General features: G+C 68.8%; 64 protein-coding genes, 4 tRNA genes and 2 pseudogenes (1 of these 70 running past the window's edge). 27 read left to right on the top strand and 43 right to left on the bottom strand.

Annotation, left to right across the window (positions count from 1 at the left end; all coding sequences use genetic code 11):
• Window positions 1-24, top strand: a protein-coding gene (locus tag RR1_RS17005) for an IS5 family transposase (protein ID WP_143153881.1); it begins 785 nt to the left of the window's first position. Within the gene, window positions 1-24 belong to an annotated coding region that runs on past the window's edge; the region does not span the whole gene.
• 39 nt (window positions 25-63) lie between these two features.
• Complete coding sequence (locus RR1_RS17000; protein WP_010840064.1) at window positions 64-1,050, top strand: ArsR/SmtB family transcription factor; 987 nt, start codon at window positions 64-66, stop codon at window positions 1,048-1,050.
• Between the two features lie 32 nt (window positions 1,051-1,082).
• Here the strand turns inward: RR1_RS17000 and RR1_RS16995 are convergent, their stop codons facing one another.
• The 6 genes and pseudogenes from RR1_RS16995 to RR1_RS16970 all read right to left on the bottom strand — a co-directional run bounded on the left by RR1_RS16995 (window position 1,083) and on the right by RR1_RS16970 (window position 9,144).
• Window positions 1,083-3,005: an ABC transporter ATP-binding protein gene (locus RR1_RS16995; RefSeq protein WP_010840065.1), complete on the bottom strand. Its 1,923-nt coding sequence runs from the start codon at window positions 3,003-3,005 to the stop codon at window positions 1,083-1,085.
• A pseudogene (locus RR1_RS16990) lies at window positions 3,002-4,734 on the bottom strand (ABC transporter ATP-binding protein). The gene RR1_RS16995 and the pseudogene RR1_RS16990 overlap by 4 nt, the downstream one beginning before the upstream one ends.
• A gap of 83 nt (window positions 4,735-4,817) precedes the next feature.
• Entirely contained in the window at window positions 4,818-7,154 is a 2,337-nt protein-coding gene (locus RR1_RS16985) for an MMPL family transporter (RefSeq protein ID WP_010840067.1), read from the bottom strand.
• A gap of 70 nt (window positions 7,155-7,224) precedes the next feature.
• Window positions 7,225-7,872 carry a TetR/AcrR family transcriptional regulator gene (locus tag RR1_RS16980; protein ID WP_051111324.1) on the bottom strand — a complete coding sequence of 216 codons (648 nt, stop codon included), beginning with the start codon at window positions 7,870-7,872 and terminating at the stop codon, window positions 7,225-7,227.
• 77 nt (window positions 7,873-7,949) lie between these two features.
• Window positions 7,950-8,420 (bottom strand): RrF2 family transcriptional regulator, encoded by a 471-nt coding sequence (locus RR1_RS16975; RefSeq protein WP_010840069.1) that lies wholly within the window; start codon window positions 8,418-8,420, stop codon window positions 7,950-7,952.
• 46 nt (window positions 8,421-8,466) lie between these two features.
• A complete protein-coding gene (locus RR1_RS16970; protein WP_010840070.1) occupies window positions 8,467-9,144 on the bottom strand; it encodes a YceI family protein in 678 nt (225 codons plus the stop codon).
• A gap of 82 nt (window positions 9,145-9,226) precedes the next feature.
• Here RR1_RS16970 and RR1_RS16965 point away from each other — a divergent pair, with 82 nt between their 5' ends.
• Window positions 9,227-9,505, top strand: coding sequence for a hypothetical protein (locus RR1_RS16965; protein ID WP_010840071.1), 279 nt, complete (start codon window positions 9,227-9,229; stop codon window positions 9,503-9,505).
• An 86-nt stretch (window positions 9,506-9,591) separates the two neighbouring features.
• Here RR1_RS16965 and RR1_RS16960 read toward each other — a convergent pair whose 3' ends face one another.
• The 5 genes from RR1_RS16960 to RR1_RS16940 form a co-directional block, all read right to left on the bottom strand.
• Window positions 9,592-10,314, bottom strand: a complete 723-nt coding sequence (locus tag RR1_RS16960; RefSeq protein ID WP_040775280.1) for a hypothetical protein — start codon at window positions 10,312-10,314, stop codon at window positions 9,592-9,594.
• 282 nt (window positions 10,315-10,596) lie between these two features.
• Window positions 10,597-10,687: transfer RNA gene (locus tag RR1_RS16955), tRNA-Ser, on the bottom strand.
• A 65-nt stretch (window positions 10,688-10,752) separates the two neighbouring features.
• On the bottom strand, window positions 10,753-10,944 hold the full coding sequence (locus RR1_RS16950; RefSeq protein WP_010840074.1) for a CsbD family protein: 192 nt from the start codon (window positions 10,942-10,944) through the stop codon (window positions 10,753-10,755).
• Between the two features lie 102 nt (window positions 10,945-11,046).
• A complete protein-coding gene (locus tag RR1_RS16945) occupies window positions 11,047-11,511 on the bottom strand; it encodes a nucleoside deaminase (protein ID WP_010840075.1) in 465 nt (154 codons plus the stop codon).
• A 10-nt stretch (window positions 11,512-11,521) separates the two neighbouring features.
• Window positions 11,522-12,097, bottom strand: coding sequence for a tRNA adenosine deaminase-associated protein (locus RR1_RS16940; protein WP_010840076.1), 576 nt, complete (start codon window positions 12,095-12,097; stop codon window positions 11,522-11,524).
• Window positions 12,098-12,164: 67 nt separating this feature from the next.
• On the opposite strand from RR1_RS16940, the gene RR1_RS16935 reads away from it, so the two are divergent.
• The 7 genes from RR1_RS16935 to mbp1 all read left to right on the top strand — a co-directional run bounded on the left by RR1_RS16935 (window position 12,165) and on the right by mbp1 (window position 18,792).
• Window positions 12,165-13,157: a prephenate dehydrogenase gene (locus tag RR1_RS16935; RefSeq protein WP_238559087.1), complete on the top strand. Its 993-nt coding sequence runs from the start codon at window positions 12,165-12,167 to the stop codon at window positions 13,155-13,157.
• Window positions 13,158-13,198: 41 nt separating this feature from the next.
• Window positions 13,199-13,531, top strand: coding sequence for a hypothetical protein (locus RR1_RS22380; protein ID WP_010840078.1), 333 nt, complete (start codon window positions 13,199-13,201; stop codon window positions 13,529-13,531).
• Window positions 13,532-13,658: 127 nt separating this feature from the next.
• Window positions 13,659-15,068: a sensor histidine kinase gene (locus tag RR1_RS16925; protein WP_051111328.1), complete on the top strand. Its 1,410-nt coding sequence runs from the start codon at window positions 13,659-13,661 to the stop codon at window positions 15,066-15,068.
• Entirely contained in the window at window positions 15,065-15,724 is a 660-nt protein-coding gene (locus RR1_RS16920) for a response regulator transcription factor (RefSeq protein ID WP_010840080.1), read from the top strand. The genes RR1_RS16925 and RR1_RS16920 overlap by 4 nt, the downstream gene beginning before the upstream one ends.
• Complete coding sequence (locus RR1_RS16915; protein ID WP_010840081.1) at window positions 15,721-17,193, top strand: SLC13 family permease; 1,473 nt, start codon at window positions 15,721-15,723, stop codon at window positions 17,191-17,193. The genes RR1_RS16920 and RR1_RS16915 overlap by 4 nt, the downstream gene beginning before the upstream one ends.
• A 40-nt stretch (window positions 17,194-17,233) precedes the next feature.
• On the top strand, window positions 17,234-18,511 hold the full coding sequence (locus RR1_RS16910) for a glycerate kinase family protein (protein WP_010840082.1): 1,278 nt from the start codon (window positions 17,234-17,236) through the stop codon (window positions 18,509-18,511).
• 35 nt (window positions 18,512-18,546) lie between these two features.
• Window positions 18,547-18,792, top strand: a complete 246-nt coding sequence (gene mbp1, locus RR1_RS16905; protein WP_010840083.1) for a microaggregate-binding protein 1 — start codon at window positions 18,547-18,549, stop codon at window positions 18,790-18,792.
• A gap of 72 nt (window positions 18,793-18,864) precedes the next feature.
• Here the strand turns inward: mbp1 and ppk2 are convergent, their stop codons facing one another.
• Together ppk2 and RR1_RS16895 are read right to left on the bottom strand one after the other, a co-directional pair.
• Window positions 18,865-19,803 carry a polyphosphate kinase 2 gene (gene ppk2, locus RR1_RS16900; RefSeq protein ID WP_040775316.1) on the bottom strand — a complete coding sequence of 313 codons (939 nt, stop codon included), beginning with the start codon at window positions 19,801-19,803 and terminating at the stop codon, window positions 18,865-18,867.
• Between the two features lie 172 nt (window positions 19,804-19,975).
• A complete protein-coding gene (locus tag RR1_RS16895) occupies window positions 19,976-20,563 on the bottom strand; it encodes a putative glycolipid-binding domain-containing protein (protein ID WP_071990786.1) in 588 nt (195 codons plus the stop codon).
• Between the two features lie 196 nt (window positions 20,564-20,759).
• Between RR1_RS16895 and RR1_RS16890 the strand changes: the two genes are divergently transcribed.
• The 3 genes from RR1_RS16890 to RR1_RS16880 all read left to right on the top strand — a co-directional run bounded on the left by RR1_RS16890 (window position 20,760) and on the right by RR1_RS16880 (window position 23,461).
• A complete protein-coding gene (locus RR1_RS16890; RefSeq protein WP_081634264.1) occupies window positions 20,760-21,905 on the top strand; it encodes a DNA cytosine methyltransferase in 1,146 nt (381 codons plus the stop codon).
• A gap of 4 nt (window positions 21,906-21,909) precedes the next feature.
• The gene (locus RR1_RS16885; protein ID WP_010840087.1) at window positions 21,910-22,332 is read left to right on the top strand and encodes a very short patch repair endonuclease; all 423 of its coding nucleotides are present in this window, start codon (window positions 21,910-21,912) and stop codon (window positions 22,330-22,332) included.
• A gap of 88 nt (window positions 22,333-22,420) precedes the next feature.
• Window positions 22,421-23,461: an NAD(P)-dependent alcohol dehydrogenase gene (locus RR1_RS16880; protein ID WP_040775290.1), complete on the top strand. Its 1,041-nt coding sequence runs from the start codon at window positions 22,421-22,423 to the stop codon at window positions 23,459-23,461.
• A gap of 107 nt (window positions 23,462-23,568) precedes the next feature.
• On the opposite strand, the gene RR1_RS16875 is transcribed toward RR1_RS16880, so the two are convergent.
• The 4 genes from RR1_RS16875 to RR1_RS16860 all read right to left on the bottom strand — a co-directional run bounded on the left by RR1_RS16875 (window position 23,569) and on the right by RR1_RS16860 (window position 25,245).
• The gene (locus RR1_RS16875) at window positions 23,569-23,883 is read right to left on the bottom strand and encodes a hypothetical protein (RefSeq protein ID WP_143153880.1); all 315 of its coding nucleotides are present in this window, start codon (window positions 23,881-23,883) and stop codon (window positions 23,569-23,571) included.
• A 347-nt stretch (window positions 23,884-24,230) separates the two neighbouring features.
• Window positions 24,231-24,303 (bottom strand) — tRNA-Arg (locus tag RR1_RS16870).
• 36 nt (window positions 24,304-24,339) lie between these two features.
• Window positions 24,340-24,431, bottom strand: a tRNA-Ser gene (locus RR1_RS16865).
• Between the two features lie 100 nt (window positions 24,432-24,531).
• The gene (locus RR1_RS16860; protein WP_010840090.1) at window positions 24,532-25,245 is read right to left on the bottom strand and encodes a dienelactone hydrolase family protein; all 714 of its coding nucleotides are present in this window, start codon (window positions 25,243-25,245) and stop codon (window positions 24,532-24,534) included.
• A gap of 94 nt (window positions 25,246-25,339) precedes the next feature.
• Here RR1_RS16860 and hisC point away from each other — a divergent pair, with 94 nt between their 5' ends.
• Both hisC and RR1_RS16850 read left to right on the top strand, forming a co-directional pair.
• Window positions 25,340-26,428 (top strand): histidinol-phosphate transaminase, encoded by a 1,089-nt coding sequence (gene hisC / locus RR1_RS16855; RefSeq protein ID WP_010840091.1) that lies wholly within the window; start codon window positions 25,340-25,342, stop codon window positions 26,426-26,428.
• 80 nt (window positions 26,429-26,508) lie between these two features.
• Window positions 26,509-28,182, top strand: a complete 1,674-nt coding sequence (locus RR1_RS16850; RefSeq protein WP_010840092.1) for a bifunctional metallophosphatase/5'-nucleotidase — start codon at window positions 26,509-26,511, stop codon at window positions 28,180-28,182.
• 4 nt (window positions 28,183-28,186) lie between these two features.
• Here the strand turns inward: RR1_RS16850 and RR1_RS16845 are convergent, their stop codons facing one another.
• A complete protein-coding gene (locus RR1_RS16845; protein WP_010840093.1) occupies window positions 28,187-29,203 on the bottom strand; it encodes an alpha/beta hydrolase in 1,017 nt (338 codons plus the stop codon).
• Between the two features lie 524 nt (window positions 29,204-29,727).
• Between RR1_RS16845 and RR1_RS16840 the strand changes: the two genes are divergently transcribed.
• The gene (locus RR1_RS16840; RefSeq protein ID WP_040775294.1) at window positions 29,728-30,033 is read left to right on the top strand and encodes a hypothetical protein; all 306 of its coding nucleotides are present in this window, start codon (window positions 29,728-29,730) and stop codon (window positions 30,031-30,033) included.
• A gap of 47 nt (window positions 30,034-30,080) precedes the next feature.
• Window positions 30,081-30,236: pseudogene (locus RR1_RS23205) on the top strand (site-specific integrase); the annotation flags it as partial.
• A gap of 225 nt (window positions 30,237-30,461) precedes the next feature.
• Here RR1_RS23205 and RR1_RS16830 read toward each other — a convergent pair.
• From RR1_RS16830 to RR1_RS22375, 8 genes are all read right to left on the bottom strand, one after another.
• Window positions 30,462-30,905, bottom strand: a complete 444-nt coding sequence (locus RR1_RS16830; protein ID WP_071990787.1) for a Panacea domain-containing protein — start codon at window positions 30,903-30,905, stop codon at window positions 30,462-30,464.
• On the bottom strand, window positions 30,889-31,803 hold the full coding sequence (locus RR1_RS16825) for a GAF domain-containing protein (protein ID WP_040775296.1): 915 nt from the start codon (window positions 31,801-31,803) through the stop codon (window positions 30,889-30,891). The genes RR1_RS16830 and RR1_RS16825 overlap by 17 nt, the downstream gene beginning before the upstream one ends.
• A gap of 25 nt (window positions 31,804-31,828) precedes the next feature.
• Window positions 31,829-32,104 carry a hypothetical protein gene (locus RR1_RS16820; protein WP_010840096.1) on the bottom strand — a complete coding sequence of 92 codons (276 nt, stop codon included), beginning with the start codon at window positions 32,102-32,104 and terminating at the stop codon, window positions 31,829-31,831.
• Between the two features lie 169 nt (window positions 32,105-32,273).
• Window positions 32,274-32,744 carry a hypothetical protein gene (locus RR1_RS16815; RefSeq protein ID WP_010840097.1) on the bottom strand — a complete coding sequence of 157 codons (471 nt, stop codon included), beginning with the start codon at window positions 32,742-32,744 and terminating at the stop codon, window positions 32,274-32,276.
• Window positions 32,745-32,822: 78 nt separating this feature from the next.
• Window positions 32,823-33,071, bottom strand: a complete 249-nt coding sequence (locus RR1_RS16810; protein ID WP_040775298.1) for a hypothetical protein — start codon at window positions 33,069-33,071, stop codon at window positions 32,823-32,825.
• A 455-nt stretch (window positions 33,072-33,526) separates the two neighbouring features.
• Window positions 33,527-33,850, bottom strand: a complete 324-nt coding sequence (locus RR1_RS16805; protein WP_010840099.1) for a hypothetical protein — start codon at window positions 33,848-33,850, stop codon at window positions 33,527-33,529.
• 270 nt (window positions 33,851-34,120) lie between these two features.
• Entirely contained in the window at window positions 34,121-34,858 is a 738-nt protein-coding gene (locus RR1_RS16800; protein WP_010840100.1) for a hypothetical protein, read from the bottom strand.
• Complete coding sequence (locus tag RR1_RS22375; protein WP_010840101.1) at window positions 34,855-35,025, bottom strand: hypothetical protein; 171 nt, start codon at window positions 35,023-35,025, stop codon at window positions 34,855-34,857. The genes RR1_RS16800 and RR1_RS22375 overlap by 4 nt, the downstream gene beginning before the upstream one ends.
• A 17-nt stretch (window positions 35,026-35,042) precedes the next feature.
• Between RR1_RS22375 and RR1_RS16795 the strand changes: the two genes are divergently transcribed.
• Both RR1_RS16795 and RR1_RS22945 read left to right on the top strand, forming a co-directional pair.
• Entirely contained in the window at window positions 35,043-35,768 is a 726-nt protein-coding gene (locus RR1_RS16795) for a tyrosine-type recombinase/integrase (protein WP_010840102.1), read from the top strand.
• Window positions 35,746-36,147, top strand: coding sequence for a tyrosine-type recombinase/integrase (locus RR1_RS22945; protein WP_307718150.1), 402 nt, complete (start codon window positions 35,746-35,748; stop codon window positions 36,145-36,147). Before RR1_RS16795 ends, RR1_RS22945 begins: the two co-directional genes overlap by 23 nt.
• Window positions 36,148-37,254: 1,107 nt before the next feature.
• On the opposite strand, the gene RR1_RS22370 is transcribed toward RR1_RS22945, so the two are convergent.
• The 12 genes from RR1_RS22370 to RR1_RS16740 form a co-directional block, all read right to left on the bottom strand.
• On the bottom strand, window positions 37,255-37,428 hold the full coding sequence (locus tag RR1_RS22370; RefSeq protein WP_010840103.1) for a hypothetical protein: 174 nt from the start codon (window positions 37,426-37,428) through the stop codon (window positions 37,255-37,257).
• 4 nt (window positions 37,429-37,432) lie between these two features.
• The gene (locus RR1_RS16790) at window positions 37,433-38,335 is read right to left on the bottom strand and encodes a major capsid protein (protein WP_010840104.1); all 903 of its coding nucleotides are present in this window, start codon (window positions 38,333-38,335) and stop codon (window positions 37,433-37,435) included.
• Between the two features lie 15 nt (window positions 38,336-38,350).
• Window positions 38,351-38,734, bottom strand: coding sequence for a helix-turn-helix domain-containing protein (locus tag RR1_RS16785; protein ID WP_010840105.1), 384 nt, complete (start codon window positions 38,732-38,734; stop codon window positions 38,351-38,353).
• Complete coding sequence (locus tag RR1_RS16780; RefSeq protein WP_010840106.1) at window positions 38,731-39,102, bottom strand: hypothetical protein; 372 nt, start codon at window positions 39,100-39,102, stop codon at window positions 38,731-38,733. Before RR1_RS16780 ends, RR1_RS16785 begins: the two co-directional genes overlap by 4 nt.
• Complete coding sequence (locus tag RR1_RS16775; RefSeq protein WP_010840107.1) at window positions 39,099-39,467, bottom strand: hypothetical protein; 369 nt, start codon at window positions 39,465-39,467, stop codon at window positions 39,099-39,101. The genes RR1_RS16780 and RR1_RS16775 overlap by 4 nt, the downstream gene beginning before the upstream one ends.
• Window position 39,468: 1 nt before the next feature.
• The gene (locus RR1_RS16770; protein WP_010840108.1) at window positions 39,469-39,879 is read right to left on the bottom strand and encodes a hypothetical protein; all 411 of its coding nucleotides are present in this window, start codon (window positions 39,877-39,879) and stop codon (window positions 39,469-39,471) included.
• On the bottom strand, window positions 39,876-40,175 hold the full coding sequence (locus RR1_RS22365; RefSeq protein WP_010840109.1) for a WhiB family transcriptional regulator: 300 nt from the start codon (window positions 40,173-40,175) through the stop codon (window positions 39,876-39,878). The genes RR1_RS16770 and RR1_RS22365 overlap by 4 nt, the downstream gene beginning before the upstream one ends.
• Window positions 40,172-40,429 carry a hypothetical protein gene (locus RR1_RS22360; RefSeq protein WP_010840110.1) on the bottom strand — a complete coding sequence of 86 codons (258 nt, stop codon included), beginning with the start codon at window positions 40,427-40,429 and terminating at the stop codon, window positions 40,172-40,174. Before RR1_RS22360 ends, RR1_RS22365 begins: the two co-directional genes overlap by 4 nt.
• 173 nt (window positions 40,430-40,602) lie before the next feature.
• Window positions 40,603-41,868 (bottom strand): hypothetical protein, encoded by a 1,266-nt coding sequence (locus tag RR1_RS16755; protein ID WP_010840111.1) that lies wholly within the window; start codon window positions 41,866-41,868, stop codon window positions 40,603-40,605.
• Window positions 41,865-42,368, bottom strand: coding sequence for a hypothetical protein (locus RR1_RS16750; RefSeq protein WP_010840112.1), 504 nt, complete (start codon window positions 42,366-42,368; stop codon window positions 41,865-41,867). Before RR1_RS16750 ends, RR1_RS16755 begins: the two co-directional genes overlap by 4 nt.
• A gap of 429 nt (window positions 42,369-42,797) precedes the next feature.
• Window positions 42,798-43,289, bottom strand: coding sequence for a hypothetical protein (locus RR1_RS16745; RefSeq protein ID WP_143153878.1), 492 nt, complete (start codon window positions 43,287-43,289; stop codon window positions 42,798-42,800).
• Between the two features lie 203 nt (window positions 43,290-43,492).
• Window positions 43,493-43,693 carry a helix-turn-helix transcriptional regulator gene (locus RR1_RS16740; protein WP_010840116.1) on the bottom strand — a complete coding sequence of 67 codons (201 nt, stop codon included), beginning with the start codon at window positions 43,691-43,693 and terminating at the stop codon, window positions 43,493-43,495.
• Between the two features lie 161 nt (window positions 43,694-43,854).
• Between RR1_RS16740 and RR1_RS16735 the strand changes: the two genes are divergently transcribed.
• Together RR1_RS16735 and RR1_RS16730 are read left to right on the top strand one after the other, a co-directional pair.
• Entirely contained in the window at window positions 43,855-44,346 is a 492-nt protein-coding gene (locus tag RR1_RS16735; protein WP_051111326.1) for a helix-turn-helix domain-containing protein, read from the top strand.
• A gap of 6 nt (window positions 44,347-44,352) precedes the next feature.
• Entirely contained in the window at window positions 44,353-45,504 is a 1,152-nt protein-coding gene (locus tag RR1_RS16730; protein ID WP_010840118.1) for a tyrosine-type recombinase/integrase, read from the top strand.
• A 45-nt stretch (window positions 45,505-45,549) separates the two neighbouring features.
• Here the strand turns inward: RR1_RS16730 and RR1_RS16725 are convergent.
• From RR1_RS16725 to RR1_RS16715, 3 genes are all read right to left on the bottom strand, one after another.
• Window positions 45,550-45,634, bottom strand: a tRNA-Ser gene (locus tag RR1_RS16725).
• Between the two features lie 55 nt (window positions 45,635-45,689).
• Window positions 45,690-46,115: a MarR family winged helix-turn-helix transcriptional regulator gene (locus tag RR1_RS16720; RefSeq protein ID WP_051111330.1), complete on the bottom strand. Its 426-nt coding sequence runs from the start codon at window positions 46,113-46,115 to the stop codon at window positions 45,690-45,692.
• A gap of 103 nt (window positions 46,116-46,218) precedes the next feature.
• Window positions 46,219-46,563: a winged helix-turn-helix transcriptional regulator gene (locus tag RR1_RS16715; RefSeq protein WP_010840120.1), complete on the bottom strand. Its 345-nt coding sequence runs from the start codon at window positions 46,561-46,563 to the stop codon at window positions 46,219-46,221.
• An 87-nt stretch (window positions 46,564-46,650) separates the two neighbouring features.
• Here RR1_RS16715 and RR1_RS16710 point away from each other — a divergent pair, with 87 nt between their 5' ends.
• Together RR1_RS16710 and RR1_RS16705 are read left to right on the top strand one after the other, a co-directional pair.
• A complete protein-coding gene (locus tag RR1_RS16710; protein WP_010840121.1) occupies window positions 46,651-47,502 on the top strand; it encodes an NAD(P)H-dependent oxidoreductase in 852 nt (283 codons plus the stop codon).
• Window positions 47,447-48,439, top strand: coding sequence for an NAD(P)H-quinone oxidoreductase (locus tag RR1_RS16705; protein WP_040775304.1), 993 nt, complete (start codon window positions 47,447-47,449; stop codon window positions 48,437-48,439). The genes RR1_RS16710 and RR1_RS16705 overlap by 56 nt, the downstream gene beginning before the upstream one ends.
• Before the next feature lie 3 nt (window positions 48,440-48,442).
• Here the strand turns inward: RR1_RS16705 and RR1_RS16700 are convergent, their stop codons facing one another.
• A complete protein-coding gene (locus RR1_RS16700; RefSeq protein WP_010840123.1) occupies window positions 48,443-49,645 on the bottom strand; it encodes a cysteine desulfurase-like protein in 1,203 nt (400 codons plus the stop codon).
• A 128-nt stretch (window positions 49,646-49,773) separates the two neighbouring features.
• Here RR1_RS16700 and RR1_RS16695 point away from each other — a divergent pair, with 128 nt between their 5' ends.
• The 4 genes from RR1_RS16695 to glfT1 all read left to right on the top strand — a co-directional run bounded on the left by RR1_RS16695 (window position 49,774) and on the right by glfT1 (window position 53,119).
• Window positions 49,774-50,352, top strand: coding sequence for a bacterial proteasome activator family protein (locus RR1_RS16695; protein WP_010840124.1), 579 nt, complete (start codon window positions 49,774-49,776; stop codon window positions 50,350-50,352).
• Window positions 50,353-50,418: 66 nt separating this feature from the next.
• A complete protein-coding gene (gene wzm, locus RR1_RS16690; protein ID WP_040775307.1) occupies window positions 50,419-51,291 on the top strand; it encodes a galactan export ABC transporter permease subunit Wzm/RfbD in 873 nt (290 codons plus the stop codon).
• 8 nt (window positions 51,292-51,299) lie between these two features.
• A complete protein-coding gene (gene wzt / locus RR1_RS16685) occupies window positions 51,300-52,196 on the top strand; it encodes a galactan export ABC transporter ATP-binding subunit Wzt/RfbE (protein WP_010840126.1) in 897 nt (298 codons plus the stop codon).
• On the top strand, window positions 52,193-53,119 hold the full coding sequence (gene glfT1 / locus RR1_RS16680) for a galactofuranosyltransferase GlfT1 (protein WP_010840127.1): 927 nt from the start codon (window positions 52,193-52,195) through the stop codon (window positions 53,117-53,119). The genes wzt and glfT1 overlap by 4 nt, the downstream gene beginning before the upstream one ends.
• A gap of 48 nt (window positions 53,120-53,167) precedes the next feature.
• Here glfT1 and RR1_RS16675 read toward each other — a convergent pair.
• Window positions 53,168-53,447 (bottom strand): HNH endonuclease signature motif containing protein (locus RR1_RS16675; RefSeq protein ID WP_143153877.1); only part of this gene is annotated, 280 nt, incomplete at its 5' end.

Here is a 53,447-nt window from a genome sequence, read left to right as displayed (position 1 = left end):
AGGCGACTACGAAAGTCATTCTGAAACGATCAGTTAGGTGACGGCTCAATCGAGAGGTGCGCGATGGCGCTGACGTACCGGCTGTCGGTGGACGAACTCGCCCGCACGCGGTTCGCGATCTCCCCGGTCAACGAGGCGGCGCTGAGCCTGTGGGTGCTGACGGACACCGGGTGCGGCCCGCTGCCGCACCTCGCCGGCTGGCTGCGCGACACGCGTGCCCGCAGCAGCGAGTACGACGTCGACACGCTGTTCGCCCTCACCTCGACGACTGCCCACCGCCTTCCCGATTTCATCACTCCACTGCCCGGTCGCGCCCGGCCGACGCTCGACGACGAATGCGAGACGATCGCGGCGACGCCGGCCGACGTCGTCGTCCGCGATCTGCTCACGCTGTCCGACGAGGAGCCGGGCCCGACGCTGCGCACCCTGCTCGACGACCCCGAGAAGGCCGCGACTCTCATCGCCGAAGCCCTGCACCGCTACTGGCACGCGGCGATCGCCCCGATCTGGCCCGTCCTGCTGCGCATCCTCGAAGCCGACGTGACACACCGGGGCCGCGAACTCGGCCTCGGGGGCGCGGGCCGGGCACTCGCCGGCATCTCGCCGTCGCTGACGTGGCTGGACGACGGCGGCGTCGCCTTCGACTCGGCCTGCCACAGTACGACGACCGTCGCCGAGACCGGAGAGGGGCTCGTGCTGACGCCGAGCGCCTTCGTCCTCAGACCGATCACGTGGGCCTCACCGCTCGCCTCCGCACCGTGGGTCTCGTATCCCGTGCGCGGGGCGGGTGAACTGGGCGAACGGCAGGTCCAGCGCCCGCCGGCAGCGCTCGAACGGCTCATCGGGGCCGCGAAGGCGCACATCGTGGTCGCGCTGGACGAGAGCCCGTCGTCGACGACGCAGCTCGCGCAGCATCTGGGGGTGACGGCGGGCGCCGTCTCGCAGAGCCTGCGAGTGCTCGCCGACAACGGCCTCGTCGACCGCACCCGCCACGGCCGCGAGGTCCTCTACCGCCTCACCGACACGGGGAGGCGGCTACGCCGCTCGTGAGTGAATTTCCGGCTCCCACACCGAAAGATCACTCACGAGCGCGAAGCGCCGACGAACTGGCTGTTGTAGAGGTCGTAGTACGCGCCGTGCGACGCCAGCAGGTCGTCGTGCGTCCCCTTCTCCACGATCTGCCCGCCCTCCATCACGACGATGAGGTCGGCCTCGCGGATCGTCGAGAGTCGGTGTGCGATGACGAAACTCGTGCGATCGGTGCGCAGCGCCGCCGTCGCGTGCTGCACGAGCAGCTCGGTCCGCGTGTCGACGGAGCTCGTCGCCTCGTCCAGGATGAGCAGCGACGGCTTCGCGAGGAAGGCCCTCGCGATGGTCACGAGCTGCTTCTCGCCCGCACTGATGTTGCCGCCGTCCTCGTCCAGGACGGTGTCGTACCCGTCGGGCAGCGAATGCGCGAACCTGTCGACGAAGCTCACGCGCGCTGCCTCGTGGATCTCCTCTTCCGTCGCATCGGGATTGCCGTACGCGATGTTGTCGCGGATCGTGCCGCCGAACAGCCACGCGTCCTGCAGCACCATCCCGATCCGCGACCGCAGATCGTCGCGGGTCATGTCGCCGATGTCGACGCCGTCGAGCGTGATGCGCCCCGAATCCAGTTCGTAGAAGCGGAGAACGAGGTTCACGAGGGTCGTCTTGCCCGCGCCCGTCGGCCCGACGATCGCGACCATCTGCCCGGGCTCGGCGACGAGCGAGAGGTCCTCGATCAGCGGCACGTCGGGGTCGTACCGGAAGGTGACGTCCTCGAACACCACGCGCCCGCAGCGCGTCTCGGGACTCTTCGCGGTCGACGGATCGGGGATCTCCTCCTCCTCGTCGAGCACCTCGAACACGCGCTCGGCGGACGCGACACCCGACTGCAGCAGGTTGACCATCGACCCGATCTGCGAGAGCGGCTGTGTGAACTGCCGTGAGTACTGGATGAACGCCTGGACGTCGCCGAGCGTCATCGTGCCCGACGCGACGCGCACACCGCCGATGACGGCGACGGCGACGTAGTTGAGATTGCCGAGGAACATCACCGCCGGCATCACGAGCCCCGACACGAACTGCGCGCGGTAACTCGCCTGGTAGAGCCGCTCGTTCTCGTCGTCGAACCGCGACTGCACCTCGTCCGTCCGGCCGAAGACCGTCACGAGTTCGTGTCCCGTGAACGCCTCCTCGACCTGCCCGCCGACGACGCCCGTCGACCGCCACTGATCGGTGAAGTGCCGCCGCGACCGCCGCGCGATGAGTGCCGTCACGACGACCGACACCGGGATCGTGAGGACGGCGATCATCGCGAGCAGCGGCGAGATCACGAGCATCATCGCGAGGATGCCGACGACGGTGAGCACCGACTGGATCAGCTGGCTCATCGTCTGCTGCATCGCCTGCGACAGATTGTCGATGTCGTTGGTGACGCGGCTCAGCAGATCGCCCCGCGAATGGGAATCGAAGTAGCGCAACGGCAACCGGTGCACCTTGCGTTCGACCTCGGCGCGCAGCCGGCGGATCACCGACTGCACCACGATGTTGAGGACGTACGCCGAGCACCACGCGAACACGCTCGACGCGACGTAGAGCGCGAGCACGCCGAGCAGGACGGTGCCGAGTTCCGTGAAGTCGATGCCCGCGCCGGGCGTGACGTCCATGCCCGAGACCATGTCGGCGAGCTGACCCTGCCCACTCGCCCGCAACCCGTCGACGGCCTGTTCCTTCGTCGTGCCCGCGGGGAGCATCGAGCCGACGACGCCGTCGAAGATGATGTTGGTGCCGTGCCCCAGGATGCGGGGTGCGACGGCCATGAACGCGACCGACACCGCCGACGCCACGAGGACGACCGTGACGAGCATCCGGTGCGGCCGCAGCCGTCCGAGGATCCGCTTCGTCGACGGCCACAGCGCCTTCGCCTTCTCCGCTGGCGGCGCACCCGCCGGCCGCGCGGCCGGGCCCGGGCGAGTCACGACGCCTCCTGCACGGCGCGCTGCGATTCGACGATCTCGGCGTACTCGTGACACGTCTCCAGCAGTTCGCTGTGCGTGCCGAGCCCGACGATCGCGCCGTCCTCGAGCACGACGATCCGATCGGCGTCGATGATCGTCGAGACACGCTGCGCGACGACGATCACCGTCGCGGTGAGTGTCTCCGGAGCGAGCGCCGCCCGCAGCCGCGCGTCGGTCTCGAGGTCGAGCGCCGAGAACGAGTCGTCGAACAGGTACACGTCGGGACGGCGGACGAGCGCGCGGGCGATCGCGAGCCGCTGCCGCTGACCGCCCGAGACGGTCGTGCCGCCCTGCGCGATCGGGCTCTCCAGGCCGTTCGGCATCTTCGCGACGAAGTCGGCCGCCTGCGCGACGCGCAACGCGTGCCACAGCTCCTCGTCCGTCGCGTCGGGCGCGCCGTACCGGAGGTTGGAGGCGACGGTGCCGCTGAACAGGTACGGCCGCTGCGGGACGAAGCCGATGCCCGACCGCAGCACGTCGAGGTCGAGTTGCCGGACGTCCACACCGCCGACCAGGGCGGTTCCGCCGGTGACGTCCATGAGCCGCGGGACGAGCGAGAGCAGCGTGCTCTTGCCCGAGCCGGTGCCGCCGATGATGGCGGTCGTCTCGCCCGGCTGCGCGCGAAAGGTGATGTCGCGCAGCACGGGATCGTCCGCGCCGGGGAAGGTGAACTCGGCCGCCCGGAACTCCACGACGCCCGGCTCGCGCAGGGCGGTCACCGGATCGCTCGGCGCCCGCACCGTCGGCTCGGTGCCGAGGACCTCGCCGATGCGGTCGGCGCACACCGCCGCACGCGGCGCCATCATCGCGATGAACGACGCCATCATGACCGACATCAGGATCTGCATGATGTACGCGAGCATCGCGGTGAGCGCACCGACCTGCATGTCCCCCGACTCGATGCGATGACCGCCGAACCAGATGACCGCGACACTCGTGACGTTCGCGATGAGCATCACCGACGGGAACATCAGCGCCATGAGCCGCCCGACGCGCAGCGCGGTGTCGGTGAGCCGCTCGTTCGCGTCCGCGAACCGGCTCTCCTCGAATCCCTCCCGCACGAACGCGCGCACGACGCGGATACCCGTGATCTGCTCGCGCAGGATGCGGTTGACGGCGTCGATCCGCGTCTGCATCTGCCGGAACGCCGGAATCATCTTGGCGATCACGACCGTCATCACGGCGGCCAGCACGGGCACCGTCACGGCCAGCACGAGCGCGAGACCGCCGTCGAGCCGCACCGCCATCACGATGCCGCCGATGCACATGATCGGCGCCATGACGAGGATTGGGCAGCTCATGACGACGAGCATCTGCACCTGCTGCACGTCGTTGGTGCTGCGGGTGATCAGCGACGGCGCACCGAACGTCCCCATCTCGCGGGCCGAGAACGATCCGACGCGCGCGACGATCGCGCCGCGCACGTCACGGCCGAAGCCCATCGCCGCGCGGGCGCCGAAGTACACCGAGCCGACGGAACACAGGACCTGCACGACGGTCACGGCGAGCATCACGCCGCCCGTCGACGCGATGTAGCCGATGTCTCCCTGCGTGACGCCGTCGTCGATGAGATCGGCATTGAGGCTGGGCAGATACAGCGCGGCGCCCGTCGCGACGAACTGGAAGGCGAGCACCGCCAGCAGTTCCGGCGGTACCCGCGAAGGAACCGGGTCAGCAGTGGGATCAACACGCGGGGCCCCGCGAACGCACCGTCATTGCGACGACGCTACCCGTTCGCGGGGCCCCGGATCGACGAGTTTCTCCTCGCCCGCGTCAGCTGCGCGCGGGCTCGGACTCCTCCCGTGTCGCGTCGAGGTGGCGACGCAGTTTCTCGCCCTCGACGTCGACGTTCGGCAGGATCTTGTCGAGCCACTTCGGCAGCCACCACGCCTTGTCGCCGAGGAACGACATGACCGACGGGATGATGATCATCCGGACGATGAAGGCGTCGAAGAACACCGCGGCGGCGAGGGCGAAGCCCATCGACTTGATGAGGGCGTTGTCCTCGAACATGAACGCCGCGAACACCGAGATCATGATGACCGCGGCGGCCGTCACGACCCGGGCCCCGTGGGCGAAGCCGGTCCGGACGGCGTCGTTCGGGGCCGCGCCGTGGACGTACTCCTCCCGCATGCGGGTGACGAGGAAGACCTGGTAGTCCATCGCGAGACCGAACACCACACCGATGAGGAAGATCGGCATGAAGCTCACGATCGGCTGCGGGTTGGAGATCAGCCCGCCCCTGCCTTCCTGGAACACCGCGACCGTCGCACCGAACGTCGCGAGCACGCTGAGCAGGAAGCCGAGCGTCGCCGTCAGTGGCACCAGGATCGAGCGGAAGACGAGCATCAGCAGGATGAACGCGAGCCCGACGACCACCGCGAGGTACGGCGCGAGCGCCCCCTGCAGCGTGTCCGAGACGTCGAGTTCCATCGCCGTCTGGCCCGTGACGCCGTAGTTCACCCCGATCTCGTCGTGCAACGCCGACTCGTGACCACGGATCGTGTCGACGAGCGTCATCGTCTCCTGATCGCTCGGCCCGCTCGCGGGTGTCACCAGGATCTGCGCGGTGTCACCGGCCTCGTTGACGCCGACGATCTGCGCGTTGACGACGTCGTCCTCGGCCGAGATGCTCGACACGACCGCGCCGAACGCCTCCTGCTCGGGCACCGACGCGTCCTGCGCGTCGACGACGACGAGCAGCGGGCCGTTCTTGCCGGGGCCGAAACCCTCGCTCATGAGGTCGTACGCCTGCCGCGACGACGTCGCGGGGTCGGCAGTGGCCTCGGTGGGCAGCGCGAGCCGCAGCCCGGTCGCGGGCAGCGCGACGATCGCGAGCAGCAGCACGCCGGCGATCAGCGGCACGATCGGCCGCTTGACGACTGCCGCGATGTAACGGGACGAGAAGCCGGGCTTCGCGTCGTCGGCGTCGGGGTCGCGGCCCGACAGGAACGGGACCTTGCCGGCGAACGCCTTGGCACCGAACAGGCCGAGGATGCCCGGCAGCAGCGTGAGCGCGATGAGCACGGCGATGAACACCGCGAACGCAGCGGCGAGGCCCATCGCGGTGAGGAACGGAATGCCGACCACCGACAGCGCGGTGAGCGCGATGATGACCGTCAGGCCGGCGAACACGACGGCCGAACCCGCAGTGCCGACGGCACGCCCGGCCGCCTCCGCGCGGTCGGTTCCCACGCTCAGTTCGTGCCGGTAGCGCGAGAGGATGAAGAGCGAGTAGTCGATCGCGACGGCGAGACCGATCATGATCGCGAGCGTCGGAGTCATCGAGCTGAGCTCGGTGAAGCCGGTCGCGGTCGTGATGGCGAGGCTGCTGATGCCGATACCGATGATCGCGGTGATCAGCGGCAGACCGGCCGCGACGAGCGAACCGAACATGATGACGAGGACGATCGCGGCGATGCCGATGCCGATCAGCTCGGCGGTTCCGCCCGGCATCTCGGTGTCCTGCGCCGCCGAGCCACCGACCTGGACGTCGAGTCCGGCGTCACGGCCGGGTTCGGCCGCATCGGTGATCTCCTGCTTGATCTCGGGGGTGAGATCGGCCCACTCGCCGTCGAGGGCGACCTCGACGTAGCCGACGGTCCTGTCCTCGCTGAGCGGCGAGAGCGCCTGCGCGTTCGCGAGCGCGGCCTCGACCGGCATGCCCTGTTCCTGCGCGGTGGCCTCGGCCATCATCCGCATCTGCTGGTCGGCGACGACGGGATCGACCAGCGCGGCCGGGTTCTCGGGCGACGGTTCGCCGCGGGCGGCGTCGGGGAGCAGCGAGATTCCGCGGATCTCGTCGAGCACCGCGTTCATCGCCGCGACGTTCTCGGGCGTGTCCAACGTCTGCCCCTCGGGGGCGGCGAAGACGTAGCGCGCAGACAGCGCGTTCATCGGGTCGCTGCCCGCAGCCTGCGGGAACCGCTCGGCCATGAGGTCCTGCGTCTGCTGCGCGGGCGTGCCGGGAATCTCGAACGAGTCCTTCGTCGGACCCGACAGGGTCGCGGCGGCGACTCCGACGAGCACCAGCAGCGCGAGCCACGCGCTGAGGACCACGCCTTTTCGCCGATAGGCGAATCGGCCGATCCGGTACAGATAGGTGGCCATGCCGAAAGCTCCTGATGTCGGTGAGTGGGTGGGTCTGGGCGGGCCCCGGCCGTGCCGGCGACCGCGGCGATCAGGGCTCCGGGAGTCCCGATCGGATCTGGCGGAGAGCGTCGCGGACGAGCTCTTCGGGGCCGCTCGCCGTCGAGCGGCCGCTCATCCACAGGTCGAGCGCGGACTTGCACGCGCCACCCACCGCGGTGTGGACGAGAGTCGGGTAGAGGTCGGTGTCGGGGTTCGTTCCCGTGCGCTCGGCGATGACCTCGCCGAGCATGCGCGAGACCCGCGAGTTCGTCTCGACCTGCTTGGCGAGCAGGGTCGGATTGAACTCGCACATCCCGAGCATCTCGACGGTCTCCTCGAGCGGGCGATCGGGATCGGTGACGACGTCGACGACGACGGCCTCGATCGAGTCCCAGATCGGTTCGTCGGCGGGCCGGGCTCGGAACTCGTCGACCCAGTCGCGGACGTAGTTCTCGAAGTAGTGCAGGACCGCTTCTTCCTTGCTGGAGAAGTAGTTGTGGAAGGTCCGCGTCGACACGCCGGCTTCCGCTGCGATCATCTCGGCTGTGACGGCCTCGATTCCCGAGGCGCGCACGAGGCGCACCGCGGCGTTCGCGAGCGCGGTGCGCGTCGCGGCCTTCTTGCGGTCACGAAGCCCGGCGTGTTCTCCCGTCGCGGGGAGGTCGGCTTCTGCGGTCACTCGTCCGAGGGTACACATTTTGCAGTACCCGGAAACTTTGCATAGTCATGCAGTTTTATGCGTTGGGTCACCCTGTGGCGCCGTGGTGACCCACTTCACCCGACGTGATCGGCGCGACGATGCCACGCGCCGGGATCGGACGCCAGATCCCCCACGAACGCGGGCAGCTCCCCCGTCGCGACGTCCGCGATCGTGATGTTCTCGAGCACCGCCCGCAGATTCACGCGCGCCGCGATCCACACGTCGACGAGCGACGCCGCCGCACCCGGATAGCGGACGTCCTCGGGCCGCTCGCCGCGTACCGACGCCAGCGGACCCTCGACGGCCCTGACGACATCCGCGACGGAAATCTCCTCGGCAGGCCGCGCGGGCCAGTACCCGCCGTCGGGCCCGCGCCTGCTGAGCACGAGTCCGCCGCGCCGCAGGTCGGCGAGCACGGACTCGAGGAACTTGTGGGGAATCGCCTGTGCGGCGGCCAGCCGCTCGGCCTTGACCGGCGCGGGGGCCGCGGCGGCGAGTTCGGCGAGCGCGCGCAGCGCGTAGTCGCCTCGCGCGGTGATGTGCACGCGACAATCCCTATCATTTCGACCGGAAATACGGCAATACCTACGATCAGCCGCGTGCGAACGTCAGCCGCACGTCGATCGTGCCCGCGTCCTCGACGCTGCGCTCGCCGCTGGCGAGCGGGGCACCGAGGAAGCTGCTCCAGCGCACCGGCACCGAACCCGCCACGACGAGCTGGGCGCCGGGGCGCAACACCTGCATGTCGAACCGCACCGGATGCGGCTGCCCCGCGACGATCAGTTCGCCTGCCGCCGTGACTGTTCCCGGCCTGCCGTCGAGCGGAACCGAGCCGATGTCGATCGGCTCCGTCGAGACGAACCGCACGACGGGATCGGCGTCGGCCGCGAGCAACGTCCGAAAGATGTTGTCGCGCTGCTCCGAATCGCTCGTCACCGTCGTGACGTCGACGGCGATGTCGGACTGCATGACGAAGTCGCCGGCCAGGATCACCGACCCCGAGACGTAGCCGGTGGACCCGCTGACGGGCGCTTCGGGTGCACCCGGACCGCGCACCCGCGCGGTGTAGCCGACCTGGGTCTGCGGGCCGCCCGCGCCCGTCACCACCACCCAGCGGCCGGGTTGCGGCGCCCCGGTGTTGCCGCCCACCTCGAAGGACGCCGCGGCCCCCGTCTCACCCACGACGAAGCGCGAATACGCCCACGGCCCGATCACGGCGACGACGACGGCGAGCGCGGCGAGTGCGATCGGCCACCACAGCCACCTCATGGGTGCCAGGCTAGTTCCACGAGCAGGCCGGGTTGTCCGGAATCGACCGGTCCGCTGTGGCGGACGAACGACGGGAGCTGCGATGAGCGACGACACGACCACCACGAGCGATCACGACGTCATCCGGCGGTGGGTCGACGGTCACGACGGATTCCCCGCGCGCGTGCCCGCCACCGAGTCCGACGGCCCCGGGGGCGTGCTGCGCGTCGACTTCGCGGGCGGGCCGCCGAGCGCCGACATCGAACATCTCACGTGGGATCAGTGGTTCGACATCTTCGACGATCGGCGGCTCGCGCTCGAGTACAAGGACGCCGAGTATCCCGGCGACGACATGTGGTTCGCGTTCGTGCCCCGCCCGTGACGCCGGGCGCGGCGATCACTGCAGAGGCATGAGCTCCGCGGTCGCGGGGTCGACGTCCGGGACGTCGAGCGGTTCGCCGTGGCCGCTCATCGTGAGCGTGGTGCCCTGCATGACCTGCTGGACGACGCGGCCGTCGCCGTCGACCCAGAACTCGCCCCGGGCGACATGAGCGCCTTCATCTGCTCGATCTGCGCGGGATCGACCTCCGATCCCAGGGCCTGCAGCGACGCTGCGACGTAGGCGTCGAGGTCGAGGGTCGCGACGTAGTGCGTCGTCTCCACGCCGTGGATCGTCTCGGTGCCCGTCTCGGTGACGTCGACGAGCGCGTCCTCGACCGCCGCATGCGAGGCGTAGGGGTCGGCCGATGCGGCCGCGAGCTGTGCCGACTGCATACCCAGCGGGCTGTTCGCGTCGACGCGGTACCAGGTGCCCGAGGTGAACGGGAAGCCTTCGGGCACATCGGAGTAGCGCATGAGCGTGTCGTCGCCGATGACCAGCGTCTCCTGCTCGCCGGCGCCCGGAACGCCCGTGCGCATGTACTGCACGCCCTCTTCGCGCGAGATCTGGCCCGTGATGTGCGCGCCGTTGGCCTCGGTGTCGAGCCGGACGGGATCGAGCGAGTTCGTCACCTTCATCGCCGCGAGCAGCTTCTCGCGTGGCGACGACGCGTCCTGGAACTCGCTGCTCGCCGCGGGATCGGCCCCGGCCTCGGTCGCGCCGTCGCTCGAGCAGCCGGACAGCACCAGTGCTGCCGCCGTCGTCGCAGCGAACGCGAGAACCCGGACACGGCCGGTCGATCGAATGTTCATCTCTCCCCCTTCGAGCGGACGCATCCCGCGTCCCCGACGCGGACGGACCCTTCCGCCGCCGGGACATCCTCGCACCCGGCGGTGCTGCAGCACGCGTGTGGGTGGTGCCCTCGGTCGAGCGATGCCGGTCGGTAGGTCCCGTACACACCGCGATCGTCGCGACGTACCCGCCCCACACCGAAGCGGCGAGGACGGCGCCGCAGGAGGGTCCGACACGTCCGGACATCGACGGAAATGCCCACACACGAAGAAGTCCCCCACCCGAACGGGTGGGGGACTTCGTGGCGGTGGCGGAGGGATTTGAACCCTCGGACGGGGGTTACCCGTCACACGCTTTCGAGGCGTGCTCCTTAGGCCGCTCGGACACGCCACCGCCAACAAATGTACATGACGGCCGCTGGAGCACTAAATCGCCTGGTCAGCGCCAGATGCAGGGAATCAGGACAGCTTGTCCTTGATGTCCTTCGCGGCGTCCTTGATCTTCTCGCCGGCGTCCTTCACGGACGACTTGACCTGATCGCCCTTGCCCTCGTTCTCGAGGTCTTTGTCGTCGGTCGCCGAGCCGACGGCTTCTTTCGCCTTGCCGCCGAGGTCGTCGGCCTTGTTCTCCGCCTTGTCTCCGATACCCATGAGTCCTCCTCGTGGTTCGTGTGACGTGGTCCGTGATATCGGACCCTCCACTCCACACAAGCACGAATCCCGCACGTCGGCCAGGCTCTGCGGTGACGAAGGTCACTCGAACCGATGTTTGGCGAAGAAATCCGCGAGCCTACCTGCACATTCGTCTTCGAGAATTCCGCCACGAACTTTCGGACGATGCGTCAGCCGGCGGTCGCGCACGACGTCCCACAGCGACCCGACGGCGCCGGTCTTGGGCTCCCACGCCCCGAACACGACGCGCTCGACGCGCGCCAGCACGATCGCTCCCGCACACATCGTGCACGGTTCGAGGGTGACGGCGAGCGTCGTGCCGCCGAGCCGCCAGCCGTCGCCGTGGGCCCGGGCCGCGGCGCGCAGGGCGAGGATCTCGGCGTGCGCGGTCGGGTCCCCTAGCCGCTCGCGCGCGTTGGCCGCACTCGCGAGGACGCCGCCGTCCGCGTCGAAGACGACGGCACCCACCGGAACGTCGGCGGCGTCCGCCTCCTCCGCCGCCGCGAGCGCAGCACGGACCATGCGTTCGTCGTCGGTGACGCTCACGGGAGTGCGATCACCGCGAGCGCTCGAGCACCGCGGTCAGCTGCGACCCGAAGCCGAGCGTCTGCGCGATCTGCGTGATCTGCTCGTCCGGGTACAGGCTCGAATCGCCGACGATGACGGCGAGGACCGGCTCCTGCATCCCGAGATCCGCGAGGATCGCGCCGTCGCCCTCTTCCCACGGCTCGACGTCGTCGATCTCGTCGGGGTCGAGGTCGGGCAGATCGATGTTGAGACGCTCGAGGACGTCCGCTGCGATGTCGTAGTCGAGTGCGGCGGTGGCATCCGACAGAAGAAGGCGCGTCCCCGCCGGTGCGGGACGCGCGACGATCAGGAACTCGTCGTCGACGTTGAGGAGCCCGAAATACGCGCCTTCGCTACGCATCTCGCGCAGTTCGCGTTCGGCGTCGGTGAGCGAGACGAGCGCGCGCGAGGCGAGCGCCACGACCTTCCAACGGCTCTCCTCGAGAACCACTGCTACTCCGAATCCCTCGAGGTCGTCCGAGGAATCCCACGAGGCGCTGCCGGCACCCGACGCAGCGCTGCCGCGCCCGTCTCCGCCGTCGCGACCCGTGCTCTGTGCACCCATGGGCGCAACCGTAGCGCTCCGGCCACCGCGATATGAAGTCCCGGCGTGATTGTGCCAACCTGTGATCGTGTCGAGCACAGCGTCAGGCCTGCCGTCCCCGCACGATCCCCGGCCGCCGGTGTGCGTCCTGGGACTCGGATTGATCGGCGGCTCACTGCTGCGCGCCGTCGGCGCCGCAGGACGAACCGCCTGGGGCCACGCCCGTTCCGCTGCGACCGCCGACGCCGCCGTCGCCGACGGATACGACGCCGGGACCGACCTCGCCGACGCCCTGCGCAGAGCCGATCGCGAGCGCGCGATCGTCGTCGTCGCGGTGCCCGCTCCTGCCGTCGACGAGGCCTTCGCGGCGATCGCCGAGCACGCCCCGAACGCGACCGTGACCGACGTCGTCAGCGTCAAGACCGCCGTCCTCGCCGCCGCCCGAGAGCACGGCCTCACCGGCCGTTACGTCGGCGGCCATCCGATGGCCGGAACGTCCGAATCCGGCTGGGGTGCGGGCTTCCCCGAACTCTTCCGCGACGCCGTATGGGTCGTGGGCACCGAGGACGACTCCGACCCCGACGTCTGGACCCAGGTCGCGGCCCTCGCCTTCGACTGCGGCTCGGTCGTCGTCCCCGCCGCCGCCGTCGAGCACGACAACGCCGTCGCCCGCATCTCGCACCTGCCGCATCTGCTCGCCGAAGCGCTCGCCGTCACCGCGGACGCGGGCGGGCCGCTCGCGCTCGGGCTCGCCGCCGGATCGTTCCGTGACGGCACGCGCGTGGCCGCGACGGCGCCCGGACTGGTGAACGCGATGTGCGAGGGAAACCGCGACGCCCTGCTCGTCGCGCTCGACGACGCACTGACGCTGCTGCGCGATGCACGGAACACCCTCGCCCAGGAGTCGTCGACAGCCCCGCTCGTCTCGGCCGGACACACGGCACGCACGCGCTACGACGAGCGCACCCACACCGTTGTCGAGGGCATCGTGCCCGGCAGCGACGGCTGGACCGAACGCATGCGGGACGCCGGACGACGCGGCGGGCGGCTGCACCGACCGGATGAAGATTCCTTCATGTAGACCTCATCGCGCCGTCATCGCCGGTCGGCATAGTGACGTGCATGTCCGGATCCCGTTCGCTCGCCGCCCTCGCCGTCGTGATCGGCGCCGTCGTCGTCGTACTCGCCAGCTTCCTGGTCACACGCTCACCCGAGCCGTCGCTCGACCCGGCACCCGTCTCGGTGAGCGTGAATCCGTCCCCGCAGGGGACCGCCCCACGCGACTCCCCCGACGCACCGACGCCCGCGCCGAGCGAGCCGGCGCCGCCACCGGCGCCGGGCCCGGTCCATCCCCCGGCACCCGGTGACGACGACCTCGACGACCTCGACCCACACGACGACCTCGACGACCACGGCGACCACGGCGACGACTGGGACGACCACGACGATGACTGACTCGCGTGGCGACGACCCGCCCACCGCTCGGTTGGCGACGCCCACCCGCGACCCGCGGCCCGAGCGCGGGCGGGTGAGGCGGGCGGTGCCGCCGCTGTCGGCACGCTGGAAGATCACGGCGTGGATCATGGTGACCACGCTCGCGCTCCTGTCGGTCGTGCTCGTCACCGCCGGAACGCTGTTGCTGCGCGACGTCGAGACACGCGCCAACTCCGACCTCGCACAGGAGGCGGACGAGTTCCGTACCTTCGCGGCCGAGGGTGTCGATCCCGCGACGACGCGGCCGTTCACGTCGATCGCACGCCTGCTCGACGTGTATCTGCTGCGGCAGTCGCCCGCCGACGGCGAGGTCATGGTCGGCGTCGCGGACGGCGCGGTCCTCGACACCGTGCGAGGCCAGTTCCCCGCCGAGGTGGGCCCGTCGTTCTTCACGACTCTGCTCGCGACACCCGAGACGGCCGGCATCGTCGACACACCGGCGGGCGAACTGCGATGGGGGCGGGTCGACGTCGACAGCACGGCCGGCGCGGGTTCGTTCGTCGTCGGCGCGTTCGTCGACACGGGCCGCGCGGCCGTCGACCGAACGATGCGCACCATCACGATCGTCTCGCTGCTCGGTCTCGTGCTGACGGCGGGCGTCGCGTATCTGGTCGCCGGTCGCATACTGCACCCTGTCCGCACGGTGCGGGCCGTCGCCGCCGACATCAGCGAGAGCGACCTCACTGCCCGCGTCCCCGTCGCAGGTCACGACGACATCGCCGAACTCGCCGAGACGTTCAACGCGATGCTCGACCGCCTCGAAGCCGCGTACACGACGCAACGACAGTTCGTCGACGACGCGGGTCACGAGTTGCGCACCCCGATCACGGTGGTGCGTGGACACCTCGAACTCCTACCGGACGACCCGGAGGAGCGCGGCCGAACGCTCGCCCTCGTCGACTCCGAACTCGCCCGGATGGGGCGCATCGTCGCCGACCTGCTCATGCTGGCGAAGGCCGAGCAGCCCGACTTCGTCGTCCCTCGGCCCGTCGACGTCGCGCAGACGATGCTCGACATCGAGTCGAAGGTCCAGCCGCTCGGCGAACGCCGCTGGCACCTCATGGAGATCGCCGAGGGCACGGCGTGGATCGACGCACAGCGCGTCACCCAGGCCGTGCTCGCGCTCGCGGCCAACGCCGTCGAGCACACTGCGGACGGCTCGACGATCCGGCTCGGCTCGCGGTTCGTCGACGGGGGCTCGTCGCCGCGGTCGCTCTCGCTGTGGGTGTCCGACGACGGGCCAGGCGTCTCACCCCACGACGCCGCGACGATCTTCGAGCGATTCCAGCGGGGCGCGACGGCCGCCGAGACCACCGAACGGCGTCCCGGTGCCGGACTCGGACTGGCGATCGTGCGCGCCATCGCCGACGCACATCACGGCGCGGCGTGGGTGCGCAGCGTTCCCGGTGACGGCGCGACGTTCGGAATCGACCTGCCCACCGAACCCGTCTCGGTCCGCGAGATGCGGGACGGAGACGACCGAAAGGAGCGGATGTGAGCCGCATTCTCATCGCCGAGGACGATGTCCACATCGCCTCCTTCGTCGGGAAGGGCCTGCGCGCAGCGGGTTACACCACCGACCACGTCGCGGACGGCGAGCAGGCCTTCACGCTCGCTCGCACCGGCGGCTACGACATGGTGGTGCTCGACATCGGGCTTCCGAAGGTCGACGGATTCACCGTGCTGCGCCGGCTGCGCGGCGAGGGCGTCACGACTCCGGTCGTCGTGCTCACCGCACGCGACAGCGTCGACGACACCGTCGCCGGGCTCGAGGGCGGCGCGAACGACTACATGACGAAACCGTTCCAGTTCGCGGAACTGCTCGCGCGCGTCAGGCTGCGGCTCGCCGACGAACCGACCGCCGGCGCCGCGGACCGGCTGACGCGCGGCGACCTCCAACTCGATCTGCGTACCCGGCGAGCGCGCGTGGGCGACCGCAGCGTCGATCTCACGGCACGCGAGTTCGCGTTGCTCGATCTGTTTCTGCGCCACCCGGATCAGGTCCTCAGCCGCGAGCAGATCCTCGGCAGGGTGTGGGGTTACGACTTCGATCCCGCGTCGAACGTCGTCGACGTGTACGTCAGGGCGCTACGCGGCAAGATCGGCGCCGAACGGCTCGCGACGGTACGCGGGATGGGATACCGGCTGACGTGACGATCACCGAGTTCCGCACGAGTCCCCCGCCCGCACGCACGTCGCCGGCCGGGCGAACGCGCCCGGCGTGGCATGTCGTCGTGTCGCTCGTGGTCGCGGCGCTCGCCGGCGCCGGGGTCGTCGCCGCAGCTGCGGGCGGTGAGCTCTCCCGGGACGGCGCCGTGGCACTCGCGGTGTTCGTCGCAGCGGTGTGGCTGTGGATCTTCACTCCGCTCGACGACACGTACGTCGCTCTCGGCGCGGCGATCTCGCTGGTCGTGCTGGGCCCGCTCGAGGTCCCGGAATTCACGGGGACACTCGGCGAATCCGCCGTCTGGCTGCTGGTCGGCGCATTCGTCGTCGCTGCAGCGGTGACGACGACGGGTCTGCCGACGCGACTCGTCTCGGCGGTCGTCACCCGGGTGGGCACACCACGCGGCCTGATCCACGCGACGACGGCCCTGCTGACCCTGTCGGCGTTCGTGATTCCGGCGACGTCGGGGCGTGCGGCGTTGGCACTCCCCGTGTTCCTCGCGCTCGCCCACGTTCTCGCGGACCGGCCACGGGTCGTGCTCGCGCTCGCCGTCGCGGTGCCGTCGGTGATCCTCACGTCCGCGGTCGCGTCCCTCACCGGCGCGGGCGCACACCTGGTGTCCAGCGAGATCCTGCGCGCGGCAACCGGACACGGATTCGGTTACGTGCAGTGGCTCGTGCTCGGTCTTCCGCTCGCGGTCGTGTGGTCTCACCTGGCCGCCGAGATCGCGTTGACGGTCTTCACCGATCGCACCGATCGCACTCGGCCACTGAACATCCCGGGAGATTCGTTCTCGTCACCGCGCCGGTGGACGGATCCCGAACGCCGCATCCTGATCGTGCTCACCGCCGTCGTGCTGGCGTGGTGCACGGGCGAATGGCACGGGATCGACCCGGCGATCGTCGCCCTGGCCGGAGCACTCGCGGCGACCGCTCCCGGCCTCGGCGTCACGACCCTCGGCGCCGCCGTCGCGGCGGTGCCGTGGCCACTGCTGCTGTTCATGGCGGCGACGTTCGCTCTCGGGCTCGCGCTCACGACGTCGGGGGCGACCGCGTGGCTCGCCGAGTCCGTGTTCGCGCCGGTCGCAGCGCTCGGCGATCACGCGCAGGCGGCGTTCCTGGTGACGGTCGTGCTCGTCTCGCTCGCTGCGCATCTGCTGATCCAGTCGCGCTCGGCCCGTTCCGCGGTACTGATCCCGGTGATCGTCGCGACGGCGACGACACTCGGCGTCCCACCGGCGACGGCGGTGTTCGTTTCGACGGCCGCGGCGGGCTTCTGTCACACGCTCACGAGCTCCGCGAAACCCGTCGCGATGTTCGCGAGGTCCGAGGACGTTCCCGGCTTCGCGCCCGCCGACCTGCTCCGATACTCGGCCGCGCTGGCGCCGGTGTCGGCGGCGCTTCTGCTCGCCTTCACCCTCTGGGTGTGGCCTGCGCTCGGCCTGCCCACCTCCTGACGCGACTCCCCACCCACCCCCGAATCCCGAAGGAATCACCGTGACGATCCGAGTTCCGCGACGAGTCCTGATCGCCCCCAGCGGCTTCAAGGAGAGCCTGTCGGCCGAGTCCGTCGCCGCGGCGATCGGAGCCGGTGTGCGGCGGGCACTTCCCGGAGTTCGCGTGGATCTCGTTCCCGTCCCGGACGGCGGCGAGGGAACCGCGGCGACGCTCGTCTCGGCGACCGGCGGTCGTCTGAATCCGGTGACGGTCACCGGGCCGGTCGGTGAGCCCGTCACGGCCCACTGGGGCAGACTCGGGGGCGCGGTATCGTCGATCGCGATAGTCGAGATGGCCTCTGCCGCTGGTCTTTCTCTCGTTCCGCGCAACCGGCGCGACCCGGGAGCGACGACGACGCACGGGGTGGGCCAACTCGTCGCCGCCGCACTCGACGACGGCGTCGACACGATCATCGTGGGGTGCGGCGACTCGGGCACGTGCGACGGCGGCGCGGGCGCCCTCGAAGCACTCGGTGCCCGCATCCTCGACGCGGCGGGCGAGCCGCTCGGCGGGCACGGCGGCAGCCGGCTCGTCCGTGCTGCACGGCTCGATCTGTCTCGGTTGCATCCCCGTGCGCGGGACACCACCGTCGTCGTCGCCGGTAATCCTCACAACGTGCTGTGCGGTCCCGCGGGTGTGGCGCGGGTGTTCGGTCCGCAGAAAGGGGCGACGCCCGAACAGGTGTCGCAGCTCGATGCGGCACTGGACACCTGGGCCGACGTCCTGATGCGGGCACGCGGACCGGGCCCGGATCTGCGTACCGCATCGGTCGGCGGCGCCTCGGGCGGACTCGGTGCGGGCCTCGCCGGGGGGCTCGGCGCGCGCCTGTCGTCCCGATTCGACGCCCTGCTCGACTCCGGCCTGTGCGGCATCGACCTCGATCGCAGGATCGGAAAGGCCGATCTGGCCATCACCGCCGAAGGGTCGATCGACTTCCAGACACCGCGCGGCAAGGTGCCCGCCGAGATCGCACGGCGATGCGCTGAGCGCGGAGTTCCCGTCCTCGCGATCGCCGGCTCGCTCGGGCGTGGCGCCCCAGCCGTACACGACGTCGGAATCGCCGCGATCGCCTCGATCATCCCGGTCCCGATGCCACTCGAACAAGCAGTCGCCGAGGCCGAACGGCTCCTCACCGATGCGGCCGAACGGACGATGCGCATGGTGCTGCTGGGTGGCGCCGTCTCGGCCCGCGCCAAGCGCAGTCGGCGGACGACGCACACGAACCGGCCGGTCGTCGGCCGCGCCACCCCACCGCTCCCCGTCGACACGCCACACTGAGAGGGCAAGGCGACAACTCGAGAAGGGAGCGTGTGATGGTCGATGAGAACTCCGGTCCTGCAGAAGCGGTGAAGGGTGTCGTCGAAGACGTCAAGGGCAAGGCGAAGGAAGCGGCGGGAGCCGTCGCCGGCCGCGACGATCTGACTCGCGAGGGCAGGGCCCAGCAGGAGAAGGCCGAGGCCCAGCGCGACGCCGCCGCCAAGGAGGCCGAAGCCGAGAAGGCTCGCGCCGAGGCCGCCGCCAAGGAACAGCAGCAGAAGGTCGAGCAGTCGGGCGACTGACCCGCCCCGATCGACACGACGAGGGCCGCCGGGAGATCTCCCGGCGGCCCTCGCTGTAGGTGTCCTGCTCTGTCAGCCCACCGAGTCCTTCGGCCACACCGAGAGATCGGGGAAGCGGTTCATCGGCCGCTCGCCTTCGTCGTAGACGGTGTCCGGCGAACCGATGATGAGCGAGTCCGACCTGCCGACGACGCGCGGGTCCTTGCCGGTGTAGTCGAACCGGTTGAGCACCCACTTCATCGCTTCGAGCCGCGCCCGCTTCTTGTCGTTCGACTTCACGATCGTCCACGGCGCGTGCGGGGTGTTCGTGTAGAACAGCATCGCGTCCTTCGCGTCCGTGTACGCGTTCCACTTGTCGAGGCTCGCGAGGTCGGTCGGCGAGAGCTTCCACTGCTTCACGGGATCGGTGCTCCGCGCGAGGAACCGGGCGTGCTGCTCCTCCTTGCCGACGGAGAACCAGAACTTCACGATGTGGATGCCCGAGTTGACGAGCATCCGCTCGAACTCGGGGGCCGACCGCGTGAACTCCAGGTACTCGGCGGGCGTGCAGTAGCCCATGACGCGCTCGACGCCCGCGCGGTTGTACCAGGACCGGTCCATGAGCACGATCTCGCCGCCCGCCGGCAGATGCCCGACGTAACGCTGGAAATACCACTGCGTCTGCTCGCGCTCGGTCGGCTTCTCGAGCGCCACGACGCGCGCACCACGAGGGTTGAGGTGTTCGGTGAACCGCTTGATCGCGCCACCCTTGCCGGCGGCGTCACGGCCCTCGAAGATCAGCACGATCTTCTCGCCGTTCTCCTTGACCCACGCCTGCAACTTGAGCAGTTCGATCTGCAGCGCCCGCTTGCGCCGCTCGTACTGCCGGCGGCTCATCTTCGTGTCGTACGGGTATCCCTGACGCCAGGGCGCGTCGGGGCCGTCGTCCGACCGCTTGGGCCCCTTCTTCCGGAGCAGTTCGCCGATCTCGTCGATCTCGGGCGTGACGTCGATCTGCTGCGGATCGGCCATCTCGAAGTCGTCGGCCTGCTTCCCGTTCGAGGCGCGTTTGCCGTTCGACGAGGCAGAGCCGGATTTCGAGCTGGATTTCGACGAGTCACTCACCCCTTCGACGCTACTCGTCCGGACAACTCGGTGCGTGGAGTCGAAGGTCCCGCGCTGGACGGAATCGGACGCGGCGGTCTCAGATCCGGGCCGCGAGCCCCGGGTAGTCGACGACGAATCCGTCCTCGTCGACCGCGACCGTCGAACTCGACACCGGCGAGAGGACGTGGATGCCGTCGGCGCCGCTGCTGTACGTGAGCGTCGCGCCCTCGACGCGGAGATCGAGCAGGCTCACGTAGACCACGGGCAGTTCGATGTCCTCGGCCTGCTGCGCGAGACCGAGACGGCGGATCGGCAGCGTGTTGAAGAACGGGCTGAGCACGACGTCGACGTCGAGCGCGCCGTCGAAACGCGACCGCTGATGGGTCGAGCCGTCCTCGACCATCCAGGTGCCCTCTTCGTCGCGGCTGATCGACATCTGCCGCTCGCGCGCCGCGAGTGCGAGGCGGATCGAGAGCCGCCGCGTGACGCCGGCCTCGTCGGTGACGAGATCGTATGACGCGCTGAACGCGGGGTGCTCGGCGCTGTCGGCGCCGACGATGCGGCCGGACGCCTTGATGCGCTGTCCGGCGAGCTGAACCCGCACCGACTCCATGCGGGGTGCCGTGTGCGACCGCCACGTGAAGATCGTGGGGAAAGTCCGGGCAACGGGTGCTGGGCTGCTCACCCGCTCTACGGTAGGCGACGGCGAGCCCCGGCGTAGCACGGCCCCGCCCATCCGGGCCGCCGGACCCGCCGACTCCACCGGGGGACGAACCACACACTGCGCCGGGTCGTTGCTCGGACGCGGCCGGACCCTCGAGTAACGTGCTGGAGCACAAGTGTGAATTCGGAAGAGGGTGCCGGTGACGACGACGGGGAACATGGTGGGCCTGTTCGCCGGTATCGGCGGACTCGAGCTCGGCATCTCCGAGTTCGGGTGGCGCTCGCAACTGCTGTGCGAGATCGACCCCGGCGCGCAGGCGGTGCTGCGAGCGCGGTTCCCGGGCGTCCCCGTGCACCCCGACGTCACCCGGCTCCGTTCCCTCCCCGCGGACATCGAACTCGTCGCGGCCGGCTTCCCGTGCCAGGACCTCTCCCAGGCCGGACGGACCGCGGGCATCACGGGCGCGCGGTCGGGCCTCGTCGACGAGGTCTTCCGGCTCGTGCGCCGCAAGCGTGGGCCGCGGTGGCTCGTGATCGAGAACGTCCCCTTCATGCTGCAGCTCGGCCGTGGCGCCGCGATGCGTCACATCACGCGGTCGCTCGAGGACCTCGGTTACGCGTGGGCGTATCGCGTCGTCGACGCCCGCTCGTTCGGCCTGCCGCAGCGCCGTCAGCGCGTCCTCATGCTCGCGTCCCGCACCGAGGACCCGCGCGCCGTCCTGTTCGGCGACGACGCCGGCGATCGGGGCGTGGGCGACCCCTCGCAGCATCCGTGCGGCTTCTACTGGACGGAGGGCACCCGAGGCCTCGGGTGGGCCGTCAATGCCGTTCCCACGCTCAAGGGCGGGTCGTCGGTGGGAATCGCGAGCCCCCCGGCCGTCCATCTGCCGTCCGGCGAGATCGTGACGCCCGGGCTCACCGACGCCGAACGGCTCCAGGGCTTCGATCCCGACTGGACCCTGCCCGCGACGACGGACGCCGGCCTGCGCGCCGGTCACCGGTGGAAGCTCGTCGGGAACGCCGTGAGCGTGCGCATGGCGTCGTGGATCGGCGAACGGCTCGAGTCGCCCGTCGACTACTCCCCCGACCGCGAGACACCGCTGCTCCCCGGCGATCCGTGGCCGAGCGCGGCATGGGGCCGCGACCACGTCGCGTACCGCGTCCACACCTCGACGTGGCCCGTGCAGCAGCCGTACGAGGACCTCAGCGGCTTCCTCGACGACGCACGCCTGCTGTCCGCGCGCGCGACGGCCGGATTCCTGCGCCGCACCCGCATGGGGAATCTGCGTTTCGCGCCCGGCTTCCTCGACGACGTGCAGGATCACCTCCTTCGGATGGGCGGGTTCCCGGAGGCCGCGGCCTGAGCCGATGACCGCGTCCCGCCCGCCCACCGATCCCGCGACGAGCCTGCGCCTGTCGCGGCAGAAGCGCCGGGACACCGCCGCGGAACTCGCGGTGCGGCGCGAACTCCATCGCCGTGGGCGCCGCTACTTCGTCGACCGCGCGCCCGTGCGGGGCGTCCGGCGGCGCGCCGACCTCGTCTTTCCCCGCCGCAAGGTCGCCGTGTACGTCGACGGCTGCTTCTGGCACCGCTGCCCGCAGCACGCGACGGCACCGAAGAACAACGCGCAGTGGTGGGCGGACAAACTCGCGGCCAACGTCGCGCGTGATCGCGACACCGACGCGCGCCTGCGCGAGGCGGGATGGACCGTCGTGCGGGTGTGGGAGCACGAAGCGCCGGGCGAGGCCGCCGATCGTGTGGATGCCGCACTCGGCAGAACTCGCCCCTGACACACCGCCACGACGCGACAATGAACTCGTACGACACATGCGTGGCAGTGCATGAACTGCCGCACCGAGTCGAAGGAGCGAGTGGGCGATGAGGGCTATCCAGATGGTGACACCGCAAGCCGAACCCGAACTGCGCGAGATCGACAAGCCCACCCCCGGACCGGGGCAGGTGCTGCTGAAGGTGACGGCGGCCGGCGCCTGCCACTCGGACGACTTCGTCATGAGCATGCCCGCGGACGCCTTCCCGTATCCCCTGCCGATGACCCTCGGTCACGAGGGCGCGGGCGTCGTCGAGGAACTGGGGCCCGGTGTCGACACGATCGATGTGGGGACGTCCGTCGTCGTCTACGGACCGTGGGGCTGCGGCGTGTGCTGGTTCTGTTCGCAGGGACTCGAGAACTACTGCTCGCGCGCCCAGGACCTCGGGATCTTCCCGCCCGGGCTCGGCACCGCCGGGGCGATGGCCGAGTACATGATCGTCGACGATCCCCGCCACCTCGTCCCCATCGGCGACCTCGACCCCGTCGAGACGGTGTCGCTCACCGACGCCGGCCTGACGCCGTACCACGCGATCAAGGCGTCGCTACCGAAGCTGCACGGCGGTGCGACGGCCGTCGTCATCGGTGCGGGCGGGCTCGGCCACGTCGCGATCCAGATGCTCGCGCACCTGACGTCCGCGCGGATCATCGCGCTCGACGTCACCGAGGAGAAGCTCGCGTTCGCGAAGGAGGTCGGTGCCCACGAGGCCGTCCTCAGCAACGACGACGCGGTCGCGAACGTCCGCAAGATCACCGGCACCGGCGGCGCCGCGGCCGTGTTCGACTTCGTCGGATATCAGCCGACCATCGACATCGCGATGGGAGTCGTCGGCACCCTCGGCGACGTCTCGATCGTCGGGCTCGGCGACGGCAAGGCCGCCGCGAGAGTGGGCTACTGGGCGCAGCCGCACGAGGTGTCGGTCCGCGCTCCCTACTGGGGTTCGCGGTCCGAACTCATCGAGGTGCTCGACCTCGCGCGCGACGGTGTCCTGGACGTCGCCGTCGAACGCTTCTCGCTCGACGACGGCACCGAGGCGTACCGCAGGCTCGCGGCCAACGAGTTGCGTGGGCGGGCCGTCGTCGTTCCGTGACCGCTCACAAAAACCGACCGACCGCGACGAATTCGCGGTCGGTCGGGTTCTCGTCTGTTCGGTTGTCGTTCATGTCCCGCCACCCGCGAGCGGGTGCGCTGCGGCCGTCAGAACCGGCGTGACCGCAGCTCCGAGATGCAGATGAACTTGTGCAGGCCGATCGCCCGCGCCTCGTCCACGCGGTCCGCAGCGCGGAGCGCACGCTCGCGAGCGAAGAGGGACTCGATCATCGTCTCCAGCTCGTCCTTGCGCATGACGCAGACGGAGTCGATCATCTCGCCGACCGAGTCGTCGTCTGCGCGGCGTCGATACCGCACGTGAACCGGTCCGACCGCGTCGAGCCGGCGCGGCGCCACCACCACCGTGGCCAGCGCCATCAGGGCCGTCGCGATCATGATCACGAGCGCTGTCGAGGTACTCATCACAGGATGCACCGCCTGGCCGTTGCCTTCCCTTGCATAGAGCAGTTTCCTCCGTCCGGGCACGCGAGTGTCCCCCGACACTCCGCGCAGTCGCGAGTAATCCCCCGTACAGGTCTCCCCCGGAAGTGACGCGGCTCGATCGGCCGCATCCCCGCAGACGATTGAACACGAGACCTGTTCGTTATCCGAGGGGTCGAGAAGATCACTGTGCCGAATCACAGCGGTAACGGCGTGTCATCACGGCGTGGCGCGGGAGCGTTCGGAGGCGCGGGGGCTGGGCGAGAGATGCACGTCACACAGCGCGACGAGAAACGCCCCACGCGATTCGCGTGGGGCGTCTCTCACTGTGCGCCCGAAGGGATTCGAACCCCTAACCTTCTGATCCGTAGTCAGATGCTCTATCCGTTGAGCTACGGGCGCAGATCTTCATTTGTTCACCGACGACGGACGTCGGCGTGGCGGAGGCGAGAGGATTTGAACCTCCGGTCCCCCGTAAAGAGGACAACTCATTAGCAGTGAGTCCCATTCGGCCGCTCTGGCACGCCTCCCTGGGGGTTTCGATTCTCTCGAACCGCCGGGTCGAAAGATTACACAGGTTCGGGTAGCAAAGGCAAAACGGGTGGTCAGGGACTTACAGAAGGGCGGCGCTCACCGCAGGTTCCCGTCGAACCACTCGAACACGCGATCGCGGGCATCGAGGACGTCCTCCTCGTCCGCGCCGTCGGAGAACCCGTCAACACCGTCCGAGAACAGCGAGGGCTCGCTCCGCCGATGCGCGAGCGACCGATACGAGACGACGAGCGCCGCGACGGGCGCGTGGGCGGCGGCCTCACGGAGCCTCTCGACGTGCTCGGGCGTCGTCTCGTCGTCGTCGTCGCCGTACAGCGCGAGCCACGGGGCCGCGAGCGTCGCGACGGCCTCGACCAGGGCGGGCGCGCCGGGCGCGAGCGGTGTGAGGACGCCCCGCGCCGCGACGCTGACGGCGGCCCCCACGGGACGCTCGACGGCGACGGTGACCGCCGCGGTGCCGGCGTCGTCGAACCCCAGCACACCGACGCGGTCGCCCGTGACGCCGCGCGAGAGCAGCCAATCGAAGGACGCGTCGAAGTCGTCGAACAGGTCCGAGCCGAAGACGCCCACATCGCCGTCGTCCCGGCGATGGAACAGGTCGGGCGCGACGGCGAGCCAGCCCTCGTCGGCGAGCGACCGCAACAGTTGCCGCACGCTCTCGCCGAACCGCCTGCTCTCGTGCAGCACGACGATGCCGCCGCGCACCGGCCTGCCGTCCGGTTCGGCGACCGCCAGCGGCACCGTCGCGCTGTCGTCGCGCAGCGGCACATTCTCGGTGGTGATGCCCGCCATGTGTCCACTGTGCCACCGCGTGGACCTGCAGCGCGACGATTCCGGCCCCGACGGGCCTGCGGCAGCGCCCCGGGGTGCGCGCATAATCTGGACTGTGGATTCCCCGGCACCGCACATCAGGCCCGATCTCGACTCGCTGCCCGCGTACGTTCCGGGCCGCGACTTTCCCGGGGCGATCAAGCTCGCCAGCAACGAGACGACGCTCGGCCCGCTGCCCGAGGTCGCGGCGGCCGTCGCGGAGGCCGTCACGACGGCCAACCGGTACCCGGACAACGGTGCGCGGGCGCTCGTGACGGCGCTGAGCGAGTTCCTGGGCGTGCCGCCGCATCACGTCGCCGTCGGGTGCGGATCGGTGTCGCTGTGCCAGGAGCTCGTGCAGCTGACGTGCGACGAGGGCGACGAGGTCGTGTTCGCGTGGCGCTCGTTCGAGGCGTATCCGATCGTCACGCGGGTGGCGGGCGCCGTCCCGGTGCAGGTGCCGCTCGATGCCGACTTCGGCCACGATCTGCCCGCGATGCTCGACGCCATCACCGACCGGACGCGGCTCGTGTTCGTGTGCAACCCGAACAACCCGACGGGCCGCTCGCTCGGACGCGCCGAACTCGAGAAGTTCCTCGACGCCGTGCCCGCGCACGTCGTCGTCGCGCTCGACGAGGCGTACTTCGAGTACCACCGGTGGGCCGATCCCGCGGAGGGCACCGACGGTGTCGCGCTCGCGCGAGGCCGCGCGAACGTCGTCGTGCTGCGGACGTTCTCCAAGGCGTACGGCCTCGCCGGTATCCGAGTCGGGTACGCCGTCGCGGATCCGGCGATCGTCACGGCGCTGAGCAAGGTGCACATCCCGTTCTCGGTGAGCGCGCCCGCGCAGGCAGCGGCGATCGCGTCGCTCGCGGCGTCGGATGCGCTGCTCGCGCGTACCGACGGCGTCGTCGCCGAACGCGACCGCGTCCGTACGGGGCTCGTGGAGGCCGGGTACACCGTCCCCGACTCGGACGCGAACTTCGTGTATCTCCCACTCGGAGAACGGTCGTCGGCGTACGCCGATGCCGCCGCACAGGCGGGGCTGCTGCTGCGCCCGTACGGCAACGACGGGGTGCGCGTCACCGTCGGCGATCCGCACGAGAACGACCGCTTCCTGGCCTTCGCCGCGACGGCCGAGGTGCGCACACTCGCCGGACTATGAGACGCAACCGTTACCGCCGAGTAGACGTCTCGTGACCCCTACTTGCCAGACTCGGTGAGTCCTGCCGGGGAGGAGCCGAGATGCGCCGAGTGCGTGCGATCGCAGCAGCGCTGTTCGTCGCGCCGCTCCTGCTTCTCACGAGCGCTCCGGCCGGCGCGGCACCGTCCGAGACGACCTCGGTTCGACTCCTCGCGATCACCGATCTGCAGGGCACACTCGAGGCTCCCGTCGGCGAGAGCAGCAACGTCACCGAGCCCAACGGTAGGCGCGTCGAGGCGGGCGGCGTCGCCTATCTCGCCGCGTATCTGGAGCAGTTGCGCCACAACGCACCGAAGTCGCTGCTGTACTCGGTGGGCGACAACTGGGGTGCGTCCGGCGTCGCGTCGTCGCTGTTCCACGACGAGCCGACGGTCGACGTCCTCGGCCATCTCGATCTGGCTGCGTCGGGAGTCGGAAACCACGAACTCGACGCCGGTGCAGCAGAATTCGCCCGCCTCCGTGGAGGCGGGTGCCATCCCGACACCGGCTGCCGCTACTCCGACACCTTCGGTGGGGCGACGTTCCCGCTCGTCGCGTCCAACACCACGACCGCCGACGGAACGCCCGTCGCGATGCCCTTCTCGGTCGACTACGTCGACGGGATCCCGGTCGGCGTCATCTCGGCGCTGCCCGCCGACACCCCCGCGGCACTGCCACCCGGCGTGCGCGACGAGTTCCGCTTCGCCGACGAGCTCGACGCGATCGACGCCACCGCCCGCACCCTCGACTATCTCGGCGTCTCGGCGATCGTCCTGCTGCTGCACGAGAGCGACGACGCCGGCTCTCCCGCGCCGCCGTGCGACGAACGGCAGGGCCCCGGCCACCGGCTCGCCGCCGCCGCGTCGCCGCTCATCGACGTCGTGTTCACCGGCGACAACGCCGCACGCTACGACTGCACCGTCACCGATCCCGACGGTAATCCACGCGTCGTCATGAACCCGCATTCGCGCGGCCAGGGGATCGCCGTCGCCGACCTCGTACTCGATCATGCGACCGGCGACGTCGTCCGCGAGCGCACCACGTCGTTCAATCAGACCGTCGCCCACGACATCACGCCCGACGCCGAGGTCGCCGCCATCGTCGATCGCGCGAACGAGAAGGCCGCCGATCAGGCCGCCCGGCGCGTCGGTGTGCTCGCGGCTCCCATGAGCAGACGAACGGGCCCGACGGGCGAGTCGGCGCTCGGCAACCTCGTGGCCGATGCGCAGCTGTCCGCCGCCCGTGTCGCGGGAGCGCAACTCGCCCTGACGAATCCGGGCGGGGTGCGCGCCGACCTCGACGGCGATGCGGAGGGCGTCGTGACGTTCGCCGACGCGCACGCCGTGCAGCCGTTCGAGAACGATCTCGTCGTCGTCACGCTGACCGGAGAACAGCTGAAAGAAGCTCTCGAACAACAGATCCAGGATCGCGACGGGCAGGCGATCGAGCGGATCCTCGCGCCGTCACAAGGGTTCTCGTACACCTTCGAGGCGGCGGCCCGGCCGGGCGATCGCGTGTCGGGCCTCGCGCTGGACGGCGAGGCGATAGCCCTCGATCGGGACTATCGCGTCGCGCTCAACCGCTTCCTCGCCGACGGCGGGGACGGCTTCCGCGCACTCGGTTCCGGTCGCGACCGCGTCCAGGTCGGGACGGATCTCGCCGCGTTCGTCGACTATCTGCGCGTCAACTCGCCCGTGCCGGTGCCGTCGACGGAGCGGATCTCCGCTCCGACCTGAGCGATCAGATCTCCAGTGCGCGTGCGATGTCCGGCCACGCGCGCCGCATCTCGTCCTGCCAGTACGGCCACGAGTGCGTGCCCTGATCGTGATAGACGATCGTCGCGGGGATCTGCATCGCGTTCATCTTGCGCTCGAACGACTGCGTGCAGTAGTTGGCGGCGGCCTCGAGCGGGCCGCCGATCGCGATGCGCGGCGCATCGGCGACACCACCCGTCTCGTAGCGTCCGGGAAGCCCGTTACCCGTCGAGACGTAGATCTGCTTGCCACGCAGCGCTTCCGCGTTCGCGGCGGGGTTGTGCGCGGTCCAGGCGGGATCGGAGTCGAAGCCCCACATGTTCGCTGCATCACCACCCTTGTAGGCGACGGTGCTGCGCACCGAATCGCGAGCGATCGGATCGGTGGTGTCGAGGCAGCCGCTGAACGCCGTCAGGCCGCGATACAAGTCGGGGTGGCGGGTGATCAGATTGCCGGCGCCCATCGCGCCCATCGACACGCCCGCGACGGCGTTGGCGCCGTTGCCGTGCATCTCGGAATCGATGATCCTGGGGAGCTCCTCGGTGAGGAAGGTTTCCCACTGCGGCTGGCCGAGGCCTGAGTCGGGACGCAGCCAGTCGGTGTAGTAGGCGCCGGTCCCACCGACGGGCAGGACGACGTTGACGGGCTTGTCGGCGAAGAAGTCGACGGCGTCCGTCTCGAGGGTCCACGTGCTCTCGGAGTAATCGGACTCCTCGCCCGCGCCGACGCCGTCGAGCAGATAGAGCGACGGGCGCGGCGTCTCGTTCGCGGGGTGGAGGACCTGGACCTGGACGATCCGGCCCATCGCGGTCGACTCGACGAACAGCGCCGTCCGGGTGTCGGTGATCTGCTCGACGCGGTCGAGGCGTGCGCCCACGCTGCGCGGCGAGTCCACCGCCCCGGCCGTCGGGTCGACGGGCTCGGCCGATGCGACGGTGACGGTCGATCCCAGCACGGCAGCCGCCGCAGCGACTCCGGCGACAGCGACGACTCGGCGGCCCACTCTCAAGATCCCTTACCCCTCGTTCGGCAAACGCAACCCTGCGCACAGTACAGCCGCAGCCGCCAGACTTCATCACGGCCCGGTAACGGAGAATGTGCCTGCCGGGACCGAGTTCGGTTCGCGCCGACCAGGCATCACGCGGGCAGTGGCCATGACAGTCGCCCTGCGCGAGTGCCAGCAGCTAGTCCCGCGCGAGGCGACCTCTCGCCTGCCGACCGACGTCGTCTCGCCCGCGTGGACGGAAGCCCCTGGCTCGATTCGGACACTCCGGCCCCTGTGTTCTCGGGGAAGTGCTCCGTCCACCCGGATAACTGTGCGAACGCCCTCGGCACGCACCACCGTGTACGACACCTGTCCGCGGCTACTCCTAGTGGCTCGTCGAAAGGAACCATGGCAAGGCGGATCGGGAACTCGGTCCACGTCCGGAAGCGCGGCGGCAAAGTTCAACGGGATCACTGTGCACCCGATCGGGGGACTGCCGTCTGGACGATCGACACCGCGAGCAAACCTGGCATGATGCAGCGATGACGATGGACCAACTCTTCGGGGAGGAGCCGGAGCAGTGGGGACTGCGCGGCGATCCGTATGTGTGGGCGGCGATCCGAGAGCACCTGGCCGGCCTTCCGCTTCCCGATGACGACGCGACGTTGGAAGAGACGCTCCTCGATGCCTTCACCACGGTGGTCGGCGCGGACTTGCGAACCGAGCTAGCTGATGAGGTCTACCGGACAGAGTTCGCCCACGGCGGCATGTCCAGCGGCCACGTTTGTATCCCGGTCTGGCGGGATCGCCTGATTCCACTACTGGTCAGTCGGGGGAAAAAGGCCTGAGTGGCGGCGGGGTGGGAGACTCCGCCGGACTCGGCATCGCCGTCCCGTCGGCCGGCGTCAACCTCGGGGCGCTGCAACGGATACTCGGGCACGCATCGGCCGCCCTGACGCTCGACACGTACGCGGATCTTCGACGACGATTCGAAGGCGTTGGAACCGCGCTCGATCGCGCACGATCACGAGCGAGTGTGGCCAATGTGTGACCAGACGGGCCGGGAGCAACCGAGCAGCAGGAGCAGGAATGAAGGCCTCTCCACCAGCACAAACAGGCGGAGAGCTCGTGCGGAAGCGGAGGGATTTGAACTCTCCCGAGCCTCCCAGTCGGCGCGTCGAAATGCGTCCTACCTGCGCGAAGCGGTCACGCCCAGTCGCGCTGATTCACCCAGATTCGTGGGCAAGTGTGGGCAAAGTGTGGGCACAGACCCGCATCATCGATTGAAGTTGGAGGCCTGACGGTCAGCTTCAGCGAAGTAGGCGCGCATGTCGCTGATAGCAATCTCCGTGTTGAGACCCCCAGCGGCCATCGCCGCGTTCCAGGGCCTTTCCTCGTGGGTCATGTCCCCCAAACGAAAACCGGAGTAAGCCCCGTACACATCTACGACCGCATCGACGTGCCTACGTTCGGCGTCGCCGAGCTTCGATGCATCTCCCATGGGCCACGCGTCGACATAGTTCCGACGGCGATGTTCGCGGTACAGGTCAGGACAGACAGGACCCATCCGCCAAGCCTCAAGCGGTTCCGGGAAGAGCACTGAGTCATTTCGTGCTACCCACCACCCCTGGCAGTAGTACACGAGCTTCTCCAGCTTCATGGTGCCGATGACACCAAACTTGCTGGTCAGGTACGCAGCCAAGTCATGAACCGATGCCATCTCCGCCACCTCCCTTAACCTCTGAGTCGACGCTAACACGGGGTACAGACAGCCGAGGAAGGCTCGCGGGGCTCTGCTGAACTAGGTGGAATCCGCTTCCAAGGAACCGGCCGTACAAGTTTGCGATCACCTCGTGGTCCTTCGTGAGCGCAGATTTCTGCGGCGAGTCGATCATCAGCATGCCGTACTCATGATCGTTGTAAGTAACGGGGACTGCGACGAAGGTCTTGTAGTACTTGTCCGTGCAGTCGAGGACGGCGCGCAGCTCAGCGGGGGGCTTTTCGGTGTCCTCAACCCGAATCGCCTTCCTCTCGTTCATCCGCTGGATCACGAACTTGCCGTAGTCAGTGGTCGAGTCGAACACCGATCGCGGCGGATCTGCTCGACCGATCCCGTTTCCGCACAAGAGAAGCGTCATAGAATCCTCGGCATGCTGCGGGCGCTCCGCCCCATCGACAAGGTATAGACAAACGCGTGACTCTAGCGTCGCAGTAGCCTTCGCAAGGCTATCCATCACGTTGGCGAAGTACCGGTCGAGATGGGGTCGGGTCTCCGAATCACCGGATCCGACCTGCGCGAGAAAGCTCGTTGTGTACTGCGGAATTCCAGAAAACGAGTTGCAGATCGTCCTCATCGCCTCTGAACGTGCCTTCGCAACCTCAGCTTCCATGACGCCCGCACGCTTCCGCTCGGACTTCTTGACCAGCGCATCCACGGCAAAGGAAACGACATAGAGGACCGCACCGAGAACTACGAGCTGCACCCGGTGTTCGGCGCCGTCCTTCCAGGCGAAAGCGAATGGTACTGCCGCCCCCGCAGCGAGGATCTTAGTGACGACGAAGATCCAAGTCCCGTCCCACCGCTTACTGCTGATGAATTTGTCCCAGCCCCGTTTCACCGGACAATTGTGGCATGCACCACTTTCAGTCCAGCGACGCCGGCCGGTAGTTGCCGTACAGGCCCCGTTCGTCGCCAGCGAGGTACTGCTCGTGCTGGATCTGTGCACGGGCTGCGAGCGCTGACTGGCGCGCCCGGACGCCATTGAGATGGTCGCGCCTCTTGTGACCGAGCGCCGTGGTCGCCATGTACACGCCCCAGACGACGATGCCGAGCACCACGGCGCCGACGATCCACTTCCAGTAGCTCAGCAGGAACGCGAGCACGAGGAACGCGGCGATCCATGCGAACAGGCTGCGCATTTGGCACTCCCCTCCCGCCTTCTGGGCGACCTAGTTTCGCACGGGCATCGGACATCCGAGCCTGATCGGGGTTGGCTGCTGCGATGACCTGCGTGGTCCTCAGGACCACACAGAACGACCCCCGAGCGGTGAGAGCTCGGGGGTCGAATGCATGGTTGTTCAACGCCTTCTAGACGGGGCTCGGCAGCACCCCACCGATCGATGACCAGTGGGCGACAAGGTCCTCAGATGCAGATTTCGCGAGGGCCGCGGTCAGCTCCTCTTGGGCTTCCTCGATGAGCTGTCGCCGGCTCTCATCGATCGTCGCGTTGAGCCGGGCCGTCTCCTTCTTCCAGCCTGGCATCAAGGCCTCCATAAGGTCCTCGCCGGGCAACTCGACGCTTGACAGCGACTTGATTTCTAGCAGTCGCGCGAGGTGGTCGAGAGGGACTAGGTCAGTGCCTGCGACAGCAATTCCTTTGCTGCACGCAATGCCCTGGCGGAGGGCAAGACGGAGCGTCACGAAGTCAAAGGGCCGATCGGCCGGATCCCATTGCAGCTGACCGAGATCGACGGGGTTCTTCCGGAGAACCGATTCGAGGGTCTGTTTCGAGATGTCGAACCACTCGAGCTTGAGGTCGGGACGGATCAGGTAGTACACGGCAGTCCTTTCGAAGAATCGCGCATCCGACGCCCGATTTGGCAGCGCAACGCCAGTCGGGATGCCTTGCAGAACCAACTATCGGTTTGGATGGCTGGGATGCTCAGCGTCCAGCACGTCAGCCGACTCTCCGAGCCAGCGGCCCACCTCCCGCGCAGCCGACGGCAGGAGGTCGAAGACCAGGCGCTCCGCGATGTGCCCCTCCTCATCGGTTCGATACAGAGACAGTTCGACGTCGTTCTGCTCGCCCGCCTCCGATCGACCGACGCCGACCTTCCACTTGCCATCTGTTGTGGTGATCGGGATCGGCCCGTTGTATTCGCTCATGGCTGGACAACGTACTGGACAAACCTGACATGAACGCCGGAACGCACCCGGGTAATGGGCGCGCGGGGTCGTTCTGGTGTTCGGCGCTGGTCGGGTCCTGGTCGGTGAGGAAGGCCGTGCCACTTCGCCGGCCCTACCTCCCCGTCGCCACATGAAGATGCGCGAACGGTGGCGCGGGTGAGCTTGACGCCGACCGGACCTAGTCGGGGTTGAAGCCCGGTCAGGTCGGTATCCGGGGCGCGCGGCGGCCGTACAGCGTGCATTTCGCATCGAGGGCGGACCGAAACAGCTCGAGCGCCCCACCTGACCAGCCGTGCTCGTCGGCCCAGGCCTCACGGGCGGACGACCACAGCTCGTAACTGTCGGCAGCGGTGTCGGCCGGCCAGTCGGCGGCGTCGAACGTCCGTAGGCGTGCCGGGACGGCCTGCTAGGGCGTCGCGGTGTCCGGCCGGCGCCTACGCATCGTCGCCCTCGGCGGGCTCGTCGGCGTCGTCGGGGATGCCGAGCATGCGCAGTAATCGGGTGAGAACGAGCCGCTGCTGGCGCGCTTCGGTCAGCGCCGGGTGCGCCTTGCGGCCCTGCGGGGACTCGATCACGACGCCATCGGCCGCGGCGATCGCGACGAGGTCGTCGATCGTGTCGATGGTGCGGCAGCATTCGAGCAGCATGACCTTCTCGTGTTCTGCCAGGGCGAATCTGGCGAGGACGGATCGCCAGAGGCGTCGGCCACCGGTCTTCAGCGGCATCGGGGGCTTCGAGATTCGGGTCGTGGTGGCCACGGTCCGGACTCCTTTCGGTAGGGCCGATTTGTTCAGGACGTCGGGGGGAGATCGGACGCCTCGCCGTGTGGCTTCCGCCGACCCTCGCAGGGGGTGTGCCCCTCCCCTGGCCAGGTCTGATGAGCGGGACCGCCTCACCGGTTGCGGTGGGCGGTCCCGTGGGCGCTGGAAGGGTCTTCGGCTGCGAACGAGTGTGGCCTCCCCCTCCATCGCTCCCCGTGCACCGTGACGGCTGCCTGGCGGTGGGGTGACGTTGACGCCCATACCGAGCTACGTCGTCCAGTCCGGTGGGGAATCGGGCGCCCGGAACTGCTGGGGGCGCCGGTACTCGTTGCCGTCGGCGTCGATGATGACCGACTCGTTGGTGTCGAGGTTGAAGTGTCGGGTGTAGCTCGTCCCGTCGATGTCGACTGTGTCGACCTCCATACGCCCGCCTCCCAGCCTCACCCTGGCGACGGGATCGTCCGCTGCGCGCTGAGCGTCTTGCGCGTTCTGGTCGCGCAGCTCTGCGAGCTTCTCGCTGTCGGCGATCACGGTGTCTGCAGCTGCGTTGCTCTCGTCGATCTCGCGCGCGATTCTCTCGCTCGCTGCATCGTCGACAACCGCTGCTATCGGCCGGGCGAGGAAGTCCGGCGAGATCTGCCCGTCGTGCCATCCCGCGATCGAATCGAGTGCCGCCATGTTCCGCGGCGGCGGTTCGCTCCCGAGCGCCGCGTGCGCGCGCTCAACCATCGCCGACGCAACGTCGCGGCCGCGCTTGGCGGCAGCCAGGTCTACGAGGGCCTGTACCCACGGCTGATCGGCGAGGGCTGCGCGGAACTGTCGTTCGGCCTGGCGCGTGGCCGTGCCGAGCGCTGCCTGCACGCCAGGGGCGACGTGCTGGAGGTAGTGCCGGGCCCATGCCTGCTCGGGGGTGTCGGCCGCAACCTCGTCTCGGGTTGCCGGCGCGGGCGTCGCCTCGACCGGCTGGAAGCCCTTGCCGTCGATCGCGATGCGTTCGGCGTTCACTTGCGACCCTGCTCTGCAGTTCGGATGTCGTCGAATGCCTGCGCGAGCCGGTCGACGCCGGGCCGGGGCCGAGGCGGAGGTGCGGTGTTGCGGGCCTCGCTCAGCAGGGTGCGGTACTCGCCGTCGTCGAGCGCGGCGATGTAGTCGATGATCTTTCGTCTTTCCATGTCAGGCAACCTTTCTCATGGCGTACTGCTCGGTCACGCTCTGGCGGTCGAGTAGCCAACGGCCGAAACTCGGTTACATCACCATCGGCGAGGTCGGGCCCGACTGGCTCGAGCGCAAGGAGGCCGACCTGAAACCGTCGGCGTACCGGTCGCTCGAGACGGTGTGGCGCGTGCACGTCGAGCCGCGATGGGGCCGCGTCCGCCTGGCCGACGTCGACCTCGACTCGGTCGAACACTGGATCGCCGATCTCGGCCGCACGAAGACCGTCGACGGCGAGAAGGTGAAGGGCCGCGGCCCGTCCGTCGTCATCCGCGCCTACGGCGTCCTCGCCGGCATCCTCGACACCGCGGTGAAGTCCGGCCGCCTGGCGAAGAATCCGGCCCGCGGCGTCGAAAACCTTCCCCGTAAGCAGCCGAAGGCGCGCGTGTACCTCGACCACCAGCAAGTCGAGGCGCTCGCGAGCAAGGCCGGCGACCGACGCACACTCGTCCTCCTGCTCGCCTACACGGGCCTGCGATGGGGCGAGGCGGTCGGCCTACGGGTCAAGCACCTCGACCTCCTACGGAAGCGCCTACACGTCGTCGACAACGCGGTTCAGGTGAACATGGAGATGCACGTCGGCACGCCGAAGAGTCACACGACGCGGTGGGTGCCGGTCCCCGAGTTCCTGGTCACCGAGCTCGCGCGCGAATGCGGGGGGCAAGGGACGCGAGGATCTCGTGTTCCCCGGCCGAGACGGTGAGTACCAGCGCCGCTCTGTGAGCTTCACCGGATGGTTCACGAAGGCCGTGGAGAAGTCGGGCGTCCCCCGGGTTACTCCACACGACCTCCGGCACACCGCGGCGTCGCTGGCTGTGTGGGCCGGCGTCAATGTGAAGGCGCTCCAGCGGATGCTCGGGCACGCGTCCGCGGCGATGACGCTCGACACGTACGGACCTGTTCGACGACGACCTCGAGGCCGTGGGCAGCGCGATCGATCAGGCACGATCGGCGGCAAGTGTGGGCAAAACGTGGGCACGGGCCGACTGACCACACAAACCCCAAGCAACAGAAAAGGCCCCGAACTGGCGATTGACACCAGATCAAGGCCTTTGCCACTCCGCGGAAGCGGAGGGATTTGAACCCTTCCGAACTCCGAGGCCAGGAGCCGAAAACCGTCCTGACCTGCTATTTCAGGTCGTGCTCGATCACCCTGGATAACCCAGAATTGCGGGCAAGTGTGGCCAAAGTGTGGCCACGGCGCGATTGCCGCAGTCCTGGATCTAGGATCCGCTATGGCCTTCTTCAATCTGGTCGGCGGCGGTGCCGGGATCATTGCGATCGTGACGCTGCTCTACATGGAGTGGCAACGTCGCGCCGAGAAGTACGCCCGAGAGACTGTGGGGCTGACGATCTACCTCGACACACCTGGGATAGCTGTCGACGAGGGGGATGGGAAGCTCCGGAGGCTACACAAGCCTCGATTGGTCCCGACCGGCCCCGGAGTGTGGCGGGACGTTCGCCCGACGGTGTGGGGAGTCGAGCCCGATCGGTGGAAGGGCCAGGTTTCGAGCGTCCGGGAGCTCAGTTGCACTTCAGACCCGCTTTCAGTCGAACTACATCTCACACTCGCTGAAGAACACCGGGCATGGTTCGGGGTAACCCACAGCACTACATACTGGCGGGGGCTCCGAACCGAGGCAGTTCGCGCAAACCTGGGCAACGGCATCATCGAACATTGGCGATGGCGACGGCCCGGCTGGTTCTGGGGATGGCTGGAAGGGCAACGCTGGCTCCGGCTCCTGGGCGGCGGCAAGAAGCGGCGGAGAGGCCGCTGGATCCGAGTCCGGGAAGGCTCGCTGGAAGACTGGCAAGGACCGTCCTACGACAGTAGTCGGCCTACGAATCCGGAATACCCGTCGGAGACCCCGCAGCGGTAGTCCCCTCTTCCCTCCCCGAGCCGAATTCCACACGGCCGCGAGCCTGTGCCGGGGCCGGCGGAACGGCGAACTGAATCCGGCCCTGTAAAAAAGCGGGACTACCGCTGCGGAGTCTCGATGGTGGGGGTGCCTGGATTTTCTGGGGGGCGTGGGTGAGGGCCCCGGGTGGTGTCCCGGGGCCCTCGTGTGTTCGGCGCTGGCAGGGTCTGTGTCTGACAAAAGGGGGCCTGGCTCGCCTGCCATGCATTCCCGTTGTGAGCTCTCGGTCCATGGGTCCGAGTGGGGTGAGTTTGACGCCGAGGCTGTGTGTCAGTGCCCGAACAGTGCGTGGTAGACCTCGTCGCCGTCGTCGGTCCTGTTCCTGGCTCGTGTTCGGGGTGTGGCGAGGTACTGCTGGATGCCGGCCTCGATGGCGTCGGCTTCGGCGATCAGTTCCTGTTGGTTGATGCGCTGGCTGCTGTCGCCGACGATGCTCATTCGCATGTGGTCAGCTCGTCGCGTTGATGCCGGTGATCTTGACGGCGGCGGACGGGTTGGTGACGGCGAAGGCCGGCACTGCGTAGGACTGGATCCAGGTTGCTCGGTGGTGGCGGTCGTCGATGGTCTCGGTGGTGAGGGGCCGTTCGAAGGCGACGACGCCGGCCTTGCCCTGCTCGACGAGGTAGGCGGTGTCGACGGGGATGAGCATGGACGACTTGACCTCGGTGATGCCGGCGCTCTCGAGGGCGGCTGCGAGTCCTTCGCCGTAGCCGATCTTGAGGGCCATGTGCATCTCGGGGTGCAGGAGTAGGACGTTGAGTGTTCCGCCGCCGAGGTCCTGCGCCTGGGAGATGAGGTTGGCTCGTGCGAAGTCGGCGGTCGGCCGGTTCGCGTTGGGTGTCAGCTGGTCGTTGGGGCCGGCGGTGACGAGCTCGTGCCACTTGTGGCCGGGAACGGGGGCGATGCTGTGCTTACTCAGGGCGGCGTCGAGTGCGGCGATGGCTACCTGGTCGATCTTGCGGACGATGGTGTTGGCCTGCTGGATCAGCTTGTTCTTGAGGGTGATGGTGTCGTTGCGCTGGACCTCTTCGTCGAGGACCTGGATCTTCGATCCCCAGTCCTGCGGCTTGGCGAGGTCGAAGTCGAATTCGCCGTCGTTGACGATGTACTCGGCGCCCGGGGATCGTTGCTCGACGTCGCGCATGCTGAAGTTGGAACCGTGGACGAGGACGGAGTAGACGAGTCCGCCGCCTTCCACCTTGTTCGTGGATGTGCCGAACAGCGCGGGCATGATGAGCCGGTTGGCCGTGAGCTGGGCAATGTTCGCGTTCAGTGTCGCCGGGCTCTTCAGGATGGCGTCGAACGATACGCGGTTGTTGTCGAGGGCGGGGACGAGCGGTGAGGGGGGCATTGTCGTGGCCTTCCGTCAGTGGGTGTTTCGGTAGTCGTCGAGGGCGGTGGTGGGGATCCACCATCGGTGTTGTCGTCTGGTCGCGGTGAGGCGTCCGGTTCGGCAGAGCCATCGGACGCCGTCGCGGGTGATGCCGAGTTGTGCTGCGGCGGTGTCGGTGTCGATGACGCTGTCCTGGTCGAGAGTCAACTGGGTGATGATGTCGATTGCTTCGGTGCTCGCGTCTGCGCGAGTGTTGCTGTGGTGGATGAGGTCTCGGCGTATCGCGGCGATCTGGGGTGCGAGGCGGGAGCCGGAGCGTTGCGCGAGGTGCTCGAGGGCGTCGAGTGCGGTGACGAGTTCGGTTGCGGTGTCGCGGTCGATGAGGATGCCGTCGACGTGTGCGATGTGGTCGTTCACCGTTCCTCGTCTCGGTGTCGGCGGCGCGGCGGGTAGCGGCGTGGCAGTTCGTCGTCCGGGTCGGGGTCGGCGTGTTCGTGGAGGGCGGCTTCGACGGTCCGCTGGTGGACGAGTTCGCGGCGCTGAGCGAGTTCGGGGGCGAGGTCGAGGGCGAGGTCCGCGAGCGCGGTCAGCAGTCCGGGGAGGTCGCGGGATTCGGCGGTCATCATCTCGAGCGCCCGGTAGTGGAATCTGATGGTGTCGTTGACTGTGCCACCGGTGGTGCGCATTTCACGTTCCGTGGCGTCGCGGAGGTCGATGCAGTGTCCGAGGATCGCGGCGGCTTCGCGGCGACTGGTCATGTAGTTGTAGCCGTCGTGGTCGTTCATGGGTGGTCCTGTCGGGGTGTGGGCCAGGGCATCGCGCGGTGGCCGAGGAGTCGTTCGTGTCCTGCTGCGGCGGCGAGAGGTAGCCCGGTGACGGCGGGGCGGAGGTGGTCTCGTGAGCCGTCTTGCCGCTGCCGGTTGCAGAGGTGATGCAGCAGCCGGTCCGCGGTGATGCCGCCGCGGGATCGTGCGATCGAGTGGTCGGCTTCGAGGGGCATTCCGTCCGGGTTGAGCGCCGGGTCGCGGTGGAGAGGCTGTCCGCACCACCAGCACGGCGTGCCGTCGACGAGGGCACCCAGGAGGCGGTCGCGGTTCTTGCGGTGCTGGTAGCCGAGGCCGCGGGCGTGCGCGGACTTCTTCGGCGGCATGTCAGGCCCCGTCCGGGACGATCGCGAGCCGCGGCCGGATGGAGAGGGTCGCGGTCACTGTCGACGGCGGCGTGACGGTGACGGTGACGCGGCCCTCGTCGCTGTCGAACTCGATGCTCTGCACGCTCGCCTGCGCGGCATCAGCCGGCCACAGGTGCATGAACGATCGCCGCGGCGCGTACTCGGTGTGGCTGAAGATGGGGCGGCCGTCGCTGTAGTGCGTGCAGTCGCCGAACTTCGCGGCGGCCGCGCGCAGTTGGAGGCGGAGTTCGTCGATCTCGGCGATCGCGCTGTCGCGGGCCTCGGGGCTGGTTTCCTCGTCGGTGAGGGTTTCGCAGCCGTGGCCGATGACGGATTCGGCGTAGTGCGCGAGCCATGCGAGGTAGTCGGCGGCGGTGGGGTTGGTGGTCATGCTGCGGTGTCCTTTCGGGGGCGGCCGGGCGGCCGGGAGGGGTTGCCGACGAGGCGGCCGGCGACGACACCCGCGGTGCGGGTGGTCGTGGCGCACGCGTCGATCACGGGGCACTGTGCGCAGAGCTGCTTGGCGGCGGCGTGCCGGTAGTGGCGGTCCTCGGCGGTCTCGTCGTCGCGTTCGAGGTCGAACAATTCGGGGCGACCGGAGCAGGCGGCACCGGACAGCGCCGGTTGGTCGGCGAGGATCTGGCCGAGGAGGTCGACCCACGACGTTGCCTCGGGGCGGCGGCTCACTGTCTCGGCTCCGGCGCGGCGGTGATCGTCCGGGCGGGGTCGATACGGTCGAGGACGTAGTTGAGGTCGCGGGCGAACGACGCTGCGATCGAGTGCGCGGTGTCGCGAGCGGTGTACGTTCCGTCGACTTTCAGCAGTACGTCGTAGCCGCCTTCCGGGGTCTGCGCGACGACGACCTCGAGCCACTCGCGGCGGGCATCGAGGAAGTCGTCGGCGGTCTCGTACGCGCCGATCTGGTCGTCGTATTCGGTCATGATTTCGGCCTTCCGTTCGGGTCGGTCGTCCTGGTGTCCTTGTGGCTGCCTGTGGCGCGTTTCCCCAGGTCGCTACTCTCGGTGGGGTGCGATGGGGTACCAGTGGTACCCCACCCCGATTCACCCTTGACCTGCGGGATTACGTGGGGTACCTGAGGTACCCCAGTACCCCACTACGGTTGCTCGTCCGACAGCTCGAAAAGCTGCCTGTCGCCGTCCTGGATCATGCGCACGACGCCCTCCTCGGCGAGGTCGTCGAGCACCGGCTGAACGTGCGGCCGGATCTCGAATTTGGTGCCCTTCGAGATGTCCCGGAGGGGCACGCGTCCGTGCTTCTTGAGGCGTCGGAGGATCGCACCGCGGACCCGTTCGATCTCGGCGGCGTGCTTGTGGTCTTCGACGATCGCGGCGCGTTCTCCGTCCGCCTGGGCGCGCGCTCGGTTCACTGCGCGGGCGCTCTCGGTGAGCGTCCGCTCGATGCCGGCGCGGGTGCGGTCGGACACGCGCATGACGACACCGGACAGGTGCCAGTCCTCCTCGCTGCACACGCTGCGGCCGTCGAGGAGCATCAGCCCTACGGCGACCTTCAGTCGGGTGAGCATCCGGTGACCGTCGAGCGGGTCGACGTCCTCACCGCGCAGCGTCGCGAGCCGGTGCCGGTCCATCTCGCGTCGCGCGATCTCGGGGATCTGGAGATGCACGGCGGTGGTGGGCCACTTCGGCATCTTCACGACGAGCGGGTCCGGGGTGGCTGGCGGTTCGTCCGGAGCGTCGGGGTCGCCGACCGGCGCGTACACGAACCGCTGCGGGGTGCCGCCGTCCGCGTCGTGGAGCAGCGGGCGCGCCTTCTGCGGCTGGACGCCGAGGATCAGGCACAGGCGGTAGGAGTGGGCGGGCAGCACCGACCGCGTGGCCCTCGAGGCGTTGTTGAACCCGGCCTGCTCCCCCATGTTCAACTTCCGCAACTCGGGCATGAGGGTGGAGCCCTGCCGAGACCCGAGCGCTGCGAGCGAATCGACTTCCGGGGCACTGACGATCGCGCGGGTGCGGCGCGACGTCTCGTCCTCGCCCGGCGCCGGCAGGAACGTCTTCACGAGCCCTTCACCGCTGCCGAGCGGGAATTCGTCGGTCTCGATGTCATGGCCGGTGTGGTCGACGAACCGCACTGCGTCACGCGATGCGCCCTCGGCGACGCCCTTTCCGCCACCCGAGGGCCCGACGAGCGCGACGAACAGGTTGCAGGACGCGGCGGAGCCGATCGAGGCGGGCAGCATGACGGGCGGCTCGAGCGCGGCGATCGCGCGTGCGAGGGTGCAGTCGAGGACGGCCCAGAGGCCGGCACGTCGGGCACGGGCGAACTCCCGGATGTGGGAGAGCGCGGGGCGTGCCTGCCAGAACTCCTCGTATCCTCGGTGCAGCTCGATGACGTTGGCTGTCATGCCTTCTCCCCTCGCAGTGCGCCGAGCCGCCGGTCATGTGCAACGAGCGTGGTTCCGAGTCCGCGTAGGTATCCGACGAGCTCGTGCTCGGGCCAGCTGTGCGCGGCCTCCACCAACGACTTGCCGGCGAGCTCGTACTGCCAGCGGTATGCGTCGGCGACGACAGCGGCCGCGTACCCGCGGAGGGCGAGTGGTTCGGCACCGGCGGTCGTCGCGTCGATCAGCGCGCGGCGCGCGTCCGGGGTCATCTGCCCGGTCCGTGTCAGTTCGTCTGCGACGCAGACCGTCCCGTGAGGTCGACCCTGTTTCGTCAGGTGACGAATCGTGCGGAGCAGGCGGCGATATCCGGGATGCTCGACGTCGTTGTCCGCGACGTGCTCGAGGACGCTGCACACGCTCTCGCGGCTCGCGGCGATCAGGGCACCGACGAGGAGTGCGGCCGCGTCCGGGTTCGCACGGTCGGTGAGGCGCACGTCGTCGTGTCCGAGTGTCGTGGTCATGCTGCACCGCCGTTCACTCGGCGGTGGCAGACGGGGCCTCGGTGCCGGCGTACGTACTCGGGGTCGCTGATCCACGCGCCGCACGTGTCGCACTTGATCGCGAGCCGGAACGTGTAGCCGCGCAGGGCGGCTCGTAGGAGTCGGTCGGCGGCGTCGATAACTCGCTCGTCGAACGGTTCGGGGGACGTATCCTCGGTGGTACTGGTTCGGGGCACTACGGTGCCTTTCTCTTGGAGCGGGGCCGGTGACACTGCGGAGAGGGGCAGTGGCACCGGCCCCGTTCGCTGTTCAATGGAGGTGTGCGGGTTCCGTTGAACGCTTCTGTTCAGTTGTGGTCGTGCGGGTTTCGCGCGTAGTCGTGGGCGAAGTACGCCACGAGCGCGATGTTCTCGACGGTGAGGATGATCGCGACGAACGCGAACTCGAGGCTCACTGCAGGCCCTCGCGGATCTCGGCGTCGGCCTGGACGGCTTCGGGGTTGCGGCGGATCTCGCGGCCGGTGTTGGGGTGCTCGGCGGCGTAGCGGGCCCAGACTGCGGCGGTCGGGTCGCCCTGGTCGGACACCGGGGCGAAGCCGTCGCGGTAGAGCTGCCGGACGATGCCGATCGCGCGGTCGAGCTGCTCGCGGAGCTGCACCGCTTCGGCGAGTGTTAGCTCGGCTTCCGAGTCCTCGCGGACGCCGAGCATGTGAAGCAGCACGGACGGCAGACGGTCCGGGTCGTAGGCCTGGTCCAGCGTGACACCAACAGCGAGGGCCGGGGCCCTACTGCCTTCCCAATCGGCGTTGGCGGACATGGACAGCGACGCCGTGACGTACTTGTCGGGCAGCGAGTTGTGTTCGTCGACCAGGCCGCTCGTGCGGCACCACCAGTACGGGCAGGCATCGGTGTTGTGGTCGATGCGGGTATGGCGATCTACCATGGGGGTCGAACTCCTTCTGCTCAGTTGGCTGTTCGTCTGGCCCTCGTCCTCGGTTGCCGCCGAGGCGAGGGCATCTCTTTCGGCTCGTCGCCTGTCCTGTTCTTCGCGGAACGCTCGGTACGTCCGCGTCCCCTGCGCTCCCTCGGCCTCGAGGTCGGCGAGGGTCTGCGCGAGCGCCTCGTCCGACGCCGCGACTCGCGGCATCAGACAGCGCGCCGGTCGTCGGTGCGCTGCAACAGATTCGCTTCGGTCCAGGCGTGAACGTCGTCCCAGCGGTAGAGCACACGCCGTCCGTGCTTCACGAACTTCGGACCGATCCCCCTGTACCGGTCGTTCGTCAGCTTGGTCGTGGTGGTGCGCAAGTACTGGGCGACCTCTTCCGGTGTCGCAAGTGGTGCGGTCATCGCACTTTCCTTTCGTGAGCGGGTCCTGCATTGCCCGCTCAACAAGTTGTATCGTGAGTGAGCGTGATTTGCAAGTAGCGCGCACGATCGAGTGTTGGACCACGCGCGCAACCGCGTGGCACGCTCAGCAGATGCCGAACATCGAAAGAAGGTCGTCCCCCATGCCTGACCATGAAGTCGCACCGGGCCTGTTCGGGTACGCGAGCGTCGATGTTTCCGCCGGCCCCGAGGATGGCTACGCCTACGCCTTGACCGCCACAGTCGAACCGCGTGGAGGGAAGTACGTAGTGACCCGCCTCGTCGCCGACCAGGTGGAGGGCGGGCCCCCCGTGCAGCGCGGGGAACTCGCGAAGATCTCAGTCGAGCCACTGATCCGCGAAGCTGCGCGAGAAGCCATGCAGGCAACGGGAAGTGATACCTGGCGGCCGATCACACCGACTGGCGAGTTCTGGGACCGGATCGAATCCGGCGAAGGCATCATCGACGAGGACCTCCCCCAGCTTGCGGCGCTCTACCGATGGGTACGGCTTCAGGACGGTAGGCCGACCGCAATCATGGCTCGCGACTTCAAGGTCTCACCCGCGACCGTCAGACGCTGGCTGTCACGCGCCGTCGAGGCAGGTCATCTCACGCAGGAAGAACGAGCGAAGTGACTGCCCATGGCGACGATTGAGCGCTACGAGACGAAGGCCGGCCCGCGGTACCGGGTGCGGTACCGGACGCCCGATCGTCGATCCACGCAACGCCGAGGCTTCACGACGAAGCGTGCCGCACAGGAATTCGCTGCGACTGTCGAGGTCGAGAAGATGCGCGGCGAATACGTACCGCCGTCGCTCGGCACCATCACGATCGGCGAGCTGGGCCCGACGTGGCTCGAGCGCAAGGAGGCGGATCTGAAACCATCCGCCTACCGGTCCCTCGAGACGTCGTGGCGCATCCACGTCGAACCGCGGTGGGGGCGCGTCCGGTTGTGCGACGTAGACCTCGATGCCGTCGAGCGGTGGATCGCCGACCTCGGCCGCACGAAGACCGTCGGCGGCGAGAAGGTGAAGGGCAGCGGCGCCACGGTCGTCATCCGCGCGTACGGCGTCCTCGCTGGGATCCTCGATACCGCGGTGAAGTCGGGGCGGCTCGCGAAGAACCCCGCACGCGGCGTCGAGAACCTGCCCAGGAAGCAGCGGAAGCCGCGTGTGTACCTCACGCACGCGGAAGTCGACGCGCTCGCCCGGGAGGCCGGCGACCGGCAGACACTCGTCCTGCTGCTCGCCTACTGCGGTCTGCGGTGGGGTGAGGCGATCGGGCTACGTGTCCGGCACCTCGATCTGCTGAGGAAGCGGCTGCACGTCGTCGACAACGCAGTGCAGGTGAACATGGAGATGCACGTCGGCACCCCGAAGTCGCACACGACGCGATGGGTGCCGATACCCGGGTTCCTCGTCGACGAACTGGCCCGCGTGTGCGAGGGGAAGGGTCGCGACGATCTGGTGTTCCCAGGCCGCGACGGCGAGTATCAGCGACGGTCGGTGAGCTTCACCGGATGGTTCACGAAGGCCGTGCAGCGGTCCGGCGTCCCGAGGATCACTCCGCACGATCTGCGGCATACCGCGGCGTCGCTCGCCGTGTCGGCCGGCGTCAACGTCAAGGCGCTGCAGCGGATGCTCGGGCACGCGTCGGCGGCGATGACACTGGACACGTACGCGGACCTCTTCGACGACGATCTCGAGGCCGTTGGAACCGCTCTCGATAGCGCACGATCACGAGCGAGTGTGGCCAAAGTGTGGCCAATCGGGACGGAAGCAACCGAGCAGTAGGCGTAGAAAAGCCCTCCACCAGCACAAACAGGCGGAGGGCTCGTGCGGAAGCGGAGGGATTTGAACCCCCGGTACCTCTCGGTACGCTCGCTTTCAAGGCGAGTGCATTCGGCCGCTCTGCCACGCTTCCCTGCTGGCTGATCCCAGCCGAGCGAGTCTATCGAACCAGGGCTCGCGTTCCGGAATCAGCGGCTCTCGATGGTGCGGTTCACCCGCTCGAACACGTCGCCGAGCACCTTCAGTTGATGCTTCGTGACGATGTCGACGAGGTTCGCCCGCACCTCGCGCACGTGCATCGGCGCGGCTTCTGCGAGCCGCCGCAGCCCCTCGTCGGTGATGACGGCACGCACGCCGCGCCCGTCCTCGACGCAACTGTCGCGGGTCACCATTCCCTGCTCTTCCATCCGCCGGATCTGGTGGGTGAGCCGGCTCCGCGACGACAGGATCCCGTCCGCGAGGTCGCTCATCCGCGACGCTCCGTCGGGCGACTCGCTCAGCAGAACGAGGATCCGATAATCCGCAAGCGTCATGTCGTGTTTCGCCTGCAAGTCGCGGTTGAGCCGGTCCATGAGGCGCTGGCTGCCGTCCATGTAGTTGCGCCACGCCCGCATCTCGTCGTCGGTCAGCCAGGGCGTCCTTCGGTCGAGGTGGTGGTCTGTGGGCACGCCGACAACGATAGTGGGACGAATTGTGAGACAGCACATCGAGGAGGGCTCAGCCCGGTTCGTCCGAAACCTCCCTCGAGTACCCGGCGCCCCACTCGTCGAGCCACCGAACAGCCGGTTCCAGCGTCGACCCGAGTGGCGTGAGCGAGTACTCGACGCGCGGCGGCACCTCCGCGTACACCGTCCGTTCGACGATGCCGTCGGCCTCGAGTTCGCGTAGTTGCCGCGTCAGCACCCGCGGATTGACGGGCCCGACGAGCCGCCCCAGCTCACCGAACCGCCGCCGTCCTCCGAGCAGTTGCTTGACGACGGTGAGCTTCCACGCCCCACCGAGGACTGCGACGGCGACCTCGACCGGGCACACCTGCGTCGCTGCGACGACCTGCTTCCGCATCGCTCACCTCGATACTTACTTTTCTGTCCCTATGTGCCGAGAATGCCGGTACTTCCGTGATCTGCACCGAACGTGCACCGTCGAAGGATGACCGACGACGACCGCGCACGCAACGTCCTCTGGCTGCTGGCCCACCCCGATCACCGTTCGCTGTCCCACGCACTGTGCGCCGACGGCGTCGCATATCTGCGAGCACTCGGCCACGGCGTGCACCTCGTCGACCTCCACGCGGACGGCTTCGATCCGGTGCTCACCGACGCGGACACCGAACCGGGCGCGGCGACGCTCTCGGCGCGGCAGCGCGACGCCACCGAGCACGCGACGCTGCCACCGGAGATCCTGCGCCACCAGGACGCCGTCCGTGCGGCGGACATCCTGATAGTCCAGTTCCCACTCTGGTGGTACGGCATGCCGGCGATCCTCAAGGGCTGGTTCGACCGCGTCTTCACGAACGGGTTCGCGTTCGGCATCCGTGACGCCGCGGGCCGCGTCCGCAAGTACGGCGACGGCGGGCTCGCAGGCCGCCGTCTGCTCCCGATCGTGACGGCAGGAGACCGCGCCACGGCCCTCGGCCCGCGCGGAAACAGCGGCGATCTCGAGGACGTGCTGTGGCCGCTGCTGCACGGGACGGCGCACTACACCGGCATGGCACCGCTGCGTCCGCACCTCGTCGCGTCGGTGCATCACCGCGGCGACGCCCTCGCCGAGACCGCACCCGAATTGCGCGCCAGGCTGAACGGCGCCTTCGCCGAGGAGCCGCTGCGGTATCGCACGCTGACCGGCGGCGACTACGGCGCGGACCACGCCCTCGCCGAGCACATCGCCCCGAACGCGACCGGTTTCGCGATCCACCGAGCGGGCTGCGATCCGTTAGCGTCGAGGCATGCGCGCGATCACGATCTCCGAACCCGGCGGCCCCGAGGTGATGGTGTGGGGTGAGGCGCCCGAACCCGAGTTGCTGCCCGGCCACGTCCTGATCGACGTGCGTGCGACGGCCGTCAATCGCGCCGATCTGCTGCAGCGGCAGGGGAAGTACCCGCCGCCGCCCGGCGCGAGCGAGGTCCTCGGGCTCGAATGCTCGGGCACGATCGCCGCTCTCGGCGAGGGCGTGTCGGGCTGGTCGATCGGCGACGAGGTGTGCGCACTGCTCGCGGGCGGCGGATACGCCGAACGCGTCGTCGTCCCCGCCCAGCAGGTACTGCCCGTCCCGGCGGGAGTGGATCTCGCCGCCGCAGCGGGACTGCCCGAGGTCGCGTGCACCGTCTGGTCGAACGTCGTCATGCGCGGCCGCGTCACGACCGGCGAGGTGTTCCTCGTCCACGGCGGTGGCAGCGGCATCGGGACGCACGCGATCCAGCTGGCCAAGGCGCTCGGTGCGACCGTCGCGACGACGGCAGGCTCGCCAGGCAAGCTCGAACGGTGCCGTGAGCTCGGCGCCGACATCACGATCGACTACACGAACGAGGACTTCGTCGAGGTGCTCCGCGACCTCACGGACGGCCACGGCGCGGACGTCATCCTCGACAACATGGGCGCGAAGTACCTGCCGCGCAACGTCGATGTGCTCGCGAAGGACGGCCGGCTCGCGATCATCGGAATGCAGGGCGGCGTGACGGGCGAGCTGAACATCGGTGCACTGCTCGGCAAGCGCGCGACCGTGACCGCGGCGGGCCTGCGCGGGCGCCCGGTCTCGGGAGCCCACAGCAAGGGCGAGATCGTCGACGAGGTGCGCCGTCACGTGTGGCCACTGGTCGAAGCGGGCCGCGTCGTGCCCGTGGTGAGCGCGGAACTGCCGATCGCCGACGCCCCCCGCGGACACGAACTACTCGACTCCCCCGACAACGTCGGAAAGGTGATTCTGACGATCGACGACTGAACGTCAGCCGAGTGCAGCGAGTTCCTTGACCAGCTGATCGATCTCGAAGCGCGTCGTGTACGGCGCGAGACCGATCGTCACGGCTCCCCCCGCCTCGTTGACGCCGAGCGAGTCGAGCAGTCGCGAGCCGCCGTGCGCCGCGCTCAGCGTCGCGATGCGGCGGTCCGCGAGGTGCGTCACGACCTTGTCGGCGGCGACCCCGTCGATCGTGAACGAGATCGCCGGGACGCGGCTCGTCGCGCGACCGATGAGCATCACGTGCGGCAGCCGGTCGAGCGCCGACAACAGATGATCGAACAGCGTGTCGTGGTAGTGCTGCAACGACGAGATCGACGCTTCGAGCCGCTCGCGTCGCGAGCCCGACGCCGACTCGTCGAGCGAGGCGAGGAAGTCGATCGACGTCGTGAGACCCGCGAGCATCGCGAACTGGTGCTCGCCGATCTCGAGCCGCTCGACGCCGCGCGCGAACGGATCGAGCGACAACGACGGAATGCGGTCGAGCATCCCGGGATCGCGGAACACCAGCGCGCCCGCCTGCGGGCCGCCCCACGACGACCCGTCGACGGCGACGACGTCGGCGCCCAGCTCGGCGAGATCGATGTGCGCATAGGGTGCCGCGCCGTTCGCGTCGACGACGGCGAGACCGCCCACCTCGTGGACGCGGTCGGTGGCGGCGCGCACGTCGGGCGCCGTCCCCACGACCGGCGAGGCCGCCGTGAGCGCGACGAGGCGCGTCGTCGACGAGATGAGCTCCTCGAACTGCCAACTCGGCAGCTCGCACGTCTCGATGTCCACCTCGGCCCATCGCACCGCGGCACCGTAGCGGCCCGCGATCCGCAGCCAGGGCGAGACGTTCGCCTCGTCGTCGAGCCGCGAGAGCACGATGCCGGTCCCGAGACCGAGCCGGGTGCTCAGCGATTCGGCGAGCCACGCGAGCAGGACGGCGCGATCGGCGCCGAGCACCACTCCGGCGGGATCGCCCCCGACGAGATCGGCGACGGCGGTGCGGGCGGAGTCGAGCACGGCGGCACTGCGCCGGTTGGACATGTGGCGCCCGCTCGGCGACGGCGCGGACGCACGGAATGCGGTGGAGACGGTGCGGGACACGGCGTCGGGAATCTGCATTCCCGCCTGCGGATCGAGGTGGATCCAGCCGTCACCGAGGGACGGGATCAGACCCCGAACCCGGGCAACGTCGTACGCCATGCTGGACACTCTAAGACCCGCTCGCCCGGACGTGCGCGCCAGGATGATCCTTCGCACACGCACTCCCGGCAGCGTCACACGAGCGGGAGGGGCTGACGCGAACCGCACCGACCCGCCAAGATGGAGGCATGACGAACCCCGAGAACGACCGCGTGATGGTGATCGGCCCCGACGGACGCCCGATGGCGGTCCCCGTCTCCGCGACGTCCGACGGCACGAACTCCGGGGAGGCCGGCGACGCCTCCGCCGAGCAGAACAAGGACAACGACCCGGTCGGCGAGATGGTCGAGCAGCCCGCGAAGGTCATGCGCATCGGCACGATGATCAAGCAACTACTCGACGAAGTGAAGGCAGCACCGCTCGACGACGCGAGTCGCGCGCGGCTCAAGGAGATCCATCGCACGTCCATCCGGGAACTCGAAGAAGGCCTCGCCCCCGAGCTGCGCGACGAGCTCGAACGCCTCGCGCTGCCCTTCGAGGACGACACCGTGCCGTCCGACGCCGAACTGCGGATCGCGCAGGCGCAGCTCGTCGGCTGGCTCGAGGGCCTGTTCCACGGCATCCAGACGGCGCTGTTCGCCCAGCAGATGGCGGCACGCGCCCAGCTCGAGCACATGCGCCAGGGCGCGCTGCCGCCCGGCCTGACCCCCGGACCGCAGGGCCCGGTCCAGCCGGGCGGCGACACCGGAACCGGCAACTACCTGTGACGACGGACTCGCGGGCGGCGACCGGGAGAACGCCGTGCACGAGTGCGCGCGGTACTCTCGGTTGCCGTGTCGGCATCCGCGATCGAATCCCCCGCACCGGACGGTGAGCTACCCGTGTCGGACTCACAGACTTTCCGGCGGGCATTCCAGGACCTGCGGGACGGGTTCGCGCAACGTGAGCTGTGGCTGAGCCTCGGCTGGCAGGACATCAAGCAGCGTTACCGGCGCTCCGTGATCGGTCCGTTCTGGATCACGATCGCGACGGGCGTGCAGGCGACGGCCTTCGGCATCCTGTACTCGGCGCTGCTCGACATCCCGCTCCAGCAGTTCCTGCCGTACGTGACGGTCGGTCTCATCGTCTGGAACGTCATCAGCGCGAGCATCCTCGAAGGTTCCGAGGTGTTCATCGCCAACGAGGGGCTGATCAAACAGCTACCGGCGCCGCTGAGTGTCCACATCTATCGGCTGGTGTGGCGGCAGATACTGCTCTTCACGCACAACCTGCTGATCTACTTCGTCCTGCTGTTCGCGTTCGGGGTGTGGCGCGAGATCACGTGGACGTCGATAGCCGTCGTACCCGCGCTCGCCCTGCTCGCGCTCAACGCGGTGTGGGTGTCGCTGCTGTTCGGCATCATCGCGACCCGCTACCGCGACATCGCGCCGATCCTCAGCTCATTGACGCTGATGCTCTTCGTCCTCACGCCCATCATGTGGACGACGGAGAGCCTCGAAGCGCAGGGCGGCGAGGTCGCGAAACGAGCGCGGATCGCCGAGCTCAACCCGCTGTTCCACTACCTCGACATCGTCCGCGCCCCGATGATCGGCGCCGATCAGGAGGCGTACCACTGGTACATCGTGCTGACGATCACCGTCGTCGGCTGGGCGCTGGCGTTGTTCGCTCTGCGCAAGTACCGTTCTCGCGTCGCATACTGGGTGTAGGAGTCGACATGAGCGTGAGTATCGAAACCCGCGACGCGTGCGTCGACTTTCCCATCTTCGACGCGAAGTCGCGGTCACTGAAAAAGGCATTCCTCGGCAAGGCCGGCGGATCGATCGGACGCAACTCGTCCGACGTCGTCGTCGTCGAGGCACTGCGTGACATCACGATGTCGCTGAGCGAGGGCGACCGCATCGGTCTCGTCGGCCACAACGGCGCCGGCAAGTCCACACTGCTGCGCCTGCTGTCGGGGATCTACGAGCCGACGCGCGGCGTCGCACAGGTCCGCGGCCGCGTCGCGCCCGTGTTCGACCTCGGTGTCGGCATGGACCCGGAGATCTCCGGCTACGAGAACATCATCATCCGCGGTCTGTTCCTCGGGCAGACGCGCAAGCAGATGCTCGCGAAGATGGACGAGATCGCGGAGTTCACCGAGCTCGGCGACTACCTCGAGATGCCGCTGCGCACCTACTCCACCGGCATGCGCGTGCGTGTCGCGATGGGCGTCGTCACGAGCATCGACCCCGAGATCCTGCTCCTCGACGAGGGCATCGGCGCCGTCGACGCGGAGTTCATGAAGAAGGCCCGCACGCGGCTGCAGGCGCTCGTCGAACGCTCCGGCATCCTCGTGTTCGCCTCCCACAGCAACGAGTTCCTCGCGCAGCTGTGCGACAGCGCGATGTGGATCGATCACGGCCAGATCCGCATGCACGGCGAGATCGAGGACGTCATCCGCGCCTACGAGGGCGACGACGCCGCCGACAACGTCGCGCGCGTCATCGCCGACATGAAGCGTGAGGAAGAGAAGGACCGCCGCGGCTCGTCCGAGCGTGGGAAGGGCGGTGAGCGCGGGAAGGGCGACGGCCGCGGTCTCGACGATCCCGAACGCCGGGACGGCGCCGCGTGAGCGACGGCTCCCCCGAGACGATCATCGGTGTCGTCGTCACGCACCGTCGTCGTGAACTGCTCGCCGAATCCCTGAAGGTCCTCGCAGCACAGTCGCGTCCGCTCGATCATCTCGTCGTCGTCGACAACGCCGACGAGCCCGAGGTGCGCGCGCTCGTCGAGACCGCGGGCGTCCCCGCGACCTATCTGGGCTCGAAGCACAACCTCGGCGGTGCCGGCGGGTTCGCGCTCGGAATGCTCTACGCGCTCTCGCTCGGCGCCGACTGGCTGTGGCTCGCCGACGACGACGGCCGGCCCGAGGGAACCGAGGTCCTGGAGACGCTGCTCGGCTGCGCGCAGCGGCACGGCCTCGCCGAGGTGTCGCCCGTCGTCGCCGACATCGCCGATCCGGACCGCCTCGCCTTCCCGTTGCGGCGAGGCATCGTGTGGCGCCGGCTGCGGTCGGAGTTGTTCACCGACGCCGACGACCCGAGCGACCCGAGCGAAGACCTGCTGCCCGGCATCGCCTCGCTGTTCAACGGCGCGCTCTTCCGCGCGTCGACGATCGACGCGGTCGGCGTGCCCGATCTGCGGCTGTTCGTGCGCGGCGACGAAGTCGAGGTGCACCGACGGCTCGTTCGCTCGGGCCTGCCGTTCGGGACGTGCCTCACGACGGCGTACCTGCATCCGGACGGCGCCGACGAGTTCAAGCCGATCCTCGGCGGCCGCATGCACACGCAGTACCCCGACAACGAGACGAAGCGCTTCTTCACGTACCGCAACCGTGGCTACCTGCTGTCGCAGCCCGGCCTGCGCAGGCTGCTGCCACAGGAGTGGGTGCGGTTCGGCTGGTACTTCCTCGTGACACGCCGCGACCCGAAGGGGCTCGCCGAATGGGTGCGGCTGCGTCGCGCCGGCCGCCGCGAACAGTTCGGCCGCGACTGACGGGTCAGGCTCTCTGGTGAGGCTCCCTGGTCACGTGAGGCTCCCTGGTCACGCTCCCGCTGCCCAGAAGGTCGGTGAGTCGGGTTCGGTGTCGTAGACCTGCCCATCGGGCATGGTCCAGCGCAACAGCCCGTCGCCGAGTTGCCGGACGGTCATGCGGCCCTCCGTTTTCCAGCGATGGTGGCGCCGACACAGGCAGGCCAGGTTCGCTTCCTCGGTCCAGCCACCCTCACTCGGGTTGGCGTGGTCGAACGGGACCGTGTGGTCGATGTCGCACGACGATGCCGGGACCGGGCAGTGCGGGAAGCGGCACACCCCGTCACGTGCG

Origin of the sequence: Rhodococcus rhodnii NBRC 100604 (genome assembly GCF_001894925.1) — a bacterium.
Classification (GTDB): Bacteria; Actinomycetota; Actinomycetes; order Mycobacteriales; family Mycobacteriaceae; genus Rhodococcus_F; species Rhodococcus_F rhodnii.
Note: the sequence above shows the minus strand (reverse complement) of the source record. Positions and strands in the feature narration are given on the sequence as shown.

Bases quoted from the DNA above. Each gene is read 5' to 3' on its own strand.
- RR1_RS17000 (WP_010840064.1), top strand. From the start codon at position 64: ATGGCGCTGACGTACCGGCTGTCGGTGGACGAACTCGCCCGCACGCGG.
- RR1_RS16985 (WP_010840067.1), bottom strand. From the start codon at position 7,154: ATGGCCACCTATCTGTACCGGATCGGCCGATTCGCCTATCGGCGAAAA.
- RR1_RS16980 (WP_051111324.1), bottom strand. From the start codon at position 7,872: ATGTGTACCCTCGGACGAGTGACCGCAGAAGCCGACCTCCCCGCGACG.
- RR1_RS16970 (WP_010840070.1), bottom strand. From the start codon at position 9,144: ATGAGGTGGCTGTGGTGGCCGATCGCACTCGCCGCGCTCGCCGTCGTC.
- RR1_RS16965 (WP_010840071.1), top strand. From the start codon at position 9,227: ATGAGCGACGACACGACCACCACGAGCGATCACGACGTCATCCGGCGG.
- RR1_RS16960 (WP_040775280.1), bottom strand. From the start codon at position 10,314: ATGAACATTCGATCGACCGGCCGTGTCCGGGTTCTCGCGTTCGCTGCG.
- RR1_RS16950 (WP_010840074.1), bottom strand. From the start codon at position 10,944: ATGGGTATCGGAGACAAGGCGGAGAACAAGGCCGACGACCTCGGCGGC.
- RR1_RS16940 (WP_010840076.1), bottom strand. From the start codon at position 12,097: ATGGGTGCACAGAGCACGGGTCGCGACGGCGGAGACGGGCGCGGCAGC.
- RR1_RS22380 (WP_010840078.1), top strand. From the start codon at position 13,199: ATGTCCGGATCCCGTTCGCTCGCCGCCCTCGCCGTCGTGATCGGCGCC.
- RR1_RS16925 (WP_051111328.1), top strand. From the start codon at position 13,659: ATGGTGACCACGCTCGCGCTCCTGTCGGTCGTGCTCGTCACCGCCGGA.
- mbp1 (WP_010840083.1), top strand. From the start codon at position 18,547: ATGGTCGATGAGAACTCCGGTCCTGCAGAAGCGGTGAAGGGTGTCGTC.
- ppk2 (WP_040775316.1), bottom strand. From the start codon at position 19,803: ATGGCCGATCCGCAGCAGATCGACGTCACGCCCGAGATCGACGAGATC.
- RR1_RS16890 (WP_081634264.1), top strand. From the start codon at position 20,760: ATGGTGGGCCTGTTCGCCGGTATCGGCGGACTCGAGCTCGGCATCTCC.
- RR1_RS16885 (WP_010840087.1), top strand. From the start codon at position 21,910: ATGACCGCGTCCCGCCCGCCCACCGATCCCGCGACGAGCCTGCGCCTG.
- RR1_RS16880 (WP_040775290.1), top strand. From the start codon at position 22,421: ATGAGGGCTATCCAGATGGTGACACCGCAAGCCGAACCCGAACTGCGC.
- RR1_RS16875 (WP_143153880.1), bottom strand. From the start codon at position 23,883: ATGAGTACCTCGACAGCGCTCGTGATCATGATCGCGACGGCCCTGATG.
- RR1_RS16860 (WP_010840090.1), bottom strand. From the start codon at position 25,245: ATGGCGGGCATCACCACCGAGAATGTGCCGCTGCGCGACGACAGCGCG.
- RR1_RS16850 (WP_010840092.1), top strand. From the start codon at position 26,509: ATGCGCCGAGTGCGTGCGATCGCAGCAGCGCTGTTCGTCGCGCCGCTC.
- RR1_RS16840 (WP_040775294.1), top strand. From the start codon at position 29,728: ATGACGATGGACCAACTCTTCGGGGAGGAGCCGGAGCAGTGGGGACTG.
- RR1_RS16830 (WP_071990787.1), bottom strand. From the start codon at position 30,905: ATGGCATCGGTTCATGACTTGGCTGCGTACCTGACCAGCAAGTTTGGT.
- RR1_RS16820 (WP_010840096.1), bottom strand. From the start codon at position 32,104: ATGCGCAGCCTGTTCGCATGGATCGCCGCGTTCCTCGTGCTCGCGTTC.
- RR1_RS16810 (WP_040775298.1), bottom strand. From the start codon at position 33,071: ATGAGCGAATACAACGGGCCGATCCCGATCACCACAACAGATGGCAAG.
- RR1_RS22375 (WP_010840101.1), bottom strand. From the start codon at position 35,025: ATGGAAAGACGAAAGATCATCGACTACATCGCCGCGCTCGACGACGGC.
- RR1_RS16795 (WP_010840102.1), top strand. From the start codon at position 35,043: ATGGCGTACTGCTCGGTCACGCTCTGGCGGTCGAGTAGCCAACGGCCG.
- RR1_RS22370 (WP_010840103.1), bottom strand. From the start codon at position 37,428: ATGCGAATGAGCATCGTCGGCGACAGCAGCCAGCGCATCAACCAACAG.
- RR1_RS16790 (WP_010840104.1), bottom strand. From the start codon at position 38,335: ATGCCCCCCTCACCGCTCGTCCCCGCCCTCGACAACAACCGCGTATCG.
- RR1_RS16780 (WP_010840106.1), bottom strand. From the start codon at position 39,102: ATGAACGACCACGACGGCTACAACTACATGACCAGTCGCCGCGAAGCC.
- RR1_RS16775 (WP_010840107.1), bottom strand. From the start codon at position 39,467: ATGCCGCCGAAGAAGTCCGCGCACGCCCGCGGCCTCGGCTACCAGCAC.
- RR1_RS16770 (WP_010840108.1), bottom strand. From the start codon at position 39,879: ATGACCACCAACCCCACCGCCGCCGACTACCTCGCATGGCTCGCGCAC.
- RR1_RS22360 (WP_010840110.1), bottom strand. From the start codon at position 40,429: ATGACCGAATACGACGACCAGATCGGCGCGTACGAGACCGCCGACGAC.
- RR1_RS16755 (WP_010840111.1), bottom strand. From the start codon at position 41,868: ATGACAGCCAACGTCATCGAGCTGCACCGAGGATACGAGGAGTTCTGG.
- RR1_RS16750 (WP_010840112.1), bottom strand. From the start codon at position 42,368: ATGACCACGACACTCGGACACGACGACGTGCGCCTCACCGACCGTGCG.
- RR1_RS16745 (WP_143153878.1), bottom strand. From the start codon at position 43,289: ATGGTAGATCGCCATACCCGCATCGACCACAACACCGATGCCTGCCCG.
- RR1_RS16740 (WP_010840116.1), bottom strand. From the start codon at position 43,693: ATGACCGCACCACTTGCGACACCGGAAGAGGTCGCCCAGTACTTGCGC.
- RR1_RS16735 (WP_051111326.1), top strand. From the start codon at position 43,855: ATGCCTGACCATGAAGTCGCACCGGGCCTGTTCGGGTACGCGAGCGTC.
- RR1_RS16730 (WP_010840118.1), top strand. From the start codon at position 44,353: ATGGCGACGATTGAGCGCTACGAGACGAAGGCCGGCCCGCGGTACCGG.
- RR1_RS16720 (WP_051111330.1), bottom strand. From the start codon at position 46,115: ATGCGGGCGTGGCGCAACTACATGGACGGCAGCCAGCGCCTCATGGAC.
- RR1_RS16715 (WP_010840120.1), bottom strand. From the start codon at position 46,563: ATGCGGAAGCAGGTCGTCGCAGCGACGCAGGTGTGCCCGGTCGAGGTC.
- RR1_RS16710 (WP_010840121.1), top strand. From the start codon at position 46,651: ATGACCGACGACGACCGCGCACGCAACGTCCTCTGGCTGCTGGCCCAC.
- RR1_RS16705 (WP_040775304.1), top strand. From the start codon at position 47,447: ATGCGCGCGATCACGATCTCCGAACCCGGCGGCCCCGAGGTGATGGTG.
- RR1_RS16700 (WP_010840123.1), bottom strand. From the start codon at position 49,645: ATGGCGTACGACGTTGCCCGGGTTCGGGGTCTGATCCCGTCCCTCGGT.
- RR1_RS16695 (WP_010840124.1), top strand. From the start codon at position 49,774: ATGACGAACCCCGAGAACGACCGCGTGATGGTGATCGGCCCCGACGGA.
- wzt (WP_010840126.1), top strand. From the start codon at position 51,300: ATGAGCGTGAGTATCGAAACCCGCGACGCGTGCGTCGACTTTCCCATC.